The sequence below is a fragment of the Sinomicrobium soli genome (assembly GCF_003285545.1).
In the GTDB taxonomy this organism is placed as follows: Bacteria; Bacteroidota; Bacteroidia; order Flavobacteriales; family Flavobacteriaceae; genus Sinomicrobium.
This window is the reverse complement of record NZ_QLNV01000010.1, coordinates 1-57671: the sequence shown is the minus strand read 5'-3', so window position 1 is coordinate 57671 and position 57671 is coordinate 1. Positions and strand designations below refer to the sequence as shown.

General features: G+C 47.9%; 43 protein-coding genes (1 of these 43 running past the window's edge). 23 read left to right on the top strand and 20 right to left on the bottom strand.

Going from position 1 to position 57671, the window contains the following annotated elements; translation table 11 throughout:
- From DN748_RS13535 to DN748_RS13500, 8 genes are all read left to right on the top strand, one after another.
- Positions 1 to 959: the 3' portion of an MlaD family protein gene (locus DN748_RS13535; RefSeq protein WP_112372362.1), read on the top strand. The gene continues 7 nt to the left of window position 1, outside the view; only the last 959 of its 966 coding nucleotides appear in the window; the start codon falls outside the window, past its left edge; it ends in the stop codon at positions 957 to 959.
- A 44-nt stretch (positions 960 to 1003) separates the two neighbouring features.
- On the top strand, positions 1004 to 2314 hold the full coding sequence (locus DN748_RS13530; RefSeq protein WP_112372361.1) for a 4Fe-4S dicluster domain-containing protein: 1311 nt from the start codon (positions 1004 to 1006) through the stop codon (positions 2312 to 2314).
- A 154-nt stretch (positions 2315 to 2468) separates the two neighbouring features.
- Positions 2469 to 2915 carry an LNS2 domain-containing protein gene (locus tag DN748_RS13525; RefSeq protein WP_112372360.1) on the top strand — a complete coding sequence of 149 codons (447 nt, stop codon included), beginning with the start codon at positions 2469 to 2471 and terminating at the stop codon, positions 2913 to 2915.
- Positions 2916 to 2965: 50 nt separating this feature from the next.
- Entirely contained in the window at positions 2966 to 3754 is a 789-nt protein-coding gene (locus tag DN748_RS13520; RefSeq protein WP_112372359.1) for a (Fe-S)-binding protein, read from the top strand.
- A 21-nt stretch (positions 3755 to 3775) separates the two neighbouring features.
- Entirely contained in the window at positions 3776 to 4261 is a 486-nt protein-coding gene (locus DN748_RS13515; RefSeq protein WP_112372358.1) for an ABC transporter ATPase, read from the top strand.
- Between the two features lie 41 nt (positions 4262 to 4302).
- The gene (locus tag DN748_RS13510) at positions 4303 to 7221 is read left to right on the top strand and encodes a glycoside hydrolase family 3 N-terminal domain-containing protein (protein ID WP_112372357.1); all 2919 of its coding nucleotides are present in this window, start codon (positions 4303 to 4305) and stop codon (positions 7219 to 7221) included.
- Positions 7222 to 7257: 36 nt separating this feature from the next.
- A complete protein-coding gene (gene bshA / locus DN748_RS13505; protein ID WP_112372356.1) occupies positions 7258 to 8385 on the top strand; it encodes an N-acetyl-alpha-D-glucosaminyl L-malate synthase BshA in 1128 nt (375 codons plus the stop codon).
- 242 nt (positions 8386 to 8627) lie between these two features.
- On the top strand, positions 8628 to 9371 hold the full coding sequence (locus DN748_RS13500; protein WP_236636867.1) for a Fic family protein: 744 nt from the start codon (positions 8628 to 8630) through the stop codon (positions 9369 to 9371).
- A gap of 313 nt (positions 9372 to 9684) precedes the next feature.
- Here the strand turns inward: DN748_RS13500 and DN748_RS13495 are convergent, their stop codons facing one another.
- From DN748_RS13495 to DN748_RS13470, 6 genes are all read right to left on the bottom strand, one after another.
- Entirely contained in the window at positions 9685 to 12003 is a 2319-nt protein-coding gene (locus tag DN748_RS13495; RefSeq protein WP_112372355.1) for a penicillin-binding protein 1A, read from the bottom strand.
- 130 nt (positions 12004 to 12133) lie between these two features.
- Entirely contained in the window at positions 12134 to 12724 is a 591-nt protein-coding gene (locus tag DN748_RS13490) for a DUF4202 domain-containing protein (RefSeq protein ID WP_112372354.1), read from the bottom strand.
- Between the two features lie 126 nt (positions 12725 to 12850).
- Entirely contained in the window at positions 12851 to 14224 is a 1374-nt protein-coding gene (locus DN748_RS13485) for an exonuclease domain-containing protein (protein WP_112372353.1), read from the bottom strand.
- 122 nt (positions 14225 to 14346) lie between these two features.
- Positions 14347 to 15987, bottom strand: a complete 1641-nt coding sequence (locus tag DN748_RS13480; RefSeq protein WP_112372352.1) for a sulfatase family protein — start codon at positions 15985 to 15987, stop codon at positions 14347 to 14349.
- 475 nt (positions 15988 to 16462) lie between these two features.
- Positions 16463 to 17125: a ribulose-phosphate 3-epimerase gene (gene rpe, locus DN748_RS13475; protein ID WP_112372351.1), complete on the bottom strand. Its 663-nt coding sequence runs from the start codon at positions 17123 to 17125 to the stop codon at positions 16463 to 16465.
- A gap of 206 nt (positions 17126 to 17331) precedes the next feature.
- On the bottom strand, positions 17332 to 18195 hold the full coding sequence (locus DN748_RS13470) for a sigma-70 family RNA polymerase sigma factor (protein ID WP_112372350.1): 864 nt from the start codon (positions 18193 to 18195) through the stop codon (positions 17332 to 17334).
- A 236-nt stretch (positions 18196 to 18431) separates the two neighbouring features.
- Between DN748_RS13470 and DN748_RS13465 the strand changes: the two genes are divergently transcribed.
- The 8 genes from DN748_RS13465 (at position 18432) to bglX (ending at position 33501) form a co-directional block, all read left to right on the top strand.
- A complete protein-coding gene (locus DN748_RS13465) occupies positions 18432 to 21155 on the top strand; it encodes a helix-turn-helix and ligand-binding sensor domain-containing protein (protein ID WP_146746615.1) in 2724 nt (907 codons plus the stop codon).
- A 230-nt stretch (positions 21156 to 21385) separates the two neighbouring features.
- Positions 21386 to 24493 (top strand): SusC/RagA family TonB-linked outer membrane protein, encoded by a 3108-nt coding sequence (locus DN748_RS13460; protein WP_112372348.1) that lies wholly within the window; start codon positions 21386 to 21388, stop codon positions 24491 to 24493.
- 23 nt (positions 24494 to 24516) lie between these two features.
- Positions 24517 to 25947, top strand: coding sequence for a RagB/SusD family nutrient uptake outer membrane protein (locus DN748_RS13455; protein ID WP_112372347.1), 1431 nt, complete (start codon positions 24517 to 24519; stop codon positions 25945 to 25947).
- A 66-nt stretch (positions 25948 to 26013) separates the two neighbouring features.
- Positions 26014 to 27396 (top strand): glucoamylase family protein, encoded by a 1383-nt coding sequence (locus tag DN748_RS13450; protein ID WP_112372428.1) that lies wholly within the window; start codon positions 26014 to 26016, stop codon positions 27394 to 27396.
- A 5-nt stretch (positions 27397 to 27401) separates the two neighbouring features.
- A complete protein-coding gene (locus tag DN748_RS13445) occupies positions 27402 to 28790 on the top strand; it encodes a glucoamylase family protein (protein ID WP_112372346.1) in 1389 nt (462 codons plus the stop codon).
- Positions 28787 to 30379 carry a sulfatase family protein gene (locus tag DN748_RS13440; RefSeq protein WP_112372345.1) on the top strand — a complete coding sequence of 531 codons (1593 nt, stop codon included), beginning with the start codon at positions 28787 to 28789 and terminating at the stop codon, positions 30377 to 30379. Before DN748_RS13445 ends, DN748_RS13440 begins: the two co-directional genes overlap by 4 nt.
- Positions 30380 to 30451: 72 nt before the next feature.
- The gene (locus tag DN748_RS13435) at positions 30452 to 31258 is read left to right on the top strand and encodes a carboxylesterase family protein (protein WP_317047429.1); all 807 of its coding nucleotides are present in this window, start codon (positions 30452 to 30454) and stop codon (positions 31256 to 31258) included.
- Between the two features lie 2 nt (positions 31259 to 31260).
- Positions 31261 to 33501 carry a beta-glucosidase BglX gene (gene bglX / locus DN748_RS13430; RefSeq protein WP_201741479.1) on the top strand — a complete coding sequence of 747 codons (2241 nt, stop codon included), beginning with the start codon at positions 31261 to 31263 and terminating at the stop codon, positions 33499 to 33501.
- A 116-nt stretch (positions 33502 to 33617) separates the two neighbouring features.
- On the opposite strand, the gene DN748_RS13425 is transcribed toward bglX, so the two are convergent.
- A complete protein-coding gene (locus tag DN748_RS13425; protein ID WP_112372425.1) occupies positions 33618 to 34001 on the bottom strand; it encodes a DUF1573 domain-containing protein in 384 nt (127 codons plus the stop codon).
- Between the two features lie 360 nt (positions 34002 to 34361).
- On the opposite strand from DN748_RS13425, the gene DN748_RS13420 reads away from it, so the two are divergent.
- Both DN748_RS13420 and DN748_RS13415 read left to right on the top strand, forming a co-directional pair.
- On the top strand, positions 34362 to 36998 hold the full coding sequence (locus DN748_RS13420) for a valine--tRNA ligase (RefSeq protein WP_112372344.1): 2637 nt from the start codon (positions 34362 to 34364) through the stop codon (positions 36996 to 36998).
- A 268-nt stretch (positions 36999 to 37266) separates the two neighbouring features.
- Positions 37267 to 38553 carry an OmpA family protein gene (locus DN748_RS13415; protein ID WP_112372424.1) on the top strand — a complete coding sequence of 429 codons (1287 nt, stop codon included), beginning with the start codon at positions 37267 to 37269 and terminating at the stop codon, positions 38551 to 38553.
- A 358-nt stretch (positions 38554 to 38911) separates the two neighbouring features.
- On the opposite strand, the gene DN748_RS13410 is transcribed toward DN748_RS13415, so the two are convergent.
- The 6 genes from DN748_RS13410 to rsfS all read right to left on the bottom strand — a co-directional run bounded on the left by DN748_RS13410 (position 38912) and on the right by rsfS (position 43828).
- Positions 38912 to 39175, bottom strand: coding sequence for an acyl-CoA-binding protein (locus DN748_RS13410; protein ID WP_112372423.1), 264 nt, complete (start codon positions 39173 to 39175; stop codon positions 38912 to 38914).
- Between the two features lie 43 nt (positions 39176 to 39218).
- Positions 39219 to 39869, bottom strand: coding sequence for a phosphatidylserine decarboxylase family protein (locus DN748_RS13405; protein ID WP_112372343.1), 651 nt, complete (start codon positions 39867 to 39869; stop codon positions 39219 to 39221).
- On the bottom strand, positions 39859 to 40671 hold the full coding sequence (locus DN748_RS13400) for a phosphatidate cytidylyltransferase (RefSeq protein ID WP_112372342.1): 813 nt from the start codon (positions 40669 to 40671) through the stop codon (positions 39859 to 39861). The genes DN748_RS13405 and DN748_RS13400 overlap by 11 nt, the downstream gene beginning before the upstream one ends.
- Position 40672: 1 nt before the next feature.
- On the bottom strand, positions 40673 to 41281 hold the full coding sequence (locus DN748_RS13395) for an LUD domain-containing protein (RefSeq protein WP_112372341.1): 609 nt from the start codon (positions 41279 to 41281) through the stop codon (positions 40673 to 40675).
- Between the two features lie 194 nt (positions 41282 to 41475).
- The gene (gene ftsH, locus DN748_RS13390; RefSeq protein WP_112372340.1) at positions 41476 to 43434 is read right to left on the bottom strand and encodes an ATP-dependent zinc metalloprotease FtsH; all 1959 of its coding nucleotides are present in this window, start codon (positions 43432 to 43434) and stop codon (positions 41476 to 41478) included.
- A gap of 22 nt (positions 43435 to 43456) precedes the next feature.
- Positions 43457 to 43828 (bottom strand): ribosome silencing factor, encoded by a 372-nt coding sequence (gene rsfS / locus DN748_RS13385; protein WP_112372339.1) that lies wholly within the window; start codon positions 43826 to 43828, stop codon positions 43457 to 43459.
- A 182-nt stretch (positions 43829 to 44010) separates the two neighbouring features.
- Here rsfS and DN748_RS13380 point away from each other — a divergent pair, with 182 nt between their 5' ends.
- The gene (locus DN748_RS13380) at positions 44011 to 44745 is read left to right on the top strand and encodes a biotin--[acetyl-CoA-carboxylase] ligase (protein ID WP_112372338.1); all 735 of its coding nucleotides are present in this window, start codon (positions 44011 to 44013) and stop codon (positions 44743 to 44745) included.
- A gap of 79 nt (positions 44746 to 44824) precedes the next feature.
- Here DN748_RS13380 and DN748_RS13375 read toward each other — a convergent pair whose 3' ends face one another.
- Both DN748_RS13375 and pyrE read right to left on the bottom strand, forming a co-directional pair.
- On the bottom strand, positions 44825 to 45217 hold the full coding sequence (locus DN748_RS13375; protein WP_112372337.1) for an SRPBCC family protein: 393 nt from the start codon (positions 45215 to 45217) through the stop codon (positions 44825 to 44827).
- Between the two features lie 47 nt (positions 45218 to 45264).
- Complete coding sequence (gene pyrE, locus DN748_RS13370; RefSeq protein WP_112372336.1) at positions 45265 to 45915, bottom strand: orotate phosphoribosyltransferase; 651 nt, start codon at positions 45913 to 45915, stop codon at positions 45265 to 45267.
- A gap of 44 nt (positions 45916 to 45959) precedes the next feature.
- On the opposite strand from pyrE, the gene DN748_RS13365 reads away from it, so the two are divergent.
- The 3 genes from DN748_RS13365 (at position 45960) to DN748_RS13355 (ending at position 48959) form a co-directional block, all read left to right on the top strand.
- Positions 45960 to 46511: an NUDIX hydrolase gene (locus tag DN748_RS13365; RefSeq protein WP_317047428.1), complete on the top strand. Its 552-nt coding sequence runs from the start codon at positions 45960 to 45962 to the stop codon at positions 46509 to 46511.
- Positions 46512 to 46746: 235 nt separating this feature from the next.
- A complete protein-coding gene (locus DN748_RS13360; RefSeq protein ID WP_112372334.1) occupies positions 46747 to 47043 on the top strand; it encodes a hypothetical protein in 297 nt (98 codons plus the stop codon).
- A gap of 80 nt (positions 47044 to 47123) precedes the next feature.
- A complete protein-coding gene (locus DN748_RS13355) occupies positions 47124 to 48959 on the top strand; it encodes an ABC transporter ATP-binding protein (protein WP_112372333.1) in 1836 nt (611 codons plus the stop codon).
- 26 nt (positions 48960 to 48985) lie between these two features.
- Here the strand turns inward: DN748_RS13355 and DN748_RS13350 are convergent, their stop codons facing one another.
- The 5 genes from DN748_RS13350 to DN748_RS13330 all read right to left on the bottom strand — a co-directional run bounded on the left by DN748_RS13350 (position 48986) and on the right by DN748_RS13330 (position 56394).
- The gene (locus tag DN748_RS13350) at positions 48986 to 50725 is read right to left on the bottom strand and encodes a M14 family metallopeptidase (RefSeq protein WP_112372332.1); all 1740 of its coding nucleotides are present in this window, start codon (positions 50723 to 50725) and stop codon (positions 48986 to 48988) included.
- 236 nt (positions 50726 to 50961) lie between these two features.
- Positions 50962 to 52539 carry a SulP family inorganic anion transporter gene (locus tag DN748_RS13345; RefSeq protein WP_112372422.1) on the bottom strand — a complete coding sequence of 526 codons (1578 nt, stop codon included), beginning with the start codon at positions 52537 to 52539 and terminating at the stop codon, positions 50962 to 50964.
- Between the two features lie 252 nt (positions 52540 to 52791).
- On the bottom strand, positions 52792 to 54717 hold the full coding sequence (locus tag DN748_RS13340) for a DUF294 nucleotidyltransferase-like domain-containing protein (protein WP_112372331.1): 1926 nt from the start codon (positions 54715 to 54717) through the stop codon (positions 52792 to 52794).
- Between the two features lie 18 nt (positions 54718 to 54735).
- Positions 54736 to 55302, bottom strand: a complete 567-nt coding sequence (locus tag DN748_RS13335) for an NUDIX hydrolase (protein ID WP_112372330.1) — start codon at positions 55300 to 55302, stop codon at positions 54736 to 54738.
- Positions 55303 to 56394, bottom strand: coding sequence for a M42 family metallopeptidase (locus tag DN748_RS13330; protein ID WP_112372329.1), 1092 nt, complete (start codon positions 56392 to 56394; stop codon positions 55303 to 55305).
- Between the two features lie 246 nt (positions 56395 to 56640).
- Between DN748_RS13330 and DN748_RS13325 the strand changes: the two genes are divergently transcribed.
- A complete protein-coding gene (locus DN748_RS13325) occupies positions 56641 to 57330 on the top strand; it encodes a DUF4294 domain-containing protein (RefSeq protein ID WP_112372328.1) in 690 nt (229 codons plus the stop codon).
- The last annotated feature ends 341 nt before the right edge of the window (positions 57331 to 57671 follow it).

The following is a 57671-nucleotide window of genomic DNA, read 5'->3' as shown; positions in this document are numbered from 1 at the left end:
TATCAAAAGAAATTAAGACGGCCATTATAGTATTGGGGGGTATACTCCTGTTTATAATGGGATTCAGTTTCCTGAAGTCCAATCCCATATTCAAGTCCTACCGCACCTACTATGCCGTATATGATAATGTAGGAGGGCTGGCTGCGGGCACGTCGGTCAGTATCAATGGCTTTCCGGTGGGGAAGGTCATGGATATAAGGTTTCTGGACGAGCGGGGAAAACTGATCGTTACCTTTTCCGTGGAAAACGATTTTGAGTTTACCCGGAGCAGTAAGGCAGTGCTCTACGATACCGGGATTATAGGGGGAAAGGGATTGCAGATCGTTCCTGTTTTTGACGGCAGCCCCGTATCGGTATCGGGAGATACATTACCGTCGTCTATCCGCCCGGGTATCACGGAGCTGGTCACCCAGAAGCTTACTCCCCTGCAGGCGCAGCTGGGAAGCATGCTGGAAAGTGCAGACTCGCTGCTGGCCGCCGTAAATACCGTGCTTAATGATGATACCCGGCAGAACCTGAGAGCGAGTATCGGAAACCTGAAGGAGATTACCGATAATTTTAAAAGCAGTTCCGTAACCCTGAATGCATTATTAAGGGACAACAGGCAGAAACTGGGAAATTCCATAGATAATATAGAAGGGCTTACCGGTAACCTGAAAGAGGTTAGCGGAACGCTGGCCGAAGCCGACCTGGCACAGACCATGGAGGAGCTTCAGCAAACCGTAAGCGGTTTTAAAAATGTTATGGCCAAAATAGATCGCGGTGAAGGATCTGTCGGAAAACTGCTGAAAGACGAAGCACTGTACGACAACCTTTCGGGGGCTTCCCTGCAGCTGGAGCAGTTACTTCAGGATATGAAGCTCAATCCCAAAAGGTATGTGCATTTTTCCCTTTTCGGAAAGCGCCCGAAGCCATATGATCCGGCTGAAAATCAGGAAGAAGATCAGGAACAGCCTTAAGACAGCTTATATGGTCTGTAAACGAGTTTAATTAAACCGATATTATGGCTTTTATTCCCAATATAGTTTTTGCGATAGTGCTTGTGCTGGGCATAGGCTTTTTTGTGCGCAACGTAAGGAAGCTTGTTCGTAATATCCGGACGGGAAAGCCAGTAGACAGGTCAGACCACAGGCGGGAGCGCCTGGCCAATATGGCCCGTATCGCATTGGGGCAGCAGAAAATGGTGGTGCGGCCGGTGGCGGGAATACTGCATATCATGGTCTACCTGGGGTTTATTGTTATCAACCTGGAGGTGCTGGAAATCATTATCGACGGACTTCTGGGGACACATCGTGTATTTTCCTCCCTCGGCGGTTTTTACACAGTACTGATCGGGACCTTCGAAATACTCGCCTTTCTGGTATTGGTGTCTGTCATCGTATTCTGGATACGGAGAAACATTATTCGCCTGCAGCGTTTCCGGAAACCGGAAATGAAGGGCTGGCCGAAGAATGACGGGAACCTGATCCTGTATTTCGAAATGGTGCTTATGGTGTTGTTCCTGGTCATGAACGCTACCGATGTACCCTTTCAGCAGATGGGGCGAGGAAATGTTATAAGCGGAATCATCGCACCCTGGTTCGGCGGATTGCCGGAGGCGACATTGCACCTTATAGAACGTACGGCTTGGTGGTTGCACATTGTGGGCATCCTGGTCTTTCTCAATTACCTGTATTATTCCAAACACCTTCATATCATTCTCGCATTTCCGAATACCTATTTTGCCGGTCTTGCACCGAAAGGACAGATGGACAACCTGGAAGCGGTTACCAAAGAGGTAAAACTCATGATGGACCCCAATGCCGACCCTTTTGCTGCCCCCGCCGGCGCCGAAGGAGAACAGGGAGAAATGCCGGAAAAATTCGGGGCCTCCGATGTGTCCGATCTCAACTGGGTGCAGTTGCTCAGTGCCTATACCTGCACCGAGTGCGGACGCTGTACCAGCGAATGCCCGGCCAATCAGACCGGAAAAAAGCTGTCCCCGAGAAAAATTATGATGGATACCAGGGACCGGCTTGAGGAAGTAGGTAAAAATATAGATAATAATGGTACTTTTGTAGCAGATAACAAGTCCTTGCTGGACGATTATATCACCAGGGAAGAGCTTTGGGCATGTACCTCGTGTAATGCCTGTGTGGAAGCCTGCCCGGTGAGTATCAATCCGCTGTCGATCATACTGGATATGAGACGGTACCTGGTCATGGAACAGTCGGCAGCCCCGGCAGAACTGAACAATATGATGACCAATATAGAAAACAACGGTGCGCCCTGGCCCTATAACCAGATGGACAGGCTCAACTGGAAAAATGAATAACAGACAAAGAACAGACGTATAACCAATCCGAAAATCAATTCCCGAAGGGGTAGAGACACAGAAATTATCGTTAGTTTGCAAATGCGAAATGGCAGGAAGTCGGAAGCACTTAAACCTGCAACTAACAACTAAGAACTACAAACTAATAAACTAAATGAAAAAGGAAGACGTAGAAAGACTGTTACATGACAAGGTAGAAGGAGGAGAACATGTAAGCCCGGTATTGCCGGGGGGGATCAAGAATTATCTGATCGACATCGACGGTACCGTCACCGAGGATGTTCCTAATGAAGAGCCGGAACGCATGGCTACCTGTGAGCCGTTCCCGGATGCATTGGACACCCTGAACAAATGGTATGAAGAAGGTCATGTGATCACTTTCTTTACTTCCCGCACGGAAGACCACAGGGAGGTGACCGAAGAGTGGCTCGACAGGCATGGGTTTAAATACCACGGTCTCCTGATGGGAAAACCGCGCGGAGGAAATTATCACTGGATAGACAATCACCTGGTAAGGGCTACCCGTTATAACGGTAAATTTACCGACCTCATCGAGAAAGAGGTGACCATCGAAGTGTTTGACGACGGAAAACACGATTAGTACCGGGTTTTGACGGCCTGTACTGCGTAATTCCAAAATTTGATGAAACTATGGGTGAATTGAAAGTGCCTACCATGGCCGAAATGATGGCAGAAGGCAAGCAGCCGGAAGTGTTGTTTTGGGTGGGGTGTGCAGGAAGTTTTGACGACCGTGCCAAAAAGATCACCAAGGCTTTTGTAAAGTTGCTCAACAGGGCCGGGGTGGAGTTTGCCGTACTCGGCACGGAAGAGAGCTGTACCGGCGATCCGGCCAGAAGGGCGGGGAACGAGTTTCTTTTCCAGATGCAGGCCATGACCAATATAGAGGTGCTCAACGGTTATGAGGTGAGCAAGATCGTTACGGCCTGTCCGCACTGTTTTAATACACTTAAGAACGAATACCCTTCACTCGGAGGGAACTACAAGGTCATGCACCATACCCAGTTCCTGAAATCCCTGCTGGAAGAAGGCAAACTGGGAATAGAAGGCGGAAAATTCAAGGGAAAGCGCATTACCTATCACGATCCGTGCTATCTGGGAAGGGCCAACGGGGTCTATGAAGCTCCGCGCGACCTGATACGCAGACTGGATGTGGAACTCGTGGAGATGCGAAAATGCAGGAAAGCCGGACTGTGCTGCGGCGCCGGAGGAGCACAGATGTTCAAGGAACCGGAAAAGGGAAACAAGGATGTCAATGTGGAGCGGACCGAACAGGCCCTGGAAACTCAGCCGGATATCATTGCCGCCGGGTGTCCTTTCTGCAATACCATGATGACCGACGGGGTGAAGAGCAAGGAAAAAGAAGCCGATATAGCGGTGATGGACGTGGCAGAGCTTATCGCCAATGCGGATGAGATTTAACTTATTAAAAAAGATTTTACAATGTATATACCGTTTAGTGAACTTCCGGAATCTTCCAGGATATGGATATACCAGGCAAACAGGAGCTTTTCAGAGGATGAGCTGAAAGAAATCGGGGCCAGGACGGAGGCTTTTTTAAAGGAATGGACCGTGCATGGTGAGACGTTGCAGGCAGGGTATGAAATACGGTACAAGCGTTTTATCGTCATAGGGCTTAACCAGGGTGTCAATGCTGCTTCGGGCTGCTCTATCGATGCTTCCGTACATTTTATACAACAGCTGGAAAAGGATTTTGAAGTAGACCTGCTCGACAAGATGAATGTATCGTACAAACAGGGAGAGTATATAGCCTATAAACCCCTTCTCGAATTTAAGAAAATGGCAAAGGACAGGGCAGTTTCCGGAAAGACCATCGTTTTCAACAACCTGGTGGCCACCAAACAGGACTACGAGGAACACTGGGAAGTGCCTGCCGAAGAAAGCTGGCATGCGCGATTCGTGAAATAACTGTATCTTATTCCCGTTGTTCTAAAAAGAGAAGGTAGTTTATGAAGAGAATTTTGGTATTGCTGATGTTGTTTCCCCTGTGGTGCCCGGCACAGGATTCCGATCCGCTGGCTGTCGGGAACGAGTATCTTCAGCAAAAGTGGGTGGATAGCATCTATGGAAAAATGACGCTCAAAGAGAAGATCGGGCAGCTTTTTATGATAGATGTTTTTCCGGAACAGGGAGAAAAACATATTAAAAAGGCAGAACAACTCATCCGGGACTATCATGTAGGGGGTGTTATTTTCTTTAAAGGGCATCCGAAAGAACAGGCTGTTTTTACCAATAAGCTACAGTCCATGTCCGGAATACCGCTCATGGTAGGCATGGATGCGGAATGGGGCCTGGCCATGCGGCTGGACTCCACTTTTGCCTATCCGTGGAACATGACCCTGGGTGCCATACGCAATAACAGGCTGATAGAACAGGTGGGGTACCAGGTGGGAAGACATGCAAGAAGGCTGGGGGTGCATATCAACTTTGCTCCCGATATCGATATCAATACCAATCCCGAAAACCCCATAATAGGCAACCGTTCCTTCGGGGAGGACAAGTACAATGTGGCGGAAAAAGGAGCCGCTTTTGCCAGGGGCATGCGGAATGCAGGAGTTCTGGCCTGCGGAAAGCATTTTCCGGGTCATGGGGATACCCATACCGATTCGCATAAAACCTTGCCCGTAATCACTTTCGGGCGCAGCCGTATCGAAAATACGGAACTCTTTCCCTACAACAGGCTTATTTCCGAAAACCTGGAGAGTGTCATGGTAGCACATCTCAGCGTGCCTGCCCTGGAATCCAGGCAGGGTTACCCGTCTTCATTATCACATGATATCATTACCAAACTCCTCAAAGAAGAGATGGGGTTCAAGGGGCTGGTCTTTACCGATGCCCTGAATATGAAAGGGGTGGCAGATTTTACTTCCCCCGGGGATATTGATCTCGCAGCCTTTAAGGCCGGAAATGATATGCTGGTGATGTCGCTCGATGTGCCCAGGGCAACGGCTAAACTTACCGAAGCCTATCAGAAGGGGGATATAACCGAAGAACGCCTGGAGTATTCGGTGAAGAAGATCCTTAAAGCCAAGTTCAAGGCAGGGTTACAACGGTACCAGCCTATAGATACGACAAATCTTTATCGCGATCTGAATACGCTGAGAGACCGGTTGCTCGAAGAAGAGCTCTATGCCAATGCCATTACGGTAGCCAGAAATACGGATAGCCTGGTGCCTCTGCGCTCCCTGGACCGGAAGGAAATAGCCTATGTGCATTTCGGGGACGATAAGGGGGATGTCTTTTTGAGATCCCTTAATCACTATGCCAGGGTGGACGAGGTGAAGGCGCAGACCATAGAAGCTCTTCTTAAAAAACTGGAACCTTATAACACCGTTATTATCGGGCACCACCGCTCCGATGCTTCTCCCTGGAAAGGGCATGATTTTACGGTGAAGGAACTGACCTGGCTCTATGAGATCGCCAGGTCGAAGAAAATCATACTGACTTCCTTTGTGAAACCGTACAGCCTCCTGAAGCTGAGCACGCTGGAAGGGATCGAAAGTATTGTTGTCGCTTATCAGAACGGCCCCGTGGCCCAGCGGAAAGCAGCAGAGGTCATTTTCGGCGGCCTCGGAGGCAGGGGCAGATTGCCGGTAACCGCAAACAAGGAACTGCTGGTCAATACGGGAATACAGACCCCTTTTCTCAATCGCCTGCAATACGGCATTCCCGAGAGTGTGGGGATGGATTCGCAGGTGCTGGAAAAAATAGATTCCATTGTGGAAGAGTCCGTAAAGACCCTGGCCATGCCGGGGGCACAGGTGCTGGTAGCCCGGAAGGGAAAGGTGGTTTACAACAAGAATTTCGGAAGGCATAGTTATACCGGTAACCGCCCGGTGAGAAGCACGGATGTCTACGACCTGGCATCGCTGACGAAAATACTGGCAACACTTCCGGTACTTATGAAAATGGACGACGAAGGTAAGATGGCACTGGATGCTACACTCGGCAGTGTTCTTCCCGGGCTGAAAGGGACCAATAAGGAGAAACTGGTCATACGCGAGGTACTGTCTCATTATGCCCGGTTGAAGCCCTGGGTGCCGTTTTACCGGTATACCGTGGATAAAAAGACCGGGAAGCCGCTGGAAAAATATTACAGGCATAAACCCGAAGATCGCTTTAATGTAAAGGTTACCGACGATCTTTACATGAGGGAAGACTACAGGGATTCCGTATTTGCTGCCATAACAGACAGTGATTTACTGGATAAGAAAGAATACCGCTATAGCGACCTGGGATATATGATCTTACAGCGGTTTATTGAAAAATCCAATGCCGCTACCCTCGATTCCCTGGATAAAAAGTGGTTTTATGCTTCCCTCGGGGCAGACAGGACTGTGTTTAATCCGCTTGACCACGGTGTTCCGAAGGAAAATATCGTCCCGTCTGAAGCAGATGATTACTTCAGGCACTGCGTTATTCAGGGGTATGTTCACGATATGGCGGCAGCGATGAACGGCGGGGTATGCGGCCATGCCGGTTTGTTTGCCAATGCCCAGGATGTGGCCAAGATCATGCAGATGTACCTGCAAAAGGGAAAATACGGGGATATGTTATATTTTAAGGAGGGTACCGTAGATAAATACAACACCAGTTATTACCGTGACAAAGGGGTAAACCGCGGTCTCGGCTTTGACAAACCGCGGCCCGAAAGCCTGGGGGATGATCTTTATGAACGTGTACCCGAAAGCAGTTTCTGTCATTCCGGTTTTACGGGCACCTATACCTGGGCAGACCCGGATAATGAGTTGATATATGTCTTTTTATCCAACCGTACTTATCCTACCGCCAGTAATCGCAAACTGATAACAGAGGGAACACGTACCGAGATCCTGCGTGTTATCTATGATGCAATTAAACAACCATAACGGATGTAGTGATCCGGATCATTAAACACGATACACATGAAAATAGCGATAGTATGTTACCCTACCTTCGGAGGTAGTGGGGTAGTGGCCACCGAACTCGGTATTGCACTGGCAGCCAGGGGGCATGAGGTACACTTTATCACCTATCGCCAGCCCGTGAGACTGGCATTGCTGGGAAGCAATATCCATTTTCACGAGGTTCACGTACCCAAATACCCGCTTTTTCACTATCAGCCGTATGAACTCGCCCTGTCCAGTAAGCTGGTAGATATGGTGAAGCTGCACGGTATCGAGCTGCTTCATGTACATTATGCCATACCCCATGCCTACGCCGGGTACATGGCCAAACAGATGCTGGCCGAAGAAGGAATTTCCATTCCTATGGTTACCACACTTCACGGTACCGATATTACCCTGGTGGGAAGCCATCCCTTTTACCGGCCGGCAGTGACCTTCAGTATTAACAAGTCGGATGTGGTAACTTCCGTATCAAGGAGCCTGAAAGAAGATACCCTGCGTCTTTTTGATGTTAAAGGGGATATTCATGTGGTCCCCAATTTTATCGATGTGGCCAGGTGCGGGAAGAAGTTTACCGACTGTCGCAGGAGCATGATGGCCGGGGAGGATGAAAAGATCATTACGCACATCAGTAATTTCAGGAAGGTAAAGCGTATAGACGATGTCATAAAAGTGTTTTACGAGGTTCAGAAAAGCGTGCCTTCCCGTCTTTTGATGATAGGGGAAGGGCCGGAAAAGGAAGGGGCCGAAGCGCTGTGTGAAACACTTGGAATACCCGATAAGGTACTCTATCTCGGCAACAGTAATGAAATAGACCGCATCCTGTGTTTTTCCGATCTTTTCCTGCTTCCGTCCGAAACCGAGAGCTTCGGCCTGGTAGCCCTGGAAGCTATGGCTCACGGGGTACCGGTAATATCCAGTAATACGGGAGGTATCCCGGAGGTGAACCGGCATGGGGTTACCGGTTTTCTGAGCGATGTGGGCGATGTGCAGGACATGGCGAAGAACGCCCTGAAACTCCTGGAGGATGAGGCGATGCTGGAACAGTTTAAATCCGGTGCCAGGACAGAGGCGATGAAGTTTGATATAGCGCAGATCGTGCCCTTATATGAAGAGATCTATCGCAAGGCTTTTGAGAGCAGGTAATCAAATATTTCCATTTTTGCCGATACCGGCAAAAATGGTCGAGATCAAAGTTTTTTCGTGTATATTTGCTGGTACCGGCAAAGGTTAGGATGATCATGAAGTATATTTCAGTACGTGAATTTTCAAAAAAACGGAGTATTCCTGAAAGGACAGTTCGTTATTATTGTGCTACGGGAAGAATTCAAGGGGCTTTTTTAACAGGTAAAACCTGGAATATTCCGGAAGATGCCGTACTACCGGAAATGGAACGTAAAAAAAAATTCAGTAATAATGCCATACTGAACCATCTTAAAGAGCAAAAGGACATGGAGCTCAAAGGTGGTATCTATCACCGGACACAGATCGATATGACCTACAATTCGAATCGTATTGAAGGCAGTAAACTGACCCATGATCAAACCCGGTATATTTTTGAGACCAATACTATTGGCGCATCCGGAGACAGTATCAACGTAGACGACATTATAGAAACAACGAACCACTTTCGTTGTATAGATCTGATTATTGACAAGGCAAAATACAAGCTGACGGAGTCCTTGATAAAAGAATTACATTTTTTATTGAAATCAGGTACTTCCGATTGTCGAAAGGACTGGTTTAATGTAGGGCAGTATAAAAAACTCCCTAATGAAGTGGGAGGGAATGAAACCTGTCCTCCCAAAGAGGTTGCTTCAAAAATGAAAGAATTACTTTCTGAATATGACAGTATAGAAAAGAAAACCCTTGAAAATATTATCGACTTTCACTTTCAGTTTGAGATTATTCATCCGTTTCAGGACGGAAATGGGCGGGTTGGCCGATTAATTATGTTTAAAGAATGTCTTGCAAACAATATAGTGCCTTTTATTATAGATGAAGGCCTGAAGTTTTTTTATTACAGGGGCTTGCAGGAATGGCCCTATACAAAAGAATATCTGTTGGATACCTGCCTCACGGCCCAGGACAATTATAAGGCTGTACTCCGGTATTTTGAAATAGACTTTTAACGAACTCGTCTTGAGTTATTATAATTTGCTGCAAAACCCTCTTTTGCACCCATATTTTGTCTTTTTCTCTCCCCATAGCTATGGCTATGTGGCTCCAAAAAGCCTTCATCTGGGCACAGGGCGGAGCGTTACGAAACAGCCCAGTGGGCTGTTTTAGCGAACGAGCCAGCTGGCGCAAGGGCAGATTAGCCTAAATGAAACAACCCAAGACGAGTTCAACAGGTCGATTGCTTTTTCAGCGATACATTTTGGGAACTTTCTCCGGGAATTTGCAAAGTACTGCGTTCGGGAGCCCCGTATGACCTGTGCCCGGTTACCGGTCCTTTTTCTTTCCGAACAGTCTTTTAAAGAAGCCTTCTTTTTTCTTTTTCTTTTTCCGGTCTTTCCGGTCTTCCTGTTCGGCACCTTTTTTCCTGTCTTTTTTTCCGAAGAGTTTTTCGATGAATGTATCTTCCCGTTTGGGGTCGCAGTCGAGTTCTCCCAGTACCGCTGAAGGAATGGTTTCGAACCGGGCATTGGTATACCGGTTGAAGGTGGTGTCCCGGTTCATTCGTTGCAGGAACCCGGCAAAAACGGGAAGGGCGGAATTGGCCCCCTGCCCCATACGCGTACTCCGGAAACCTATCCTGTGATCGTCTGCCCCAACCCAGGTTACGGTGACCAGTCGGGGAGTGAGCCCTACGAACCAGCCATCTTTATTGGATTGGGTAGTACCGGTTTTTCCCGCCATCGCATTTTTCAGCCCGTAAACCGTCCTCAGGCGGGAGGCCGTACCTTCGTTGACGGTAGCCTTCATCATTTCGAGCATGACCTGCCGGGTGTGGGACGAAAAGGCCGGTTTTGTACGTTCTTCCGGTTCGAATTCGGCGAGGATATTCCCCTGCCTGTCCTCGATCCGGGTCAGAAAAAAAGGTTTTACGGGAGTGCTCTTATTCACATAGGCTGCGTATGCCCCGGCCATTTCCTCCACGCTGATCCCTGCGGTCCCCAGGGCCAGTGACGGAACCTGCGGGAGAGGCGCTTCTATGCCCATATTTTTGGCCATGGCTATGGTATTGGAGATCCCCGCATAGTCCAGTACCTTAACAGCCACAGTGTTTACCGAACGACTCAGGGCGTATTTGAGGGAATAATTGATAAACTCGTTCTCTTCTTCCTCTCCGGAGGCGTTGGAAGGGCTCCATCCGTCGTATTCTTCGTAGACGACCTTTTTCGGGGAAAAATAGGAACAGGGAGCAAGCCCTTCTTCCAGGGCTGTAGTGTACACTATGGGTTTGAAGGTAGAGCCTACCTGCCTTTTACTTTGCCTGACATGGTCGTACTTGAAATACCGGTAATTGATCCCGCCTATCCAGGTACGTATGGCCCCGGTATGCGGGTCGATACTGATGACCCCCGCATTGAGAAACTTGAGATAATGCCGGATACTGTCCAGGGTAGTACCCTCTACGATGTGGTTTTCTTTCCAGTCGAACAGCTCCATCCGCCGGGGTTTGCTGAGGGAGTCCATGATTTTCGTGTCGCTCCAGCCCCTTTCTTTGAGGGCACGATAGGGTGCGGATTTAAGCAACGCATCTTCTGCCATTTTTTTATTGGTGATCCAGGGAGCCCGTTGTCCGTAGCTTTTTTCAAACTGTTCCTGCAGTCCGGAGAGGTGCTCTGCCATGGCTTCTTCGGCCAGGGCCTGCATTTCTGCATCCAGGGTAGTGTATATACGGAGCCCGTCGCGGTACAGGTCGTATGTTTTTCCCGTGCTGTCGGGATGGGCGGCACACCAGGCTTCGACCTCCTTTTTTACCTGCTCCCTGAAATAGGGGGCAATGCCCTTATCGTGGGCGTAAGGGGTATAATACAATTCGACGGGCAATAGCCGGAGACTGTCAAAAGTACCCTGGTCCAGGTATTCATACCTCACCATCTGGTGCATCACCGTATTCCGGCGGGTGGTACTCCTTTCCGGGAAAAGCCTGGGATTGTAATAATAATTGGCCTTGAGCATGCCTACGAGTACTGCAGCTTCTTCCAGGGTGAGTTTACGGGCCTTTTTTCCGAAAAACTTGTATGAGGCACTTTCCACGCCGTAGGTGTTATCACTGAAAGGTACGGTATTCAGGTACAGGGTGAGGATCTCCTTTTTGGAATACGCATGCTCTATACGTTTGGCGATGATCATCTCCCGCAGTTTGTTGACTGCAATTCCCATCCGTCCGTATTTCCTGCGCTGGTACAGGTTCTTGGCCAGCTGCTGGGTTATGGTACTCCCCCCGCCTGACGATTCGTCCCTGAGAAGAATGCTTTTAAAAAAGACCCTGAAAAAACTTTTGTAATCGATACCTTCATGATCGTAGAAGCGGAAATCCTCGGTAGCGACCAGGGCGTGGATCAGATGTTCGGGGATCTCTTCGTAGGGAATGGATTGCCGGTCAAAAAGATAGTATTTGCCGATAAGCCGGTCATCGGTGCCGTAGACTTCCGAAGCCTCGTTCTGAACGATCTCCTTCAGTTCCTTTTCGGAAGGCATATGCCCCCATAACCCGAAGTAGATACTCAGGAAGAACAGCAGGAACATCAGTATCACCCCTGCAGCTCCCCACAAAAACCATTTGAACCATTTACGTTGTTTTATCGCCATATGCTAATATATACGCAAAATGCGAGACATTAGTATGTTTCCGGGAGATTTTTTGTTAATGTGCCAATGAGATAATGTGCCAATGTGATAATGTGGTAATGTGATAATGTGGTAATGAGGGGATGGGTGCCTATACTTGCAGGGCTTTCCCGATCAGTTTCTGTACTGCTGGGGGAAGTTTTAATTTCAGGGCGGCTTCCTGACCGGGTTCGGACATCTTGTTCCATGTTTTCCGGATAATGTCAATGAGTTTTTCCTCCAGGTGTTTTGCTGCAAAGTCCTCGAGGTAGTACTGCAGGAATACCAGGCATACCACATCTTCCAGCACCTGGCTTTCGTATGATTTTTTTAGCTGCTTTTTCCGGATAAGTGATGAAACACGTTCGATAAAATCATCGTCATAACCGGTGTCTTCCAGTATTTTTCCGGTTTTTTCGGCGTGAAATCTTTTGAGGGCTTCTCTCCATTTCAGGTAACCGGTCCTGTCTGGGGGGTATGTGTTGCGCGGTATGGTCCACCGGCAGATATGCTGGGCACGGGCCGCGACCTGTAACTCCGGGGAAGCATCGGGGTAAAAGTCCAGCAATTTTTCGGTCATACGCCGGGAGTAGAGCACCTCTCCGGGAAAAGAAACCCCTCCCACAATTTCCGTATGGGGGTCTTTTGCATTTTCGGCGTCGATTCGCGCAATGGCCATTTCAAATTTTGATACGTGCTCCATGGGTTGTGGTTTTGGAGGATGATACTACAAAGTAAAACAATTTATATCGTAAAACGGCTTGTGATTGCCCGGAAAATTAACGCATGGCCGGTTGGTGGTATTACCCGAAAGGAATGCCGGAAGTGTCTACACTTTCTTTTCCGGAATGATATTCCTGTTTTTTCCCCGGTCCAGGTAAGTGCCGATGATCTGTTGAATGTCGGGATAATGTTGCCGGGCCGTTATAAAGTGCTGTAGTTCTCCGTAATGAAGGACGCTCTGGTCTGCGGGGATAAAACCATGTCCGGAATAATGATCGTCCCGTATCTCTATCAGGGCTTTTTCATCGCTGGTCCTGCCCTTTTCGACGATCATGAAGTTTTTTCCGGAATCGCGTATGGCCCGGACAGATTGCAGGACCCGTTTATTATAGGCCTCCGGAGCTTCCTCCCCCCGGCATATCCCCGGACAGTTCCTGATCCTGTAGTGGGAACAGGTCTGGCTGTTCGACTGTAGCTGGGTGAACCTGGGGCAGAGGTCGAATTTTTCACAGAGGGCCTCGAGAAAGGCAATACACCCGGTGACGGAGTAGAACACTTTCAGGGGCTGCCTCACCTGTTTCAGGGGGCTGTACCCCAGGTGGATGATCCCCGACCTGTCGGTATAACTGATGATCCCGAAGGCCTTCGGGCTCCTCTTTTGTGCTGTGTTGTACCTGGGGTAGTGCTTTTTGATCTCGGCAGCTTCCCTGATAAGGGCCAGTAATTCGCTTCCTGTTTCTTCAAAATCGATGCGGGCGGTTTCAGATGACATGGCGATCTCTTTTGCCTTTTTGTCATAGAAGTGCCCCAGCACCCTTTTTTTGATATTTATCGCCTTTCCCACATAAATGATATGGTCTTTCTGATCCATGAAATAGTATATCCCGGGTGTTTCCGGGAGGCGGTCGAAAACTTCCCTGGGAAGTAGTGAGGGAAGTGCGCTTTCACCGGAACGGGGATGGAGTTGCTTGCTGATGATATCCTCGTGGTCGTGCTGCAGCAGTTTTTCAAAAAGAATGACAGTGGCATCGGTATCTCCCTTCGCACGGTGCCTGTCCCGTATGGCAATGCCCAGATGACTGCACAGCTTCCCGAGGCTGTATGAACGCAGGCCGGGGAAAATATGCCTGGAGAGCTTTACGGTGCACAACTTCTTTCTCCTGAATTCCATCCCGGCCCTTTGGAACTCCTTCCGGATGATATGGTAATCGAATCCGGCATTATGGGCTATAAATATCCTGTCTTTGGTATATTGTTCAATAGTGTCCGCAAGATCGGCAAAGGCAGGGGAGTTCATCACCATATCATTGTCAATGCCGGTAAGCCCCGTAACATACGGCGATATGGGAATTCCGGGATTGACAAGACTGTGGAATTCTTCAACGACCCTTTTGCCGTCGTGTATGGCAATAGCAATCTCCGTGATCCTGTTATGATCACCTCCCAGTCCCGTAGTTTCCACATCGACAATAGCGTACACAAGATATCTTTTCTCCTGATAAAGATATTGAACTCATAGAAATTTTTCCCGATAGAAGGCAAAATAATCTTTTAACCCTGTATTTAGCCGCGGTGAAACCGGGATGTCCCCGTGCTGTATGATCACAGTACCGGTTCTCCGCGGATACCTTCGAAAAACTCATAGGCTTTCTCGATCTCTTCCGGGGTGGCCTTCTGGAATTCCTCTTCCGTAATGCCATAGACCTGCTGCAGGGAGTCCAGGGTATGCAGCAGTTTTTCGCGGATTTCCCGGTAGGCCGCGGAATCGTTGATATTGTGGTTTTCTCCCGGGTCTTTCTCCAGGTCGTACATCTCCCAGCGGTCGATATCATCGTAAAAATGCATCAGCTTGTACCGGTCTGTCCTTACCCCGTAATGTTTTTTGACCATATGAAAATCGGGATAGCCGTAGTAATGATAGTAAACGGCATTACGGAAGTTTTCCTGGTCGGCTTCACCTTCCAGCAGGGCGCGCATGGATTTTCCCTGGAAATCCTCCGGGACCGGGATCCCGGCGTACTCCAGGAGCGTGGGTGCAAAATCGAGGTTCTGTGTCAGTGCCTTTATTTCGGTATTTTTCCTGATGTGTCCCGGGTATTGTACCAGCAAGGGCATACGCAGTGATTCTTCATACATAAACCGCTTGTCGAACCATCCGTGTTCGCCCAGGTAGAAGCCCTGGTCTGAAGTATATATGACTATGGTGTTTTTATCCATGCCTTTTTCCTTGAGATAGTCCAGGATCCGCCCTACACTTTCGTCTACCGAGGCTATGGTGGCCATGTAATCCTGCAGGTATCGTTGTCCTTTCCATTCCGCCAGGGCCTTACCGGTCAGGTGTTCCCGGTGCATGGCATCGTTTTTCGGAAGGTAAATGCTGTCCCACTGGCGACGTTGTCCGGGAGACATCCGGTCGAAATCATTGGTCCAGGGATTGCTGGCAAGAGTGGTACTTCCTTCGGCAATACTCATTTTCAGGTCATGACCTTCGTACATGTCTTCATAGATTGTCATGAGCTGTTCTTTTGCGGCGTCCTGTCCTTCATAGGAAGGAAAATAATTATCGGGAAGGGGAAACTGTACAGAGTCGTACATCGCGGCATGGCGCAGGGCAGGCATCCAGTTCCGGTGGGGGGCCTTGTGGTGCATCATCACGAAGAAGGGCTGGGTGCTGTCTGTGTTTTTATCCAGCCAGGCCAGGGTTTTGTCGGTAATGAGATCGGTAGCATAACCGGGAGTTACGGTGGTATCGGAGCCCTGTATAAACTCCGGGTTGTAATAATTTCCCTGGTCGTTGAGCATGTCCCAGTAGTCAAAACCGGTAGGACTGCCGTGGAGGTGCCACTTCCCGATCATGGCGGTGCGGTATCCTTCCTTTTTCAGGTATTTCGGCAGGGTAGGCTGGCTGCCGTCAAATCTTTCGCCGTTTTTCCGGAAACCGTTCCTGTGGCTGTGTTTTCCCGTGAGTATAACAGCGCGGCTGGGCCCGCAGATGGAGTTGGTACAGAAATTATTTCTGAAAATGGCCCCGTTCCGGGCTATCCGGTCTATGTTGGGAGTAGGGGCAATCCGGCCGATGGGGTGGCCATAGGCGCTGATAGCCTGCTGGGCGTGGTCGTCGGCCATGATAAATATGATGTTCGGCCTTTCCGGTACGGGGGTAGCTGTGCGTTCTTTTTGTGCACAGGAAAACAGCATCAGGCATATTCCGGCGCAGAGCAATAAAAGGGTATGGGTTTTCATGGTGGTGTAATTTTGGTTATTGATTCTTAAAAAGCCCCGTAAAATTAAAACGGCTTTCCCGGATAGCCTTGTATATTGCCATTGCGGTAGGGAAGAAACCCGGGTACTTGTTTTAAGTGGTTGATTGTTATGGGTTTATTTTGTTTTTTTAATGGTTCGTAACTCCCTGTTTTAACAGGTTGATGTAGTATTGATGTGGGGTGTTCAGGGGGTGATAGCCCTGTGACAGGCAAAAACGGCCCGCGGAAAACGGGCCGGAATTACCTTTTCTGTAAAAGGCACGGTGTATGTGGATACTTATGATCCTTGTGTTGTAAATGGTCTGTGAGCAGATAAGTCTCCTTTCGGGGGAAGGAAAGGATCCGGAAGATGTGATTGGTCAGGAGTAAATATAGAAATATTTGCGGAGAAGACGAAATTATTTATTCGTTTTCCGTGTTTCCGCTTCCCGCCGTATGCAAACCCGGGAACGGATTTAGCCGTTGGCTATTGATTTCAGTTCCTGAATGGTCTCTTCCGGGGTTTTGCTTTTGAATACAAAACTTCCGGCTACCAGGACATCAGCTCCTGCATCTACCAGTTTTCCGGCATTGGCAGTGCTTACGCCGCCGTCTATCTCGATCAGGGTAGACGCATTGTTCCTGGTGATGATCCCCCTGAGGTCGGCCACTTTTTTATAAGTGTGCTCTATAAAGGATTGTCCGCCAAAACCGGGGTTTACACTCATGATACATACCAGGTCTATATCGTTGATAACATCTTCCAGCAACCGGACGCTGGTATGCGGGTTCAGGGCGACCCCTGCCTTCATGCCTTGTGCTTTTATGGCCTGGAGTGTGCGGTGAAGGTGGGTACAGGCTTCGTAGTGTACGGTGAGATTGTCGGCTCCCAATGCGGCGAAGGTCTGGATATAGCGGTCCGGGTCCACGATCATCAGGTGTACGTCTATGGTTTTTTCCGCATGTTTTTTTATGGCCTCGAGCACCGGCATGCCAAAAGAGATATTGGGGACGAAAACACCGTCCATAATGTCGATGTGAAACCAGTCGGCCCCGCTTTTGTTTACCATTTCGATATCCCTTTGCAGGTTGGCAAAGTCGGCTGCCAGAACGGAGGGGGCTATGAGTTTTTGTGCCATAACGGATGTGTTGTCTTTTTCGCGCTGCAAAAATAAGGTAAATCTTTGACTTCCGGATTGCTGTAAAAGAAAAACTCCGGCACATGGCCGGAGTTCATCCATCAATCAAAAAACGAACAGTTATGATAAACTGTTGTTGCCTTGCCCGTAGAGACGCAAAATCTTGCGTCTCTACGATTTTTGCGTCTCTACGGGTACCGGGGTTTTTACCCCAGATAGGTTTTTAATATTTTGCTGCGGGAGGTGTGCTTCAGCCTGCGGATGGCCTTCTCCTTGATCTGTCTGACGCGCTCACGGGTCAGGTCGAAGGTCTCGCCGATCTCTTCCAGCGTCATGGGATGCTGATCTCCCAGCCCGAAATACAGCCTGATCACATCGGCTTCACGGGGAGTAAGGGTTTCCAGTGCCCTTTCGATCTCGGTACGGAGCGATTCGTGCAACAGTTCCTTATCCGGATTCGGTGATTCCCCGCTCCTGAGCACATCGTACAGGTTGGAATCTTCCCCCTCTACCAGTGGAGCATCCATAGATACGTGACGTCCGGAATTCTTCATGGATTCCTTTACGTCATTTACGGTCATGTCCAGCTCCTTCGCGATCTCCTCTGCCGAAGGTACACGCTCGTGTGCCTGCTCGAGGAAGGCGTAAGTCTTATTGATCTTGTTGATGGAACCGATCTTGTTCAAAGGCAGACGAACAATCCGCGACTGCTCGGCAAGCGCCTGCAGAATGGACTGTCGTATCCACCATACGGCATATGAAATGAATTTAAAACCCCGTGTTTCGTCAAAACGCTGTGCAGCCTTTATAAGTCCCAGGTTGCCTTCGTTGATAAGATCGGGCAGGGTCAGCCCCTGGTTCTGGTACTGCTTGGCCACCGATACCACAAAACGCAGGTTGGCTTTGGTCAGTTTCTCCAGGGCCCGCTGGTCTCCCGCTTTGATACGCTGTGCCAGTTCTACCTCTTCATCTGCCGTAATCAGGTCTACTTTCCCTATTTCCTGAAGATACTTATCCAGGGAAGCAGTTTCCCTGTTGGTCACCTGCTTCGTAATCTTAAGCTGTCTCATTTAATCTTCTCCTTGAATTTTTTGTTGTGTACAATTGCTTATGCAGTTGGTTATACGTATTATTGACGTTAAATGTTACAAAAAGAAAATCCAACATTACCGGGAGGCCCTTCCGAAAGGTGTTTTTGTGGTTTTATGAAAGAATTAACGGACGTGGGTTGCTTTTTAATATATTTGTTATCAGTTGTTTATGTATGATTTTGGACTGTAGATTTCTTCGGCTTGCACTGGTGTTAATGTTTTTACAAATATTTGTTAAAACCGTTAACGCACAGGCATTGGTCGCCCCGGTAAGCAACTTTTCCGCAAATGAATACCGTGCTGCAAACCAGAACTGGGACATAGCTATTGACGATGACGGCCTGGTCTTTGTGGCCAATCACCAGGGGTTGCTGACCTATAACGGGCAGCACTGGAGAAAATACGAATTGCCGGAAAGGACGATCATCCGTTCCGTTCATGCCGATGGAAAACGGGTGTATACAGGATCTTACGAAGAGTTTGGCTACTGGGAGAAAAATGCCTATGGCCAGTATGGCTATACTTCACTTACAGGGCTTATCCCCCCGGAGCATGAACTCAACAGTGAGGAGTTCTGGGAAATTATCCGGTGGGGAAACTACATTGTGTTTCGTTCCTTTACTGCAGTGTATCTTTTTGACGGTTCGCAGATCGAGGTACTCGATCCTGACGTTATCATCACCAAGATACTGGCCTATGGTGACAGGCTTCTTATGGGGGCCGGTACGGGAGAAGTGTATTCCTATAGCACGGAGGATGGTATGGAACCTGTTCCGGGCACGTCGGCCATCGGCAATCCTGTTGCCGATATGGCAGTGCTGGGACACCGGATCATTATAGGGACCAAATCGAAGGGGTGTTATATATATAGTCCTGAAAACGGAACACTGAACTACTGGCAGCACCCCCTGTCTGCCAGGCTGGAGGAGGACGAACTGAACAAGCTGTGTGTTACCGGTAAGAACAGTATCGCTTTCGGGACCATTAAGAACGGGGTGATATTATACGATTTTTCCCGGGATAAAAGCAGTACGGTCAACCGCCATCTCGGTTTGCAAAACAATACCGTACTGGGAATGTATATGGAAGACGGCGATCTCTGGCTGGCGCTGGACAACGGGATAGACATGATCGATATACAGTCCGAATTTGTCTTTTTCAAGGAAGACAGCGGAGAGCTGGGTACCGTATACGACCTGGCTTTTTACAACGGTAATATTTACCTGGGGAGCAATACGGGGGTATATTATTTTCAGAACGGAGAGATGGTCTTTATGGAAAACTCACAGGGGCATGTATGGGACCTTGAAGTGGTGGAGGGACGCCTGCTGTGCGGCCATAATTCGGGGATATACGACATCAGTGAAAACCGTTTCGAGAAGATCTCCAATGCTCCCGGCGGGTATGCCATCAGGAAGATACCGGATATGGAACACACCTATATATGGTGTAGCTATATAGGCCTGTCCCTGCTGGAATACAAGGCAGGCCACTGGGAGGAAAGACGTATTGACGGGATTACCTTTCCGGTAGATCACATCGAGTTCGAAGACCGGAATACGGTATGGGCATCCCATCCGTATAAGGGGTTTTTCAGGATAAGACTGGATGAGGAATACCGGAGGGCATTATCGGTAGAAGATTTTGAACATCCTTCCATGAACGGCACGGGTACCCGCATATTCCGTATTGGCGACGATATCACATTTTACAATGAAGGAAACTGGTATGCCTACAACCCCGATAGCGGTACCATAGAAAATTACGTGCCGTTCAGGGATTACAGGAACAGAAAACTGCTTTTTCAGGACGGGTCGTATTACTGGTTTACCGATACCAGGCACCGGGGTGTCCTGTATACCGACATGAAGCGTGATACCCTTATTGTACAGCAGGAACTGAGGCAACGGCTGACCCCGCAGTTCGAAAAAATGATAAAACAGGACGATTCCCTGTACTATTTTACGCTTAATGACGGTTTTGCCAGGTTCAACCTCAGTCGTTTCAGGGAACTTCGCCAGAGGCATAACGCGGAAACCGTGGGGGTAGATCGTGTAGAGACTGCCGATACCTTATACGATTTTACCGGAAATGCAGGAATACCCTTTAAACAGGCCTCTTCCCTGCGTTTTTTTGTCTATTACCCCCGCCATGCGGGGCAGGATTTCGGCTATGAGCTCTCGGGGCCGATGGCACAGCGGGGAATTGCACAGCAGGGGGTCCTTACCTTCCAGAATCTCACCTACGGCGATTATACCCTCAGGGTGTGGCCGGTGGCCCTGGGCCCCGGCAGTGAGGCCGTGCTGGAGTACGTTTTTGAGATACATCCGCCCTGGTACCTTTCGGTATGGATGAGGGGGTGTTATCTCTTGATGTTCCTGCTGTTGCTTTATGCGATATACCTGTGGAACAGGAAACTGATCAGGGAACAGCAGCGAAAGCTCGTCAGGAGAATGTACAGGGAAAGTCAGGCCAAAGTGGAAATGCTGGAGCGGAAAAACCTGGAACAGGAGGTACGCATGAAACGAAAGGAGCTGATGAATTCCACCCTTATGATCAGTAAGAAAAACGAGCTGCTCCTGGAGATCCAGAACGAACTGCGGCGGATCAACAGGGATAATGTAAATGAATACCGCGTGAAAAGCCTTATAGCCCGGACCGGTGAGGCCATACACAACCAGGAAGACTGGCAGGTTTTTGAGACCAACTTCAACCAGTTGCACGAGGATTTTTTCAAGCGGCTGGTAAACAGGTTTCCGAAACTCACCTCAAAAGACATCAAGCTCTGCGGGTACCTGAAAATGAACCTTACTTCAAAGGAAATTGCCCCGCTGATGGGGATTACTACACGGGGTGTGGAAATCCATCGCTACCGGATGCGAAAGAAACTAAGTCTTGATAAAAATCAGGATTTGGTGAAATTTTTGCTGAATATTTAGTGATCGTTTAAAAAATAATACTCTTTTTTAGGTATAAAAAACTCATCATTACTACATCAACATGTTAAAATTTTTAGGAATCTGTTTCTCGAGTATTGTTTTAATGTGTTGTTTTTCAGTTTTTTATTTTTTAATCAGCATGGGTGAGGTGTATTACATCATTACTACGAAGCCGTAAAATCCGGCGTGTACCTAATTTTATCTTCGACTTTAAAATCAAATCTTTTATTATGAAGGTAAAATTGTTTTGGCTGATATGCTGTACGGCATTACTTCCTATAGGAGTTATTGCGCAGAACACATTAAACGGTAAAGTGGTGGATACAAACGACCAGCCCTTACCGGGAGCTAATATTGTAGTGGAAGGGACCAATAGTTATGCGGTTTCCGATTTTGACGGGAACTTCAGCCTGGAAGCCTCGCCCGGCGATGTACTCCAGGTATCCTATGTAGGGTTTAAAAGCAAGAATGTCACCGTAGAAGATACCGGTGATATCGTGATCGTACTCGAAGAAGACACCGCTGAGCTGGACGAGGTGGTGGTTGTCGGGTATGGTACGCAGAAAAAGGCAGATCTGACCGGTTCTATAAGTAGTATAGAAGCGGAAGACATTGTTAAACAGCCTGCATTAACGGCAACTCAGGCGATTCAGGGGAAAGTTCCCGGGATTAATATTATTAACAGTGATCAACCAGGAGCTACTCCTACGGTAATTATTCGTGGACTCGGCACGGCACTTTCCGGAAGGGATCCGTTATATATTGTAGACGGAGTGCCTGTAGATAATATCAAAACCATTAGTCCTTCGGATATATTAAAAGTAGATGTATTGAAGGATGCATCTTCTGCTTCCATTTATGGTTTACGAGCTGCAAATGGGGTAATTATCGTGACTACTAAACAGGGGAAAAAAGGGAAAACTAAATTTACTTTTGATTCTTTTTATGGGGCTAAAAGTATATTAAACCCTGTGAAGATGGCCAATGCTCGTCAGTATATAAATTATTTTAATGAAGGAGCTGCTGCCATAGGGGGATACACCTTGCAAGAGGAGCAAATGTATAATACTGATTGGTATGACGAACTGGCCCAGGTAGGAACTGTTAATAACAATACTTTTGCAGTTTCAGGAGGTGGAGAGCATGTAGACTATTATTTCAGTTATAATCACTATGAAGAAGAAGGTGTTCTGAAGGATCACAAATTCCGCAGGGGAACGATAAAAAACAACAATGTATATAAGCTGTTCGAAGATAAGCTTGTCCTTAGGCAAAACCTCAACATTTCTTTTACTAATGAAAACCCGAAACCCCTGGGTGCTTTTAATAACGCATATCGTCAGTCGCCGTTGGTACCGGTGCATTATGAAAATGGAAGATGGGGGCAGTCTTTTGTAAACCAGACTACAGGGATAGTTACTTATGAAGCTGGTCCCGGAGAATCTGTCGGAAGGTTATACTCTCACGGAAATCCAATGGCTGACTTGTTTTTTCAAAATGAAAAGATACATACTGCCACATTGCAAGGAGGCTTTACGGGAGAATTTGCCATTACTGATTATTTGAAAGCCACTTCCAGATTTGGAGCAACTAAATATTATTCAGATAAGAGAATTTTTAATCCTGTACGGGAGCGATGGATAGCGGAAGATCCAACGAGGACGTATGAACAATTTGAGAATGAAAGAAATAAGTTTGATGAAGGAGCAACACCAACTTCCTGGGCGTATAATTCTCTATCTCTCGAGGATATTGAAACTTTCAGATGGAACTGGGATGCCTTTTTGACTTTCGACAAAACCTTCGATAAACATCATCTTAACGTTGTGCTGGGAGGCTCTAAAGAAAAGACCGACGTCGGTAGAAGATTGTACGGACAAGGGTTCGAAGTGCCTGAAAAAGAACAGTATTGGAGTATACAACATGTGAGTGGTTTTTTTGATAATATTACTGAGAATGTCTATTATACACCGAGAACATTAATGTCATATTTTGCCCGTACCCAGTATGATTTTGACAACAAATACTATATTACGGCTACAATAAGAAGAGATGGATCCAGCGTGTTTAAATCAGGAGAGAATTTTTGGGAGAACTTTCCCTCTTTCGGCCTGGGATGGACGATTTCCAACGAAGATTTTATGAATGGTTCCGAAACAATCAATTTCCTGAAATTAAGGGGAGGATGGGGCCGGCTTGGTAATCAGAATGTGCCGTTTAATGTCAATGAAATAAGGACAAGTACAGGTAGTGATAGTCAAAATTATGTTTTGGGTCCTAATCAGGAGTTAATCTTTGGTGCATCTGTGGCAAGCCCGGTTCAGGATATAACCTGGGAGATTGTGGAAGAATGGGGAGCAGGTTTAGATTTTGAACTAATGGATTATCGCCTGTCAGGTAGTATAGACTATTACGATAAAACGACAAAGAATATGATTCTTCTGGTACAACCGCTTTTGGATTCTCAATTTGCTGAGGATTTCTATGATCATGGTGCAGAGGTATCCAATAAAGGCGTAGAAGTTGCTCTGGAGTGGAAAGACAATTTATCTGACGATTGGTCTTATAGCATCGGAGGAAATTTTTCATATAATAAAAATGTTGTGGAAAATGTCAAACCGGCTTATGACGGTATGACAGGAGGGAGCTTAAATAATGGTAGGATTACCAAAAGACTGGAGGAAGGACAACCCTTAGGAGCCTGGTGGATGTACGAAGTAGAAGGAGTTTGGCAAAATCAGGATGAGATTGATAACAACGCTTCTATTGCAGGAGCAGGGCCGGGACATTTGCGTTATAAAGATCAAAATCAGGATGGAGTGATTGATGACAGGGATAAAAAATTCTTTGGCTCTTATATTCCGAAATATAATTATGGGGTCCGTCTCGGTTTGAACTATAAAAATGTCGATTTTAGTGTGGATGGTTTTGGTGTGGGAGGCAATAAAGTATATAACGGTCTTAAAAGCACCAGAACAAATAGTGAAAATATCACTGTAGATACTTATAATACCCGGTGGACGGGAGAAAACTCTACTAATGCGCATCCAGGAGCTGACCGAGACGTTGAAGCCTCCGATTATTACCTGGAGAGCGGGGCATTTTTCAGAATAAATAATATCACGCTTGGATATACTTTACCTGATTTTTCAAAATATGTCTCAAAACTTCGGGTTTATTTCACGGCACAAAACCCTTTTATGTTTACAGATTATTCCGGATTTACCCCTGAAATTATAGGGAGTGAAGGAGGTAACCCCTACAGGACTGCAGGAGTTGAATTGGCGGCGTATCCGAATACAAAGACATTTTTATTCGGAATAAATCTGGAGTTATAAAAACAACAATTAAATGTGTAATCATGAAACTATTAAGACTTAAGAATATATACATTTTCTTATTTTCGATCATCTTGTTATACGGTTGTAACGAAGATTTTCTGGATGTTGATTCCAGGGAAAGGATCGATGCCGAAGACAGTGGAGAGGTGTTTGAACCTGATGACTATGTAATAAGCAGTTATGGAATGCTTACTGATTGGACTTATGCATTTTCCTATCTCGGGGTTACTGAGATCATATCAGACAATGGAGATAAAGGAAGTACTCCGACGGAAACCGGAACTGATAAACATTTTTTGGATGGATTGACCCATTCTTCAACGACACCTTCAATCACTGATGTCTGGACACACTGGTATAAAAGTATAGGGAGGGCATCCTATGCTATAGAGTATGCAGAAGAATATGGTTTGTCTGATGAAAACCATAAGAACAGGCTGATCGGTGAGGCAAAATTTCTCAGAGCATTACATTATTTCTGGCTGGTCCGTTCCTTTGGGGACATTCCATTACAACATATCGATCTTATAGAGCGGGTTCCCGTAGAAGAGGTCTATGCTTTTATAGAACAGGACCTGACCGAAGCCATCGAAGTATTGCCCCTGAAAAGCGAATACGCTGCTTCCGATCTCGGTAGGGCCACAAAAGGAGCGGCGCAGGCCCTGCTGTCAAAAGTATATTTGTATCAGGAGCGATGGGAAGATGCTCAGAATTATGCCAATATGGTGATTACTTCCGGAGAGTATAGTTTAGAACCCAATTATGAAGATATATGGAGAGAATATAGTGAAAATGGTGTAGAATCCATTTTTGAAGTGCAGGCCAGGGGAGAGCAAATAGCCCATGGAGTAAATCAATATTCTCAGACACAGGCTCCCAGGGGAACTGGTGGCTGGGGTTGGGGATATAATGTACCATCACAAGATTTGCTGGATGCTTTTAATACAGAAAATGATAATATTCGGAGGGATGCAACCATCATATTCAGGGGGGAGACCTTATGGGATGGTAGGGAAGTCTCAGAAAGTGTTGAAAACCCGATGTATAATGAAAAAGCATATTCCAGTGCAAACCTTGGAGATTCTGACGGAGATAAAAATGTTCGCATTCTCCGTTTTGGGGAAATCTTATTGATTCATGCTGAGGCTGCCAATGAATCGGGAGATGCCAATACGGCCCTTTCTTCCCTGAACCGGGTAAGGGACCGGGTAGACCTCCCGTTGATAGAAACGGCAGACCAGGGGCAGCTAAGGGAACTGATCTGGAAGGAACGACGGCTGGAACTGGCCTTTGAACACGACCGCTGGTTCGACCTGATCCGTACCGGGCAGGCCGGGCAGGTGATGAGAGCGCATGGAAAACCTTTTGAAGATGGAAAACACGAGTTATTCCCTATTCCCAACGATCAGATCAATCAAACCCCCGAAATGACACAGAACCCCGGCTGGTAGAGAGACCTCATAATGCTGATACCCGCCGGTATAAACAGAAAATCTTTAGAAAACAGTAGAATAATGATGCGAATATCCGTTTTAACCCTGAGCCTGATTTTTTTTATCGCTTGTAAAAACAATAAAAAAGAGGTAAAAGATGCCTCCGGCGCCCATACGCCGGAACAACAGGAAAATAATGGCGATGGGGAAATACCTGCCGACGACGAACTGCTGGATCTCGTTCAGCGACAAACCTTTGATTATTTCTGGGGAGGTGCCGAGCCCAATTCAGGCATGGCTCCGGAGCGCATCCATATAGACGGGGAGTACCCGCAGGACGATCAGGATGTCGTTACCACAGGAGGGAGCGGTTTCGGGCTGATGGCCATTCTCGTAGGCGTGGAGCGAGGGTTTATCAGCAGGGAAGAAGCCCTGGAACGCTATGAAAAGATCGTCGGGTTCCTGGAGAAGGCCGACCGGTTTCACGGCGTATGGCCACACTGGCTCTACGGGAAAACCGGGAAGGTAAAAGCTTTCAGTACCAGGGACGACGGGGGTGATCTCGTGGAGACTGCCTTCCTGGTACAGGGACTGCTTACCGTCGGGGAGTATTTTAAGGATGGGTCGGATAAGGAAAAGGAACTTGTCTCCCGTATCGACAAACTGTGGCGTGAAGTGGAATGGAACTGGTATACGAAAGGAGAGGATGTACTCTACTGGCACTGGTCGCCCGAACACAAATGGGAGATGAACTTCCCCATAGGGGGCTATAACGAATGCCTGGTCATGTATGTACTGGCCGCGGCTTCTCCCACCCATGCCATAACACCCGATGCATATCACAAGGGATGGGCCAGGAACGGTGATATTGCGAATGATACTACATTTTATGAACTGGAAACGGTCCTCGATCATTACGAGCACGACGATGCGCCGGTCGGTCCCCTGTTCTGGGCGCATTATTCCCACCTGGGGCTTAGCCCGAAAGGGCTCTCCGACAAATACGGGGATTACTGGGCACTCAACAGGAACCACGCGCTGATCAATTACAGGTATGCCACAGACAACCCGGAAAAACACCAGGGATACGGAGAGGACCTGTGGGGGCTTACTTCCAGTTATTCCGTAAACGGGTATCACGCCCACCGGCCCGGAGACGACACGGGGGTGATCTCGCCTACGGCGGCGCTGTCTTCGTTTCCGTATACTCCCGAAGAGAGTATGAAGATGTTGCGGAACCTGTATGGAAAGGGAGATAGTATTGTGGGGAAATACGGGCCTTACGATGCTTTCAGCCCTGAACATAACTGGTATGTGGAACGATACCTCGCCATAGACCAGGGACCTATTCCCGTGATGATAGAGAATTATCGCAGCGGCCTGTTATGGGACCTTTTTATGAACAATAAAGATGTGCAGCACGGGCTGACACGGCTCGGGTTTAACAGCCCTTATATTTCCCGATGAGAACAATGAGATCGTACTTCCTGCTGTTTTGCCTGGGCATTGCAGTATTGTCGTGCTCGGGCGATTCCGGTCAGGAACCTCCTCCCGATCCGGGAAATCCGGAAGAACCGGAGGAGCCGCAGGTTCCCGATCCCCTCACCGATGAGGAGATCATGGACCTGACGCAGGAGACTACCTTCCGTTATTTCTGGGATTTTGCCGAGGCAAACTCCGGGGCGGCAAGGGAACGCTATCACCCCGATGACCCCGGTAACAGCGAGCACGTAGTGGCCACCGGGGGCAGCGGCTTCGGACTGATGGCCATTCTGGTGGGTATAGAGCGTGGTTTTATATCCAGGAGTGAGGGCATCGGCCGGCTGACCGGCATCCTGGAGTTCTTTGAAAATGCAGATCGCTTTCACGGTGCCTGGCCGCACTGGATCAACGGTGCCGACGGAAGCGTACTTCTTTTCAGTGACCAGGACAACGGGGGAGACCTCGTGGAAACCGCTTTTTTTGCCCAGGGGCTCATCTGTGTAAAGGAATATTTTAAAGACGGACCGGAAGAAGAAACCGCCCTGGCCGACAAGGCAGACCTGCTTTGGAAAGGGATAGAATGGGACTGGTATACCCAGGACAGGAATACGCTGTACTGGCATTGGAGCCCCGATCACGGTTTTGCCATAAACCTGGAGCTGAAAGGGTATAACGAGACCCTGATCGCCTATGTACTCGGTGCGGCATCGCCGGGTCACACCATTCCGGCAGAAGCCTATCACCAGGGATGGGCGGGAAATGGCGATATTGTTTCCGGACATTCCCAGTACGGTTTTCCGCTGGTTCTCGACCATGCCGGGGCACCGAATTACGGAGGCCCCCTGTTCTGGGCGCATTATTCCTACCTGGGGTTAAATCCTATGGGGCTGTCTGACCAGTACGCAGATTACCGGGAACTCAATGTCAGCCACAGCAATATCAATTACCGGTATTGTGTGGAGAACCCCAACGGTTATACCGATTACGGCCCGGACTGCTGGGGATTGACAGCCAGCTATACCCGGCAGCCCGACGGTACTACGGGGTATAGTGCCCATAAGCCCGCCAGTGACACGGGGGTGATTTCTCCTACGGCAGCCATAAGTTCCATTCCGTATACCCCTGAAGAATCACTGGCAGCCATGCATTTTTTCTACAGTAAAAAAGATATATTGCTCGGTCCTGCAGGTTTTTACGATGCCTTCAGTCCGGAATACGGTTACTGGGTGGCAGAGGCTTATCTCGCTATAGACCAGGGGCCCCAGATCATTATGATAGAAAATTACCGGAGCGGATTGCTCTGGAACCTGTTTATGCGGAATGAAGACGTTCGCAACGGGTTGACCAAACTCGGATTTACAAGTTCAGAAATACCATGAATAGAAAGAAAACATTATTACTTATTGCAGCGATGGCCGGACTGGTCTCCTGTGCGGAGAAAAAGAAACCGGATGCAAAGACGGAGCAACGCCCCAATATCATTTTTATAATGACCGACGACCAGGCCAGGCGCACCGTGAGTGCGTATGACAATGCCATTAATCACACTCCGAATATAGACCGGATCGCAGAAGAAGGGGCCATTTTTACCAACAGTTTTGTCGCCAATTCCATATGCAACCCGAGCAGGGCTTCCATACTCACGGGAAAACACAGCCACAAGAACGGGGTGGTGGGAAATGCATCGCCCTGGGATAACACGCAGGCGGGTTTTCCCGGGCTGTTACAAAATGCGGGCTATACTACCGCATTGATAGGTAAATGGCACCTCAACAGTCCGCCGGGAGAAACCTTCGACTTTTCCTGCCGGCTGACCGGCGCGGGAAAACAGGGGTTTTATTACAATCCCGAATTCGAATACGGGGACGGAAAAAAGGAAACCCTGGAAGGGCATGCTACCGACCTGGTAACCGACAAGGCCCTTGACTGGCTCTCCGGGAATACCGGGAAGGAAGGAGATGATCCCTTTGTGCTGTTTGTGCAATATAAGGCACCTCATGTTCCGAGAATGCCGGAATTCCGTTTTCTGGACCGGTATGTGAACGATACCTTTCCCGAACCGGAAACACTTTTCGACGATTACAGCACCAGGACGTCAAGTGCTGCCGGGGCCAGAATGGGATTTGATTACAGGCCGTTGCCCCTGCTGGAAGACCACGATCCTTCCGATAATATTTACTATTCGAGGATGACGGAGGAGCAACTGCGGAAATGGCATGGCTACAAAGATCCGGAGACCAGGGAATACCTGGAAATGAAAGAAAAGGGATTGCTGGAAGGAGATGCCCTGCGACGTTTCGAATACCAGAAGTTTATCAAGGATTATCTCCGGATGATAGACGGAGTGGACGAGAATGTGGGGAGATTGCTGGCCTGGCTGGATGAACACCCGGAGATCAGGGACAACACCCTGTTGGTATATACGTCAGACCAGGGCTTTTTTACCGGGGAGCACGGCTGGGCAGAAAAACGGTTTATGTATGAAGAATCCCTCCGGCCGCCACTTGTCATGAGATGGCCGGGGCATATAGCGCCGGGAAGCGAGATAGACGAAATGGTACAGAACATCGATTTTGCACCTACGTTCCTGGATGTCGCAGGAGTGGCTAAACCGGAGGAGATACAGGGGCGGTCCTATCTGTCCTTACTGGAAGGGAACAGCCCCGCCGAATGGCGGAACAGCATATACTATCACTATTACGATCACGGCCTGCACGGTGTGGCACGTCATGACGGGGTGCGGACCGACCGGTATAAGCTCATTCATTTCTATACCGGCGACGAATGGGAGTTTTACGACCTGGAAAAGGACCCTGGTGAAACGGATAACAGGTATGATGACGAGGAGTATAAAGAGATTGTCGGCGAACTCAGGAATGAGCTGGAGCGTTTGCGGGAAACCTATGAAGTGCCCCCGGCCCATTTTCAGCCCCCGTATGTCAAGTCGGGAAACGACCAGAAATTATAGGTGCCGTACCGTACGGGATACGGGAAGAAAAAGATATCCGCAGTTGCCGGCGGGTTTAAAAACAAAGATACAATGATGAATATACGAACGGTTTTATCTCTTTTATGCCTGGTGTTATACACGGCACTTTCCTCTGCGCAGGATCACAGCCTGTATCAGCAAAGGGAATTTGTTTCCGGGAGCGACACCCTTTTATATCGCGTACTGTACCCGGAAGACTTTTCGGAAAGCAGGGAATATCCGGTGGTGCTTTTTATGCACGGAGCGGGGGAAAGGGGAAACGATAATAACACCCAGCTGACCCACGGCAGTAAACTGTTTGTACAGGATTCCGTGCGGAAACGTTTTCCGGCCATCGTCATTTTTCCGCAGTGCCCGAAAGACGATTACTGGGCCAATGCCCGGATAAACAGGGACAAGACCCCGTTGAAGATCAGGTTCCGTTACGGGCGAAAACCCACCAGGGCACTCGGGCTGGTGATGCGGATGATGGATAGTATAACGGAAGCGCCCTATGTAAAGCAGGACCAGGTATATGTTATGGGACTGTCGATGGGGGGAATGGGGACCTTTGAGCTCCTGTACCGGAAACCCGGGATGTTTGCGGCAGCGGTTCCTGTCTGTGGGGGAGGTAAACCCGCGTCGGTAAAGGAATACGCCACACAGGTGCCGCTCTGGATATTTCACGGGGCCAGGGATAATGTCGTAGACCCGGTATTTTCGGTAAGGATGGTGGAAAGGTTGCTGAAGGAAGGTGGCACTCCCCGGTTTACCTTGTATGAAAATGCCAATCACAACAGTTGGGACCCGGCATTTGCCGAGCCGGAACTGCTGCCCTGGTTGTTCTCCAAAACTATGGAAATCAGAAATATAAAATAGCTATGAAAAGAATTTCGATATTTTTACTGCTGGTGTCGGCCCTGAGCTCCTGTTCGGATGGTCCGGTGCAACCGGATCGTGAAAAGGACAGTGTATATACCCGGAAGGCTGATTCCGTTCTGGGGCTTATGACCCTCGAAGAAAAGATCGGGCAGACCGTATTGTTTACCAGTGGCTGGGACGTTACCGGACCTTCCATGGACCCTAATTATAAAACCTATCTGAAAAACGGGAATGTAGGGGCCGTATTCAATGCTTTTACTACGGAGTACAACAGGGAACTGCAACGGATAGCCGTGGAGGAGACCCGGTTGGGAATACCCTTGATGTTCGGTTATGACGTCATTCACGGGCACCGTACCATTTTCCCTATTCCCCTTGGAGAATCGGCCAGCTGGGACCTGGATCTTATGGAAAAAACAGCGCGGATAGCAGCTGTGGAAGCATCTGCAGAAGGGATCAACTGGACCTTCGCTCCCATGGTCGATGTGGCGCGTGATGCCCGTTGGGGGCGTATAGCCGAAGGGGCGGGAGAGGATACCTACCTGGGGTCACTTATCGCCGTAGCCCGGGTAAAGGGGTTCCAGGGCGACGACCTTTCGGCCAGCAATACCATTCTGGCCTGTGCCAAACACTATGCCGCATACGGGGCGGCCATGGCCGGAAGGGACTACAATACCGTAGATATGTCTGAAAACGAACTCCGTACCACCTATTTGCCCCCTTTCAAGGCGGCCCTGGATGCAGGGGTGGCTACTTTTATGAATTCCTTTAACGACCTGAACGGGGTGCCAGCTACGGGAAACAGCTTTCTCCTTCGCGATATTCTCAAGGGAGAATGGGATTTCGATGGTTTTGTGGTCACCGATTATACCTCTATCAACGAAATGGTGCCTCACGGATATGCCAGGGATGAGAAGCATGCAGGTGAAATAGCCATGAATGCAGGAGTGGACATGGACATGCAGGGAGGTATTTACATGAAATACCTCAAGGCGTCGATAGAAGAGGGAAAAGTTGAGGAATCGGACCTGGACGATGCGGTACGGCGTATACTGGAGATGAAATTCAGGCTCGGACTTTTTGACGATCCGTATCACTACCTCGATGCCGACAGGGAGAAAGAACTGGTACTGAATGACGAGCACCTTGAAGTGGCAAGAGATGCCGCCCGGAAATCCATGGTACTGCTCAAGAATGACAATGCTGTTTTGCCGCTCTCCGAAGATAAAAAGGTTGCCCTGATAGGACCATTGGTAAAAGATGAAAAGAATATCATAGGAAACTGGGCCGCTGCCGGCGATCGTAACGGTACGGCAGTGAGTGTCTATGAAGCGTTTGAAGCGCGTTTCGGTAAGGAAGATCTGCTGTTCGCCGAAGGGTGCAAGGTGCTGGGAGACGATACTTCCGGTTTTGACGAGGCGGTTGCTGCGGCCCGTAAGGCGGATGTAGTGGTTATGGTCCTGGGCGAACTGGAAGGAATGACCGGGGAGGCTGCAAGCCGGACCGATATTAATCTGCCCGGAAAGCAGAAAGCCCTTATAGCTGCCGTAAAGGCCACGGGAAAACCCGTAGTGCTGGTACTGATGAACGGAAGGCCGCTTTCGCTCGAATGGGAAAACGACACGGCAGATGCCATTGTGGAGGCCTGGTGGCCCGGGACCATGGGAGGTCATGCCGTGGCGGATGTATTGTATGGGGACTATAATCCCTCCGGTAAGCTCACGGTAAGTTTTCCGAGAACGGTAGGGCAGTTGCCCCTGTTCTATAACCATAAGAATACGGGAAGGCCCATACCTCCCGACGATCCGGACCAGAAATACGTTTCACGCTACCTGTATACGCCCAATACCCCGCTTTATCCTTTCGGTTACGGACTGAGCTATACCTCGTACTCCTACAATGCGACGGCGGACAAGAAAACGATTACCCCCTCAGATACCCTGGAAGTCACTGTAAAAGTGACCAATATGGGAGAACGGGACGGGGAAGAGGTCGTACAGTTGTACCTTCGCGACAAGGTAGCTTCCGTAACGCCCCCCGTACGGTCACTCAAGCGTTTTGAAAAGGTAGCGGTGAAGAAGGGACAGACCAGGGAACTCACATTCAGACTTACTGCAGACGACTTGAAATTTTATAACGAAGACCTGGAGTTTGTTCATGAACCCGGGGTTTTCGAACTCTTTGTAGGTGCCAATTCCGATTGTCCTTTGGTACACACGTTTGAACTTGTGGAGGAGTGAAAACCGGTTGAACGCTGAGATCGTGCTTTACGGCGTATTTTTTCTGTCAGAAACCAAAAAAGCCGGCTTGAATTTTCAAGCCGGCTTTTTTTAGTGCTATAGCAGATTGTTTGCTATTATGCGCCCTTTTCGATTACCTTCCCCTTGATCTTAAGGGCGATGGTAGAAGTTTCTGCATTTGAAGTCACGTTTACGGTCTTGCGGATAGGGCCGACCCTATTGGTATCGTATTTGACCTCTATACTTCCTTTGGCTCCGGGTTGTACCGGGTCTGATGTCCATTTGGGAACAGTACAGCCACAGGAACTGGTGACATTGGATATAACCAGGGGAGCATTTCCCGTATTGGTAAATTCAAAGACCCGGACCCCGTTACTGCCCTGTTCGATTTCACCGTAATCTATGGTGTCCTCCTTAAAATCGATTTTCGCTACTTTTTCCTGAGCGTGTACGGATAGGGTTAACGCACTGATAAACAGAAAAATTGCTAATTTTTTCATGAGTTCTGAATTTGTGGCAGCCTGCATGGCAGACTGTCTGATTATCTTAACTAATCAAGTTTAAAATGGGGCTAAAGTTAACCACTTTTTCCACTTTTCCAAAATTATGGTCTATTTACTCGCTAAGTGAGATTTAAATGGTTCTCCCCGGGATGTGTTATATGTCTTATTTTCGGTACGTTTGCTGTCCGAAGTGCATTTACTCCCGACTTCTGGCTTCTGACTCCCGACTATTTTCCCGTTTCGAGATTCGCAAACATACGATGTGCCGTACGCCTTATTTTCTTTGTTTATGTCGCTTTTATAATCTTTCAGATATGACTACTTTTGCTCCATTAAAGACAAAAATCGTTCCATACAATGAATATTCCATCAAAATATGAAGCTTCCAGGATAGAGGAGAAGTGGTATGCCTACTGGCTGGAAAACGGTTATTTTCATTCCGAACCGGACCATCGGAAGCCCTATACGATCGTTATACCCCCGCCCAATGTCACCGGGGTGCTGCATATGGGGCATATGCTGAATAATACCATACAGGATGTTCTGATACGCCGGGCCCGTTTGAAGGGATATAATGCGTGCTGGATACCGGGTACGGATCACGCTTCTATTGCTACAGAGGCCAAAGTAGTGGCCAGGCTGAAAGAGAAAGGAATAGGAAAGAATGATCTTTCCCGTGAGGACTTTCTGGAACACGCATGGGACTGGACCAGGGAACACGGGGGGATTATCCTGGAACAGCTCAAAAAACTGGGCGCCTCTTGCGACTGGGGCAGGACGAAGTTTACGATGGATGACGATATGTCGGCCTCTGTGATCAGGGTTTTTGTCGATCTGTATAATAAAGGGTTGATTTACAGGGGGTACAGAATGGTGAACTGGGACCCGGAGGCCAGGACCACATTGTCTGATGAAGAGGTTATACACGAGGAACGACAGGGGCTTTTGTATTATATCTCCTATCCGATAGAGGGAGAGGATGAAAAAATAGTGATCGCGACCACCCGTCCGGAGACCATTCTTGGGGATACGGCGATCTGTATTAACCCGAATGACGAACGGTATCGTCATCTGAAAGGCAAAAAGGCCGTGGTGCCCGTCTGTAACCGGGTGGTGCCCATAATATTTGACGAATATGTGGACATGGAATTCGGGACGGGATGCCTGAAGGTGACTCCTGCGCATGATGTGAACGATAAGAATCTCGGGGATACCCACGGTCTGGAAGTTGTCGATATTCTTAATGAAGACGGGACTTTGAATGCCCACGGCTTACACTATGAAGGAAAAGACCGTTTTGTGGTCCGCAAAGAGATCGCCGGGGAACTGGAGGAGAAAGGGTATCTTCTGAAAACCGAAAAACACCTGAATAAAGTGGGAACTTCCGAAAGGACCAAAGCGGTTATAGAACCCCGCCTTTCCGACCAGTGGTTTCTCAAAATGGAAGCACTGGCCAAACCGGCCCTTAAAGCGGTACTGGAAGATGAGGAGATCCGGCTGTTCCCGAAAAAATTCGAAAATACGTACCGGCACTGGATGGAGCATATCCGCGACTGGAATATTTCGAGGCAGTTGTGGTGGGGGCAACAGGTTCCGGCCTATTATTACGGGGAGGGAAAAGAGGATTTTGTCGTAGCCGAATCGGCAGAAGAAGCATTGTCTCTCGCCAGGGAAAAAACGGGAAATAAAGCGCTTGCCGCTTCGGAGCTCAGGCAGGACCCCGATGTGCTCGACACCTGGTTTTCTTCCTGGCTCTGGCCTATCAGTGTGTTTGGAGGGATATTGGAGCCTGATAATGAAGAGATAAAATATTACTACCCGACCAACGACCTGGTGACTGGTCCGGATATCCTGTTTTTCTGGGTGGCGCGGATGATCATGTCGGGCTATGAATACCGCGGTGAAAAACCCTTTACCAATGTATATCTCACCGGGCTTGTACGGGACAGCCAGCGACGCAAGATGTCGAAGTCGCTTGGAAACTCGCCGGATGCCCTGAAACTTATTTCCGATTACGGGGCCGATGGGGTCCGGGTGGGGCTGCTATTGAGTGCGGCTGCCGGGAACGACCTTCTTTTTGATGAAGCGCTGTGCCAGCAGGGGAAAGGTTTTGCCAACAAGATATGGAATGCCTTCAGGCTGGTAAAGGGATGGGAGGTGTCGGAGACCGAAGCGCAGACCGAAGTGTCCGAAATCGCTGTAAAATGGTACAGGTCGAAATTCAGTCAGACCCTTGCCGAAATAGAGGATCACTACGGCAAATACAGGATATCGGATGCCCTGATGGCCACTTATAAACTGGTGTGGGATGATTTCTGTTCCTGGTTCCTCGAAATGGTAAAGCCGGTATACGGCCGGCCGGTCGGTAAGGAGACTTATGATAAAGTTATCCGGATCTTTGAGGATAACCTCAGGATATTACATCCCTTTATGCCATTCCTGACCGAAGAAATATGGCAGCATATGGAAAAGCGCAGTGCGGAGGAGGCCCTGGTCGTTGCCCGATGGCCGGAAGGGCAGGACGTCGATACGGAACTGCTGGACGGATTTTCTTTAACTACTGAAGTAATCTCCGGAATACGGACGGTGCGAAAGGAAAAAAACATACCGTTTAAGGAGTCCCTGGAACTGTATACCGTGGGTACACAACATGATTTTGACGGTAAACTGGCAGAAGTGGTCCGCAAGCTCGGGAATGTTTCCGCAATAGGGAAGGCACCTGAAAAGAGTACGGGAAGTGTATCGTTCAGGGTCGGGGCCAGTGAATATTTTATTCCGGTAAACAGCGCTGTAGATGTGGAAGCGGAGATGGAAAAACTCGAGGAAGAGCTGGTTTATGTAGAAGGTTTCCTCAAATCGGTCAGGGGTAAACTGGCCAATGAACGGTTTGTCAATAATGCGCCCGAAAAGGTGGTGGCCATGGAAAAACAGAAGGAGGCGGATGCCCTGGCCAAAATAGCCACCATAAAGGAGAGCCTCGCTAATTTACAATAAAATAAGATTTTTCTTTCTTTTTTATTCGCGGTATATGAGTTTTCCGCATAAGGCCGGTATAGTCGTGGCGTGGTGATTAATATGCTGATTATTAGTTTTTTATTTTGTTTTTCTTAGGAAAAACCCCTATATTTAGGGGGCAATATGCCAAAAAAAGATTAAAAAAGTTATTAAATTTAGAGAAAACTGTATTACATTCGCATTAGCATTTGTATATTTTAGGAAACAATCATTTAAGAAATTTATTACTAAACACTTGATTATGATTATGAAAAAGTTAATGTACACATCACTGTTTGTAGGGTTATTTGCTACTGGCATTACTGCGCAGGAGATGAATACTGCTGAAGCTCCTGCTGAAGCCCCGCAGGCCGACTTTAACAAGTGGTCTATTGAGGTGAACGGAGGTGTCAACAAGCCCCTTCGTCCGATTGCGGGTGGATACTTTACCAACACGCCTGACTTTCTTCACCTCGACCTCGGAGCCCGTTACATGTTTAACGAAAAATTCGGTTTGAAACTGGATTTCGGGTACGACAAGTTCGAAAGCGATGAGAATTCCATGGACTTCGAAAGCAAGTATTACAGGGTCAGCTTGCAGGGGGTGGCCAACCTGGGAAGGATCATGAACTGGGAAACATGGACCAAGACTTTTAACCTCTTGGGGCATGCCGGTGTGGGATATTCTTCACTGAGCCCTGACCAGGGACCCATATCTGATGATAACGATGCCATGGCCAACGTAATCGCAGGTCTTACCGGGCAGATCAGGCTGGGAGATCACGTAGCCCTTACCGCTGATGTTAGTGGTATAGGACACGCGCTTCAGGATTACACCTTTGACGGGACAAACAAAACATCAACACGTGGTTTTAACGGGATGATGATGACCGGGTCACTGGGTCTTACTTTCTACCTCGGAAAAGCCAAGCAGCATGCTGACTGGTATCTCAGGGAGAACGAAGCCATCGATAACCTGACCATGCGTGTAGATGATATCGAAGGAATGCTTCAGGATACCGATCGTGACGGTGTGCCGGATTACCTGGATCAGGAGCCGAATACGCCTACAGGAGTTTCTGTTGACCGATATGGTAAAGCCAACGACCTGAACGAAAACGGTGTACCGGACGATCTCGAAGGAGCGCTTGACATGAGATATGCTTCCAAAGAAAGCCTGGATGGCCTTGATAAAGGAGGAGATCCTGTTAAGAAGCTGTTGAGCGACGGATATGTTAATGTTTACTTCGGTTTCGGAAGCAGCAAACCTGCAGTGTATTCTTTCGATGCGATCAACTATCTGGTAAGATACATGAACGAGAACCCTTCAGCTCAGGCAGAACTTCTCGGGTATGCTGATGAGATCGGTGGAGACGGACAGTACAATACTTCACTCTCTGAAAGAAGGGCGAAAGCAGTTTACGATATCCTCGTAGCTTCAGGTGTGGATGAGTCAAGACTTTCTTACGAAGGTATGGGAATAGACAGCAGTGTTGATAAGAGCTCTGCAAACGCCCGTCAGATCGTAAGACGAGTAACTTTCAAATTGAAATAATCGATCGATGATCGATGTTGTAAAGACGCAAAATCTTGCGTCTTTACGAAAACAAATAATTAAAGGCCTCCGGAATTTTCCGGAGGCCTTTTTTTGTGGGTATCGGGATGTGTGGGTGATGTGATTATAAAATGGTATATGAATCTCACCTCATGCCGGATTACATTTTATATGTAGCCTTTCAATAATATGGTAGAGGTGGTATATTGGCATATCGGGAAGTGTGGAATATAGAATAATATCGGGGTGGGGATGCATGGGATACAAATTAGCGGGGATGGTGGGGAGGTGGTTGCTGAGATAGGAGGTATAGAGATGTATGAATGTATGGAATGTGGAGACGCAGGATTTTGCGCCTCTACAGGTTTTTGAAATGGGCCATGACCAGGTCGATATATTTTTCCTTTGCTTCCCTTTCCGAAACATTCCTGGCCTGGAAAAGGGCATTGGCCTTAAAGGCATTGATAAGGGGCTTCCTGCTTCCGGGGTTGTCGTAATTTTTGTTGGCTATTTTATAATAGGCATAAAGGCGCAACAAAAAATCTGCAGGTAAGGGGGCGGTGTAATTATTGACGCGCTCAACGGCATCTTCAAAAGCCTTGTCCAGAGTGTCGTCATTCATTTCCTTGGTGTTCATCATTGTAGAAAAATATAGAGTGGGGTGTTTATTTCTCGGCTATGATGTCTATTCCTCCTTTGACATGCTGGTTGAGCCGGACTTTTATGCTGGCATCCGGGGGTAACAGAAGATCCACCCTGGATCCGAATTTGATAAAGCCGGCATCCGATCCCTGTACGGCAATGTCACCGGGTTTTGCATAGTTTACAATACGTCTGGCCAGTGCGCCGGCAATCTGTTTGTACATGACCTCTCCCCACACGGGATTTTTAACGACCACGGAAGTACGTTCGTTATCTTCGGATGATTTGGGGTGCCATGCCACGAGATATTTCCCGGGGTGATATTTGCTGTATACTACTTCGCCGCCCAGGGCATAACGGGTAACATGTACATTCACGGGAGACATGAAAATGGATACCTGAAGCCGCTTTTCGTTAAAATATTCCTTTTCCATCACCTCTTCTATAACTACGACCTTTCCGTCTACCGGGGCTATGATATGCTGTTCATTGAGAAGGGTTTTCCGCTTCGGGTTCCTGAAAAACTGGAGGATGAGTACAAATGTGATAATTGCAGCTGTCTGCAATAAGATCCCAAGCCATTTGACGGGAATGAGGTGCTCTGCTCCCAATACTACAAGTACCGTAAGAAAAAAAGCAGCGAGGATGATCCGGTGTCCTTCTTTATGAAACATGATTAAAGATTTGAATGGTCAGATATACAAAAGGCGCCATAAAGATAAGGCTGTCCAGCCTGTCCAGCAACCCCCCGTGGCCAGGAAGTATGGCTCCGCTGTCCTTAACGCCGGCAATTCTCTTGAATTTGGATTCTACCAGGTCTCCGATACTGCCCGTAATAACGACAATCAGTGCTGTTATGATCCATTGAAAGGTGTTCATGTTACTGTTGTAATTTGCAATGATATAGGCTCCCAGTACCGAGAAAACGAGCCCCCCGAGAAAACCTTCGACGGTTTTGTTCGGCGAAATACTCGGAAACAGTTTGGTACGGCCTATGGTCCTTCCTACCAGGTAGGCAAAGGTGTCATTGGTCCAAACCAGTATAAAAATACCTATTATAACAAACTTGGCAAAAAAATTATCCTTGTTTTGATAAGGGATCATCGTCAGAAAAACACATCCCGCCCCGATATACAGTAGGGCGAGGAAGAATTTGTGAAGCTGGGAGAGCTTTTTCAGCTGGTTGCCGGAAAACAGGGCTGCGGTAAGCAGCAGGTTTGTTATTATGGCGGCTGCAAGCAGGACGTAGACCGCCAGTTGCTGCTGAACCAGGTGAACGAATAGCCACCAGAGAAACAGAAAAGCGATAAAGATATAATAATGCCTGAGCTTGATGAGCTTTTTGAATTCATAAAGACAGACCAGCCCGAATGATAAAAAGAGGAAATTGAAGGCGTGACTGCTTAAAAAGACAGCAGATAACAGCAGGAAAACATAGAGGATGCCTGTAATGGAACGGGCGAAAAGGTCTTTCATTCTACAAATCTTCGAGAAGTAGCAAATATAGGTTTTTTGAATTACTTCCGTAAGTCAGAAAGTTCTTTTCTCCCTGGGTGTTGAAATGTTTTATGGTAGTGATATTGGTAGGAATGTGGTCCTTGTTTTTGTTTTTTATGCCCCGGAGCCCTTCACCTATGGTATTGACAAGCTGGCTTGTAGTGGCAAAGATAATGAGGTTGTCCGGAAGGTCGTGGAGTTTGAGTTCGCCGATCTGATTGGAACTGACCAGGATAGCCCCGTTATCGGCTACGAGGTTTTCACAGGTGCTTATAAAGGCCACACTGTCCTGCAGCTTTGCGGAAAACCGGCCTCCCAGTGTTTCGAACCGCTGTCTGAGTTTGGAATTGACACAAAAAATATGTTCTCCTTTCCAGTTGTTTTCCAGTAAAATACTGTTAAAACTATCGTAGATCTCATCTATGGAATCGCAGTAGATGAACTTCCCTCCGTTCTTTTTGAAGTTTATGGTAAACTTTTCATCGACAGGAAGCTCGACATCAGGCATAAACTTTCCCCTTTCCTCAATGGGATCTTCCCCGGGCCGGGGTTTGTTTATATAGTCCAAAATCTTTTTAAACAGCTTCATTCAGTATTCAACGGAAAAAAGTAGATATTATTATTATGCTATTCATTTATTGTCCGGTCGGTACCTGAAAACCCGGTAACCCGGCGACCTGCACTGTAAAGTTAAAAAAATATTATTGCGGAGAAAGCCGCTTAACCGTTTATTTTCGGTGGTTTGGACAGATAAGGAGGCGAAAAGGGGAAAGAGGTGGCGGATTATTGTCCCGCCACCTCTTCTTCGGTTTCTTTTTCAAAAGGCCTTTTGCCGAAAATCCGTTCGAGGTCGTCCTTGAAAATAACTTCTTTTTCCAAAAGGTGTTCGGCGAGTTCTATAAGCTTGTCCTTGTTTTTTGAAAGGAGGTCTATGGCACGGGCATACTGGGCTTCGACAATATTGGATATCTCCTTGTCTATCACGATGGCGGTTTCTTCACTGTACGGTTTGGTAAACCCGTATTCGTTTTGTCCGCTGGAATCGTAATAGGTGAGATTTCCTATTTTTTCATTCAGTCCGTATATGGTAACCATGGCCCTGGCCTGTTTGGTCACTTTCTCAAGGTCGCTGAGTGCACCGGTAGAGATCTTTCCGAACATGACTTTTTCAGCGGCTCTTCCACCCAGGGCGGCGCACATCTCGTCCAGCATCTGTTCGGTATGAACGATCAGGCGTTCTTCGGGAAGGTACCATGCCGCCCCGAGAGACTGCCCCCTCGGAACTATAGTGACCTTGACCAGGGGAGCTGCGTGTTCCAGCATCCAGCTTACCGTGGCGTGCCCAGCTTCGTGATAGGCGATTGTTTTCTTCTCATCCGGGGTAATGATCTTGTTCTTCTTTTCCAGTCCTCCGATAATGCGGTCTACGGCATCGAGAAAATCCTGTTTATCTACAGCCTTTTTGCCTTTCCGGGCAGCTATGAGGGCAGCTTCATTACACACATTGGCTATATCTGCCCCGGAAAACCCGGGAGTTTGCCTGGCCAGGAAATCGAGATCCAGTGCTTCGGAAGTTTTGATAGGCCTGAGATGTACCTGGAAAATTTCTTTCCGTTCGCGCAGGTCCGGGAGGTCTACAAAGATCTGTCGGTCGAAACGCCCTGCCCGCATCAGAGCCTTATCGAGCACATCGGCCCGGTTGGTGGCCGCCAGTACGATAACATTGGTATTGGTGCCGAAACCGTCCATCTCCGTCAGCAACTGGTTCAGGGTATTTTCCCTTTCGTCGTTGGAGCCTGTAAAATTGTTTTTCCCGCGAGCCCTTCCGATAGCGTCTATTTCATCGATAAAGATAATGGCCGGTGATTTGTCTTTGGCCTGTTTGAAAAGGTCCCGTACCCTCGAGGCACCCACTCCTACAAACATCTCTACGAAGTCAGAACCCGAGAGAGAGAAAAAGGGAACCCTGGCTTCCCCGGCCACTGCTTTGGCCAGGAGGGTTTTTCCCGTACCCGGAGAGCCCACAAGCAGGGCCCCTTTGGGTATCTTTCCCCCGAGAGAGGTGTATTTGTCCGGGTTTTTCAGGAATTCCACGATCTCCTGAACTTCCTCCTTGGCCCCTTCCAGGCCGGCAACGTCTTTGAAGGTTACCTTGGTCTCCGCCTTTTCGTCGAACAGTCTCGCTTTTGATTTTCCTATATTAAAGATCTGGCCTCCTGCACCCCCGGCGCCCCCACCGGCCATTCTGCGCATCAGGAAGATCCATATACCGATGATCAGGATAAAGGGAAGCAGGGAGATAAGAATATCGCTCCACGGGCTTCCTTCCTGCTCAAAGAGTACTTTGGTCTGCTCGGCCAGGTTGTTGTCTTCTATGTTTTTCTTGATGTCGTCCTCGAAGTTTTTGAGATCTCCGAATTTCACATCGTATTGAGGGGGCGATGAAGAAGACGGCAGGATCGAGTTGTCGGTGACATCCTTGTGTTCTTCCTTTTTCAAAGCCTCTTCCGTAAGGAATACCCTGGCGTGCCTCGTATTGGAGTAGACCAGGATCTTGTCTACGTCACCATTTTTTATAAACTCCTGTAACTGGGACGGTGAGGTGGATTTTATATTACCCCCGAAACTTCCGCTTCCGGAGAAAAAGTTGACACCTATGATGATAAACAATATAATGGCATAAACCCAGTACGAACTGAATTTCGGCCTTTTATTATTATTATTCGGGTTCTCTTTTGTCATTCAAATATGCTTTGTCTGTATTTTAATAATCGGTTGGTATGGAAGTTACTTTGGCATCACCCCAAAGTCCTTCAATGTCATAATACTCTCTTATGTGTTTCTGGAACACGTGCACAACGATATTGATGTAATCCATCAACACCCATTCGGCATTGTCAGTACCCTCTACATGCCATGGTTTGTCTTTGAGTTCCTTGCTGACAATTTTCTGAATGGAGTTTACGATAGCGTTAACATGAGTGTTGGAAGTACCGTTGCAGATAATAAAATAGTCACAGACCGTGTTTTCGATATCACGCAAATCCAGGATATCTATATCTTTTCCCTTGACATCTTCTATTCCCTTTAGAATTATTGCAATAAGTTGGTCTGCACTATTATTCTTTTTTGCCATTAATTTTCATGTGTTTAAATTTGCGTCCTGGTCTGCTCCCTTTTACCCGAAGCAGCTCCGGATTTGCCCTTGATTTTACAGTACATTTGTTTGCGATCAGGGCCTGTCATGTACATTTTACGCAAAGTTATTACTTTTTTGTTTCTTTAACTATTCTATTTAACAGAACATTTATATTCTGTATGCATATTATCAAACTTAATGCCATTGATTCTACGAATTCCTATTTAAGGGAGTTAAGTACCTCCGGCGATCCGGAAGATTATACCGTAGTGGTTGCCCGGGAGCAGACAAGGGGGCGGGGGCAGATGGGTACCCTATGGACTTCGGAGCCCGGTAAAAACCTGACATGTAGTGTCTATAAAAAGATAGATTGTGTCCGTAAGGAAGAGATATTCTTTTTGAGTATGGCGGTTTCCCTGGCCGTATTGCAGACCCTGAAGAGGTTCGGCATTCCGCAGCTGAAGATTAAGTGGCCGAACGACATTTTGTCAGCACACCATAAGATATGCGGGGTATTGATCGAGAGTGTGATCAAGGGTGACAGGCTGAATGCAGCCATAGTGGGGATCGGGCTTAATGTAAACCAGACCGGCTTCGGAGGATTGTCTTCTGCAGGTTCCCTGAAGTCGATAACCGGGGTGCATTATAATCTCGATGAACTGCTCAACAGGATCATATCGGAACTGAAACACTATGAGGGGATGATTGTCGGGCGGGAGTTCGAATTGCTCAAGAAGGAGTACGAGCAAAACCTTTTCAGGAAAGACAAGCCTTCCACATTTTCCGACAATGCAAGCGGCAGCGTCTTTATGGGATTTATAAAGGGGATTTCCGAAACGGGAAAACTGCTCATAGAACTGGAAGACCGGATGATGAGGGAATGTGACCTTAAAGAAGTAAAACTGATGTATTAAGGCCGTAAAGTGCCGGATCGGAAATAAAATTCAGACCGTTTTTGATTGTCGGGTTCTGAACTCCCGGCCTTTTTCTCCGTCAGAGTTTTTGCATATTGTTGCTCAGGGTGCCTATAAAACTGGTGATGGGGCCTTTGATCATCATGCCCATCATGGCGTTGAATTCTCCTTCGAAAACCAGCTGGACCTCACTTTGCTGTGCTCCTGCCTGGCCGATATGTGCCGTAAGGCTGAAGGAGAGCTTGCTGTCTGCCGCCCCCATGACAATACGGTCGAATTCCCGTTTTTCCTTCATGGTAAGGGTAATCTGCGGCATCCCTTTTAACGCAAAGGTAAAGGTGTCATCCGATTTTATCTCAAACATACTGGTATTTTCGGGCATGAGTGTCTCGAAGTTCCTGACATCACTCAAAAGGTGAAACAGTTCTTCCTGTGATTTGTCAACAGTTGTTGTCGGGCTTGTGATCTGCATTTGTAATGATGATTAATGTTTTCTGTGATCTTCCTTCCGGTTCGTGTTTATGCACTTTCGGGAGGCCATCCGGCGGGATCATTTCTCCATTGCTTTAAGGTGTCGAGTTCGTCTTTCCCGATATAGTTGGTATCCAGGGCCTGTTCCAGCAGGTAGTCGTAACTGCTCAGGGTGTGAAGCGTTACCTGCTCTTCCCGGAAATTCTTGTCCGCTACGTCAAAACCATAGGAAAAAATAGCCGTCATGCCCTTGATCCTGGCGCCGTTGGCTTTCAGTGCCTCTACCGCCTTCAAACTGCTTTTCCCCGTGCTTATAAGGTCTTCTACGACGACGACATTCTGCCCGTACTCCATAAAACCTTCTATCTGGTTCTGCCTGCCGTGTTTTTTGGGTTCCGGTCTTACATATACAAAAGGAAGCCCCAGGTATTCGGCAACCAGGACACCTATTCCTATGGCTCCTGTGGCCACGCCGGCAATCACGTCAGGCCTGCCGTAATGCTGCTCGATCTGCCGGGCCATCTGCTCCCTGATGAAGTTTCGGATGGGCGGATAGGACAGTGCTATTCTGTTGTCGCAATAAATGGGTGATTTCCAGCCCGAAGCCCAGGTAAAAGGATTTTTAGGATTCAATTTTATTGCATTAATTTGCAATAAAAGTTCTGCTGTTTTTTTAGCGGTATTTTTGTCTAAAACCATGATGACAAATGTATGAAGTTTTTGTAAATGACCATCCAATTGTTTTGACAAATATAATTACGAAAGAGTTAAAACATAAACTCTTTTTACTGGAGAGTGTCGACCTGGAAGAGGTGATCAGGCAGTTGAACAAGGGTGAGATCCCTGCCGCTCACCTGTATCATCCGGATGCCGGACAGCTTTTTGAGAAATTCTGCCGGAAGATCCCGGTAGTGGTAGCTGCGGGAGGACTGGTGAGCAATCCGGCCGGAGAAGTACTGTTTATCTTTCGCAATGGCAAATGGGATCTGCCCAAGGGTAAACTGGAAAAGAAGGAATCTGTGGAAGAGGCTGCCATACGTGAAGTAGAGGAGGAAACGGGGATCAGGAAACTGAAACTGGGCCCTTTGCTGAACAAGACCTATCACATCTTCAGGCGGAATGGGGAATACAGGCTTAAGGAAACCTATTGGTTCAGTATGAGCAGTACCTTTACGGGAAAGTTCCGTCCGCAGTGTGAGGAAGGGATTGAAAAGGTGGAGTGGAAGAAAGTATCGGAAATTCCCCTGGTTCTCGGAAACTCCTATGCAAATATAAGAACGCTTTTCGCCAACTGAGTAAAAGTGCCGGTAACCGTTAGTTTGGTAGTTCGTAGTGTCATTCCGACGCAGGAGAACCCGAAGGGCTCAACGCAGTTAAATCTCCGGCTCTTCAGTGATGCTGTTGAAACTCTTTTGTACCTGAATGATCCCGTTATTAAAACCGGATATTGCCGTTCGGTTTTTGCTTTTTTTTAAGAGAAAATCATTTTTCGGTTCGTATTTTTGCAGGACACACAAAAAACAGACATTTATGAGAAAAATGACCGTATTGGCCCTGGGCTTCTTATGCGCTACCGGTATGTATGGCCAGCAGAGCGCGTCGACCGGGCCTAAAGTAAAAAATCAGAAAATCTGGGAAAAAGAGCGGGAGGCTGTAGTGGTGCACCACAAAACAGATGAAGAGGTGGTTACCGGCCCCCGGGCCAAAAATGCCAGGATATGGAAGAAGGATACTACCGGTAACAGCCAGGCAGTGACCACGAGAAAGCACAAGGACCTCACCGGTCCAAGGTTCAAAAACAGGAAACCCTGGAAGAAAGGTAATTAGAGTTTACCGCATGGCAGACCTGCCTGGGAGGCAGATATGTTTAAAAACCATAATTTTGTGGGGCTAAACATGACGAAATTATGCCCAGAAGGTCAATTACAGGTCCGGACCATCAGGAACCGGGATGGAAAGAACGTATGGGAGCACTTCAGTATCTTCCGAGATTTTTCGGAAAGATCAGGCAAGTGTCTCCCTCGCTTTTTTATGTCAATATCATTTCGCGCATTCTCAATGCCGCAACGCCGGTAGCCCTTTTGTGGGTGGGAAAACTGATCCTGGATGAAGTGGTGCTCCAGATCGATGCCCCGGAAAAGGATTTTTCACTGCTCTGGGGGCTTATTGCCCTGGAGCTCGGCCTGGCTGTGCTTTCCGACCTTATCAGCAGGGTTACCAATCTTACGGATACCCTTATAGGGGATATGTACTCCAACAAGTCTTCTGTCGAGATCATAAACAAGACGGCGGAAATAGAGCTCAGCCAGCTGGAAGACCCCGATTTTTACGATAAGCTCGACCGGGCACGCCGTCAAACCGTGGGGAGGGTCTCGCTGATGTCCGGGATCATGTCGCAATTACAGGATAGTATAACTGTTGTCTCGCTCGTGAGCGCCCTGGTCGTTTTTGAGCCCTGGCTTATTGTACTGCTTGTTTTTTCCGTTATCCCCGCATTTCTCAATGAGATAAAATTCAGTCAGAAGAGTTATTCCCTGGCCCGGGGCTGGACTACCGAGCGCAGGGAACTGGACGACCTGCGCTATGTAGGTGCCAGTGATGTTACGGCAAAGGAAGTGAAGCTGTTCGGCCTTGCCGGGTATATTGCAGAACGCTTTAAAACGCTTTCCGATGCGTATTATAAGGTGACCAGGAAACTGGCAGTGCGAAAAAGCCTGTGGGGTGCGGCGTTTAACATACTCGGAGTACTGTCGTATTACGGGGCCTTTGTACTTATTGTCATGCGGGTGGTGGCAGGAGTCCTTACCGTGGGTGACCTGACCTTTCTCTCCGGGTCTTTTAACCGTCTCAGAAGCCAGTTACAGGGTATTTTTTTCCGGTTCAGCCAGATTACCGAAAGTGCACTTTACCTGAAAGACTATTTTGATTTTCTCGATCTGGAAACAGGGGCAGAAGAACCGGAGACTGTTGTTCCGGTACCGGGCGAAATACGGCGCGGACTGGAATTTTCCGGGGTGTGGTTCCGGTACCCCGGGCAGGAGGAATACGTGCTGAAAGGGGTGAGTTTTTTAATTCCTGCGGGAGAAAAGCTCGCCTTTGTCGGGGAGAACGGGGCAGGCAAGACGACACTGATAAAACTCGCGCTGCGGTTTTACGAACCTGAAAAGGGGAAAATATTGCTTGACGGGACTGATATACGCGAATTTCCGAAAGAGGAATATCAGGCGCTCTTCGGGGTTATTTTTCAGGATTTTGTAAAATATAATTTTTCCGCCGGGGAGAATATAGCGGTAGGAGATATAAATAAGGTGGGTGATGACCGTAGTATCGTGAAGGCCGCCCGGCAAAGCCTTGCCGATAAGGTTATCGCTTCGCTTCCGGGGGGATACGACCAGAAACTGGGCAGGAGGTTTACCAATGGAATGGACCTTTCCGGGGGGCAGTGGCAGAAAATAGCCCTGGCACGGGCCTATATGAAAGATGCGGCCATAGCCATCCTGGATGAACCTACCTCGGCATTGGATGCCAGGGCTGAATATGAGGCGTTTCAAAGATTTATGGGACTTACCCGGGGAAAAACAGCCATCATCATATCACATCGCTTCAGTACCGTACGACTGGCAGATACCATTGTAGTACTGAAAGACGGCAGAATACTGGAACAGGGCACTCACGAAGCCTTGATGGAAAACAGGGAGTTATATGCAGAACTCTTTACCCTTCAGGCTGTCGGATACCAGTAAACCGATGGAGGCCGGAAAAACCGGGATTAATGCAGCAGACGGTAAACAGGATATTGCATATGTGCCATTTCGTAATAGGGAGATTGCCGGTATATCCATTCCAGCTGTTTGTACCAGTCGCCGGAAAAATCAGGGTCGCCGGCCTTTAATGCCTCAAACTCTGCCTTCAGTTCCGGTGAATTGTCGAGCAGTTCAAGGGCAATGTCCTCAAATACATAGGGAGAAAAGTGCTCTTTTTGCTGCAGGATGGCATCAAAGAAGTTCCAGTTGAAAAACGAGTCGGTAGCCTCGGGTTCCAGGGTCTCCAGGAGATACCGCAGCGCAGGCTGATCGGTCCTTGCAATATAATCGCCCTTGTAAAACTGTCTTTTCACGGTCCGGGAACTCACTTCGGTATTGTAATGCGGATAATGCCCTTCGTAGGCCGAGGTTTGTGTCCTGAAGCTTTCGATCCTGTAGCTTTGTACTTCCATCAGTGTATCCCGGAGCAGGGGCCGGAGTTCCACCCTGTTTGCCTGCAGCAGTTCAACGATGCGCCACCACGGTCCGGGAATAACATAAGCTTCCGGAACGGTGACTTCCCGGGCGGGTTTGAAATAGTCGTTATAGGAAACCGGTTTTACAAACGGCCTGTTCCGGTCGTATTTCAGCCTGGGAAGCCCGGTAACCCTGCTGATGACCGTGTCTGCCTCATACCCCCGGAACTGCAGGGCAGACACTTTTGTCGAGTCGATGGTCCACTGTACGGGATATGTGTCTGCGGCAGCATAGTGTTCAAAAGCCTCCTGTCTCAGCTTTTTTATTTTACGATGGTCCTTTTCGGTAATATTCACCATTTCCCGGAGCAACTGATAGGTGCCCTCCACCCTTTTAGGGTAGGGTTTGAGCATATGGGTCTCCACCATCATGCCCAGGGTGTTCCAGAGGGTGGTATATCCTGTAGAATACCTGGGGTGGTCCACAAATTGTGAAAAACCTGTTTCCGGAACCCGGTTGAATACATTTACATAAGGGGTGATATGCCAGTCCTTATCGGCGAGAGCCTGTTCCAGTTGCGGCATCATTTCCTGGTGCAGGTATTTTCCGAGTTCACCTCCCAGCTTGTTGTGCTGTGTAAAAAGATGGGTCAGTGTGTATTGGTAATCAGCGCCGTTACTTACGTGATTATCGATAAAGACATCGGGTTTTACCAGGTGGAATATTCCGGCAAAAGCCCTGGTATTCCGGGTGTCGGATTTTATAAAGTCCCTGTTGAGGTCATAGTTCTGTGCATTGCCGCGAAAACCGTATTCCCGGGGTCCGTTCTGGTTGGCCCGCGTGTGGCTGTTCCTGTTGAGCGCCCCTCCGATATTATAGACAGGGATGGCTGTGATAACCGTATTTTCCGGGGGAGTGAGTTTGCCTGTGGCATAATCTCTTAACAGCATCATCGTGGCATCTATTCCGTCACTTTCTCCGGGATGAATACCGTTGAGGATGAGTATGATGCGCTTGTTTTCTCTTACCCGGTTGAGATTGAAATTGCGTTCCGGGTTATAGGTGACCATGTGCAGCGGGTAACCGCTGTCGGTGGTCCCCATGGTTTGTATGGCAATATCCGGAAATGCCCCGGCCAGTTTCATATAATAGGCTATTACCTCTTCATATTCGGGAGTCTCCTTGCCTTCGGATGTTTCGAACAAGGTCAGGAATTCCTGCTCCTTTTCATGGTTGGCAGTATGACAGGCCGTCATAAGTAACACGATGTAAATCAGGGATCGTTTCATGAATAAACTATTTCGTTGATAACATAACCCGCCCGGCCGTGATATGCGGAACTTCCTGATAACCTGCCGGGGAAATGATTACGAATATAGTAAATTTGGCAAAGGATAAATTCCCGGAATTGCCGTACAGGTCGAAATAATGCCGGAATACGACGTGTTTTTTTTAGAATACCGGCAAGGCAGCAGGATAATCAGCGCCGTTGCCTTCCGTTAATGCCTTTTTTCTTAAAGGCAGATCATATTTTGTCGGTCATCACCTTGTAACTCGGATCTTCCATGATGTTGACATCTACAATGGCTTCTGCATTCCGGAGCAATCTGCGGCAATCTTTGCTCAGGTGCCTGAGGTGTACGGTTTTTCCCCTTTTTGCATAGCGTTGGGTAACGCTGTTCAGGGCTTCTATGGCAGACATGTCGGCAACCCGGCTTTCGGCAAAGTCAATGATAATTTCATCGGGGTCGTTCAAGGCGTCAAACTTATCGGCAAACCCCTGTACGGAACCAAAGAAGAGCGGGCCGTATATTTCGTAGTGTTTTATCCCGTTATCGTCTATGTGTTTCCGTGCCCTTATCCTTTTGGCGTTTTCCCAGGCATAAGCCAGGGCAGAAAGTATGACCCCGATGAGTACGGCAACCGCAAGGTTGTGCGTAAAGGCTGTGATCAGGGTAACCAGTACCATGACAATAACATCGGATGCCGGCATTTTGCGGAAGGTTTTTAAACTGGCCCATTCGAAAGTACCTATGGCTACCATAAACATGACCCCTACAAGTGCAGCCATGGGGAGTTTTTCAATGAGTGCCGAACCGAACATGATAAAGCAAAGCAGTCCCACCGATGCCACGATTCCGGATAAACGGGCCCTCGCTCCCGATGATATATTGATAAGGCTTTGTCCCAGCATGGCACATCCTCCCATTCCTGAAAAGAATCCGGAAACAATATTTGCCGTTCCCTGGGCAATACATTCCTTGTTGCTTCGCCCCCTGGTTTCCGTAATTTCATCAATGATGTTGAGGCTGAGCAGGCTCTCAATCATGCCCACGCCTGCTACGATGGCAGAATACGGAAGGATAAGCATAAAGATTTCCCAGTTAAAGGGAATGGCGGGAATGGTAAGCGGGGGAAACCCTCCCCTGATCGTTTCTCCTTCTTTCAGGGTGTCGGCTACGGTAGTGGTTTCTATATTAAAGCCGATGACAATGGCAGATACCAGGAGTATGGCTGCCAGGGAAGAAGGTATGGCCCTGGTGAGTTTGGGAAGCCCCCAGATAATAAGCATGGTGAGCGCTACAAACCCCAGCATGACCATCATGGCGGTGCCCTGTAGTAACTGGTCGCTTTCTTTCTGGTAAAAGTGGGGAAACTGTGCCGTAAAGATAATAATGGCCAGCCCGTTGACAAACCCGAACATTACGGGTTGGGGCACCAGCCTGATGAATTTGCCTAACCGGAGCACGCCGGTAATGATCTGGATAAGGCCGGCGAGTATTACCGTGGCAAATACATACTGCAGTATTTCCTCCGGGCCTATTCCGGGGTGTGCTTCCCTCAGTGTTATGATCAGCCCTACAAAAACGACGGCAACAGCCCCGGTAGCTCCTGATATCATGCCCGGGCGTCCTCCGAGAACAGCGGTAATGAGCCCCATGGTAAAAGCGGCATAGAGGCCGGTAAGGGGTGAGAAACCGGCTATCATGGCAAAGGCGATGGCTTCGGGAACAAGGGCCAGGGCTACCGTGAGCCCGGATAAAACCTCGGTCCTGTAGTTTACTTTTTGGGAGAGATCGAATAAATTAAATACTTTTTTCATGGCAATAGACAGTATGATTACGGTATAAAACGGTTGATAAAGTTGATAAAAATGTAAAAATGTACGTGTAAGGAAGCTTTGCCCTGTTACAGGCAAAGGCTTGCGACAGCAGTATTTCCCCGCCTCAGGGCGGAGTGATGGTCTTGAAATATGTAGTTGCCCCGTGTTTCATAAGAAGGGGGCAAAAGTAGTTTTTTTAATTAAAGCTGCAAATTTACGGAAGGATAAAATGAACTTGTCTTTAATGGCCGGTTACATGAATGCCGTGATCTTATAGCGTATTTTAATGAGTTCCTGGATCTCCCTGATGGTTTTAAAGCATCTTTTTAATTTCATTTTTTCTTCTTTGGTCAGGGCCGATAATTCTATATACCTCCCGGAATCGTTGTGCATGAGTCCGTGCCTGGTCCTGAATTTCAACAGGGCCTTTGCAGCGTAGGAACACGACAGGTAGAGGTCTTTGTTCTCCGGTTCCAGTTCCGCCAGCTTTTCAAAACGTTCTGCGGTATTGTTTATATGTCTTACCTGGTGCGCCAGGATAAGAAGGCGTGCCGCATCGGTAATCGGGGTGAGCGCCCTTTTCTTGAGATCGAAGAAGTCTTTGTATTCCCCGTTTTGCTCTACCAGGAACTGTCTGAAAAAACCAAGAGGTGACGGATTGTACAGTACATTCCGGGCCATCATGGCCAGGAAATAGCTGTTTTGCCCCGTCTGTTCGAAAATATGGTTCCCCAGGGTATCGGTAAGTTTGCTGTTGCCATAGCTAATGTCGAAATCAAAAAAAATGGAACACAGCAGTATTTCATCCTCTCCCGGTTCTGCGATCCAGTTGCTGAACTGGTTTTTCCATTCGGAAAGCGACATGCACCACCTCGGGTTGCCCGCCATCATATCGGCCGGACAGTATTCATAACCTATGGTGTTCAGGCGTTTGTTGACCTTTTTTGCAAGGGCCACAAAGTATTCGCGGACCACCTCCAGGTTGTCTGCCGGGACATCTTCGAATACAATGGCATTGTCCTGGTCGGTGTGGAGCAATTGTTCTTTTCTTCCCTGGCTGCCCAGTGACATCCATGCAAATGATACGGGTTCGGGATGTTCCGTTTTGCGGAGGGATAATTCGATACAGCGTTTAATGGTGGCATCGTTGAGTTCGGTAATAATCCTTGCGATATGCGTAAGCGGAATATTTTGCTTCATATAGCCTTTGAGGAGGATCATCATTTTCTCATGAATGCGTTTCAGGTGTTTGGTCTTGGAGGCCCTTTTAATGGCCTTCATCAGGACAGAAGGATTGTTTCCCTGGCTCAGTGTGATATCGTGATCCGATACCAGGCCTGTGATCCTTGACTTCGGGGTCCCGTCTTTGGTGATGCACAGGTGCCCGATCTTGTGTTTCATCATGGCCATCTGTGCCTGTGCCAGGGTAATGTTTTTAGGGTAACAGACCACCGGAGAGGTCATGACCTCACTGATGGGTGCATTGATGGAAAAATCGCCCGTGACCACTTTGTTTTTCAGGTCGCGGTCGGTGACAATACCTACGGGGATCTCATGGTCTGTAATAACGATGGAACCGATATTTTTTTCACGCATGATCAGGGCCACCTCTTTTGTGGGGGAATCGGGCGGGCAGGTAACGACGTTCTTGACATAGTTTACCGGTTGCAGGTCTGAGAGGTCCGTGAGCGTATTCAGCTGTATGTCAGGAAGGTCTTCCGAGTACAGTTTTTTATGATATTCTTCAGAGAAAGGGGCCTCCGTATTGGAAGCAAAGCTCTCGATAAGAAAAAGCCCTACTTTCCTGTTTTGTTCCGCGAGCGGACGAAATATATGTATCGGGATACCGTAAAGAATACTTTCTTCCCGGGTTACGGCCTTAATGACATAGTTTTCCCTTGCGATAAGAGGTCTCAGCCCGAAAATATCACCTTCATCACAATTGTCTATGGTGGCAAAATCCCCGTTTCTGCGTTTCTGGAGGGCCACGGCCCCTTTGTGTACCACGTAAAACTGCAGGTGGCCGGGATCGCCTTCATCAAAAATGACCTTGTTTTTGTCCAGGTAAATGACATTGACATGAGAGGAAGCTTCGAGCAACTGGTCCCCGTCGAGCAGGTCAAATGGCGGCTGATGTTTTAAGAAGTCTGCAATACGGAGCGCTATGGTGTTTTTCATGAGGTGCCGGTCGTGGTGTTATGATGATGCCTTTTGATCGATGAGCCGTGTTAAAAAAGAAAACACTTCTTTGTAATAAGGGTCGGGCTGAATGACAAAGCGCCCGGAAGAAGAAGGGGACCGGAGGTGACGGAGGACATCGTCTATCCCGAACAGCCTTACCTCTTCCACCTCCGTTTCCTGAAGGCGGAGGTCTTCGGTACGGGAAGTGAGCAGGCAGGCAAAGACGTGATGGAACTCACAGTCGATAAGTTCCGGGCTGTGCTTTTTAACCGAACTGAACACCCCTGCTTTGTGTAAGCGGGCAGCCGAAATGCGAATGCCGAGTTCTTCTTCCGTTTCCCTTACCGCAGTTTCCTCCGGACGTTCCCCTGCACCCATATGTCCGGCCACGGAAACATCCCAGTGCCCCGGAAAGGTGAGTTTGGTCTTCGCTCTTTTTTGCAGGAGTATTTTTCCGTCAGGAGTGTATAGCCAGACGTGAATCGTAGGATGGAAAAGTCCTTTTGCATGTGCTTCCGACTTCAAAAGGACTTTTCCCGTGTAACGGCCCTGCCGATCCAGTATGTCTACATATTCGTCCATTTAATCAAAATAACTGAAGCTGGTTTCCGGGGTAATCTTCAGCAAGGTCTCGTATATCAGCCTGATGACATTTTCCACATCATCGCGGTGTACCATTTCAACCGTAGTATGCATATAGCGGAGCGGTAATGAGATCAGTGCCGAAGCTACTCCTCCGTTACTATAAGCAAAGGCATCCGTGTCTGTTCCCGTAAACCGGGAGGAAGCCATTCGCTGGAAGGGGATCTTTTTGTCCTCTGCCGTATCTATGATCAGTTCCCTCAGCTTGTTCTGAACAGCCGGCGCATAAGATATTACCGGGCCATCACCTATTTTGGTCTCTCCCTGGGTCTTTTTGTCTATCATGGGAGTGGTGGTGTCGTGGCATACATCAGTGACTATGGCTACATCGGGTTTGATGGTCTGGGTGATCATTTCGGCACCTCTCAGGCCTATTTCTTCCTGGACTGAATTGGTAATATAGAGGCCGAAGGGGAGTTTGTCCTTGTTTTCGTGCAGTAGCCTGGCCACTTCTGCGATCATAAAACCGCCTACCCGGTTGTCTATGGCCCTGCAGACAAATTTATCCTTGTTCAGTACCCGGAAGGTATCGGGATAGGTGATCACACACCCCACATGTACCCCGAGTTTTTCTACCTCTTCCTTGTTTTTGGCACCGATGTCTATAAAGATGTTGTCGAGTTTAGGCGCCTCTTCCTTTCCGGAATTCCTGGTATGGATTGCCGGCCAGCCGAAAACACCCTTTACGATACCGTTTTTGGTGTGAATATCTACCCATTTGGAAGGAGCGATCTGGTGGTCGCTTCCCCCGTTGCGTATAACGTATAGCAATCCGTTGTCGGTAATATAGTTTACATACCACGAAATTTCATCGGAATGCCCTTCGATAACCACTTTATAGGGAGCGTTGGGGTTGATGACGCCTACGGCAGTGCCGTAAGTGTCCGTAATAAAGGTGTCCACATACGGTTTGATGTAATCCATCCAGAGTTTCTGTCCTTCCCATTCGTACCCGGTAGGGGCGGGATTGTTCAGGTATTTTTCCAGAAAATTAAGGGACTTCTTGTTTATGATCTGTGCTTTTTTAGCCATAATTCCTTTTTAATTATGTTTTCCGTACGAAAGTAATAATATTAGGGGAATTAACATGAAGTAGGGTTTTAGTTCGTAGTTCTTAGTTGTTAGTTCGTAGTTTGGTTGGTTTTCGAATTATCACATTGGCACATTATCACATTATCTCCTGCCGCGAAGTGTTAAATATATCGTGGCTGTTGATCGCAGTAAGAATGTTTGTAAATTTACTCCTTCGTAAATTGGGAAAAGTAGGCTTTGATCAGAATGCTTAAGAGTTTTGTATACACGGCAATAGGTCTCTTATGGGGAATGGGTGTGATGTCGCAGGAAAAAGAGGTGGCATCGGATACCGTGCAGAAGGAGTATGTGCTCCTGGAAGGGGATACGGTGGTCCGCGAAGCGATAGACCTGGATGAGGTAATGGTCTTTAACCGGTTGAAATTTGATTCCAGGGAAGAGCGGGCGCGTTATTACTGGTTAAGGCGCAAGACGCTGAGGGTATATCCTTATGCAAAACTGGCTTCGGAGCGGCTGACCGAATTAAACAGGAGGCTGGACTTGATAGAAAGTAATTCCAGACGCAGGTGGTATACGAAGAGGGTACAGAAATATATAGAGGAAGAATTTACCGATGAACTGAAAAAGCTTACCCGTACCGAAGGACAGATCCTGGTAAAACTGATCCACAGGCAGACGGGAGAAACAGCTTTCGGACTCGTCAAGGAACTGCGGAACGGATGGAGGGCTTTCTGGTATAACAATACGGCGAGAATGTTCAAGATATCCCTCAAAGAAGAATACCATCCGGAATCTGTACATGAAGACTACCTGATAGAGGATATTTTACAGCGGGCTTTTGCCGACGGTTTGCTGGAAAAACAGCGTTCAGCTCTCGGTTTTGACTACATGAACCTGACAAATCAGTGGAAAAATGAAAAGGATAAAGAGAAATAATTGCAGGTTTCGGAAAAAAGTTTTATCTTGGTTGTCCTTTTATTTTTTAGCTTAATATATTGAGGAGTAATGCGTTAATCGGGAAGCTTAAAAAATCATCATTTTTTACTTGCAGAAAACAAAAAACAAATCCTATATTTGCACCCGCTTTGAGAGGGAGTATGGATAGCTGGAGATAAGCGAAAGTTCTTTGTAGAGGCATATATTTGAGGGTTGGTTTGGATAGAACGGTGATTTGGTTTATGGAGTGGAGATAGTATAGAACCGGCGACCGAAAAAAAGTTGAATAAATATTTGCCAGGAATAAAAAAGGTATTAGTTTTGCAGCCGCTTACGAGTTA

Excerpts from the sequence above, each read along its gene's own strand:
- DN748_RS13515 (WP_112372358.1), top strand. The coding sequence starts at position 3,776 with ATGTATATACCGTTTAGTGAACTTCCGGAATCTTCCAGGATATGGATA.
- DN748_RS13375 (WP_112372337.1), bottom strand. The coding sequence starts at position 45,217 with ATGCAGATCACAAGCCCGACAACAACTGTTGACAAATCACAGGAAGAA.
- DN748_RS13420 (WP_112372344.1), top strand. The coding sequence starts at position 34,362 with ATGAATATTCCATCAAAATATGAAGCTTCCAGGATAGAGGAGAAGTGG.
- rpe (WP_112372351.1), bottom strand. The coding sequence starts at position 17,125 with ATGGCACAAAAACTCATAGCCCCCTCCGTTCTGGCAGCCGACTTTGCC.
- DN748_RS13510 (WP_112372357.1), top strand. The coding sequence starts at position 4,303 with ATGAAGAGAATTTTGGTATTGCTGATGTTGTTTCCCCTGTGGTGCCCG.
- DN748_RS13470 (WP_112372350.1), bottom strand. The coding sequence starts at position 18,195 with ATGAGACAGCTTAAGATTACGAAGCAGGTGACCAACAGGGAAACTGCT.
- DN748_RS13360 (WP_112372334.1), top strand. The coding sequence starts at position 46,747 with ATGAGAAAAATGACCGTATTGGCCCTGGGCTTCTTATGCGCTACCGGT.
- DN748_RS13335 (WP_112372330.1), bottom strand. The coding sequence starts at position 55,302 with ATGGACGAATATGTAGACATACTGGATCGGCAGGGCCGTTACACGGGA.
- DN748_RS13330 (WP_112372329.1), bottom strand. The coding sequence starts at position 56,394 with ATGGCTAAAAAAGCACAGATCATAAACAAGAAGTCCCTTAATTTTCTG.
- rsfS (WP_112372339.1), bottom strand. The coding sequence starts at position 43,828 with ATGGCAAAAAAGAATAATAGTGCAGACCAACTTATTGCAATAATTCTA.
- bshA (WP_112372356.1), top strand. The coding sequence starts at position 7,258 with ATGAAAATAGCGATAGTATGTTACCCTACCTTCGGAGGTAGTGGGGTA.
- DN748_RS13380 (WP_112372338.1), top strand. The coding sequence starts at position 44,011 with ATGCATATTATCAAACTTAATGCCATTGATTCTACGAATTCCTATTTA.
- DN748_RS13525 (WP_112372360.1), top strand. The coding sequence starts at position 2,469 with ATGAAAAAGGAAGACGTAGAAAGACTGTTACATGACAAGGTAGAAGGA.
- DN748_RS13435 (WP_317047429.1), top strand. The coding sequence starts at position 30,452 with ATGATGAATATACGAACGGTTTTATCTCTTTTATGCCTGGTGTTATAC.
- DN748_RS13460 (WP_112372348.1), top strand. The coding sequence starts at position 21,386 with ATGAAGGTAAAATTGTTTTGGCTGATATGCTGTACGGCATTACTTCCT.
- DN748_RS13340 (WP_112372331.1), bottom strand. The coding sequence starts at position 54,717 with ATGAAAAACACCATAGCGCTCCGTATTGCAGACTTCTTAAAACATCAG.
- DN748_RS13405 (WP_112372343.1), bottom strand. The coding sequence starts at position 39,869 with ATGTTTCATAAAGAAGGACACCGGATCATCCTCGCTGCTTTTTTTCTT.
- DN748_RS13465 (WP_146746615.1), top strand. The coding sequence starts at position 18,432 with ATGTTTTTACAAATATTTGTTAAAACCGTTAACGCACAGGCATTGGTC.
- DN748_RS13445 (WP_112372346.1), top strand. The coding sequence starts at position 27,402 with ATGAGATCGTACTTCCTGCTGTTTTGCCTGGGCATTGCAGTATTGTCG.
- DN748_RS13350 (WP_112372332.1), bottom strand. The coding sequence starts at position 50,725 with ATGAAACGATCCCTGATTTACATCGTGTTACTTATGACGGCCTGTCAT.
- DN748_RS13520 (WP_112372359.1), top strand. The coding sequence starts at position 2,966 with ATGGGTGAATTGAAAGTGCCTACCATGGCCGAAATGATGGCAGAAGGC.
- DN748_RS13450 (WP_112372428.1), top strand. The coding sequence starts at position 26,014 with ATGCGAATATCCGTTTTAACCCTGAGCCTGATTTTTTTTATCGCTTGT.
- ftsH (WP_112372340.1), bottom strand. The coding sequence starts at position 43,434 with ATGACAAAAGAGAACCCGAATAATAATAATAAAAGGCCGAAATTCAGT.
- DN748_RS13440 (WP_112372345.1), top strand. The coding sequence starts at position 28,787 with ATGAATAGAAAGAAAACATTATTACTTATTGCAGCGATGGCCGGACTG.
- DN748_RS13355 (WP_112372333.1), top strand. The coding sequence starts at position 47,124 with ATGCCCAGAAGGTCAATTACAGGTCCGGACCATCAGGAACCGGGATGG.
- DN748_RS13530 (WP_112372361.1), top strand. The coding sequence starts at position 1,004 with ATGGCTTTTATTCCCAATATAGTTTTTGCGATAGTGCTTGTGCTGGGC.
- DN748_RS13345 (WP_112372422.1), bottom strand. The coding sequence starts at position 52,539 with ATGAAAAAAGTATTTAATTTATTCGATCTCTCCCAAAAAGTAAACTAC.
- DN748_RS13495 (WP_112372355.1), bottom strand. The coding sequence starts at position 12,003 with ATGGCGATAAAACAACGTAAATGGTTCAAATGGTTTTTGTGGGGAGCT.
- DN748_RS13425 (WP_112372425.1), bottom strand. The coding sequence starts at position 34,001 with ATGAAAAAATTAGCAATTTTTCTGTTTATCAGTGCGTTAACCCTATCC.
- DN748_RS13325 (WP_112372328.1), top strand. The coding sequence starts at position 56,641 with ATGCTTAAGAGTTTTGTATACACGGCAATAGGTCTCTTATGGGGAATG.
- DN748_RS13500 (WP_236636867.1), top strand. The coding sequence starts at position 8,628 with ATGGAACGTAAAAAAAAATTCAGTAATAATGCCATACTGAACCATCTT.
- DN748_RS13480 (WP_112372352.1), bottom strand. The coding sequence starts at position 15,987 with ATGAAAACCCATACCCTTTTATTGCTCTGCGCCGGAATATGCCTGATG.
- DN748_RS13455 (WP_112372347.1), top strand. The coding sequence starts at position 24,517 with ATGAAACTATTAAGACTTAAGAATATATACATTTTCTTATTTTCGATC.
- DN748_RS13395 (WP_112372341.1), bottom strand. The coding sequence starts at position 41,281 with ATGAAGCTGTTTAAAAAGATTTTGGACTATATAAACAAACCCCGGCCC.
- pyrE (WP_112372336.1), bottom strand. The coding sequence starts at position 45,915 with ATGGTTTTAGACAAAAATACCGCTAAAAAAACAGCAGAACTTTTATTG.
- DN748_RS13490 (WP_112372354.1), bottom strand. The coding sequence starts at position 12,724 with ATGGAGCACGTATCAAAATTTGAAATGGCCATTGCGCGAATCGACGCC.
- DN748_RS13410 (WP_112372423.1), bottom strand. The coding sequence starts at position 39,175 with ATGAATGACGACACTCTGGACAAGGCTTTTGAAGATGCCGTTGAGCGC.
- bglX (WP_201741479.1), top strand. The coding sequence starts at position 31,261 with ATGAAAAGAATTTCGATATTTTTACTGCTGGTGTCGGCCCTGAGCTCC.
- DN748_RS13415 (WP_112372424.1), top strand. The coding sequence starts at position 37,267 with ATGAAAAAGTTAATGTACACATCACTGTTTGTAGGGTTATTTGCTACT.
- DN748_RS13400 (WP_112372342.1), bottom strand. The coding sequence starts at position 40,671 with ATGAAAGACCTTTTCGCCCGTTCCATTACAGGCATCCTCTATGTTTTC.